General features: G+C 69.5%; 47 protein-coding genes and 2 pseudogenes. 28 read left to right on the top strand and 21 right to left on the bottom strand.

What is annotated here, in order from left to right:
• Positions 1-232 precede the first annotated feature (232 nt).
• The 3 genes from FM051_RS44815 to FM051_RS44805 form a co-directional block, all read right to left on the bottom strand.
• On the bottom strand, positions 233-379 hold the full coding sequence (locus tag FM051_RS44815) for a hypothetical protein (protein ID WP_158853177.1): 147 nt from the start codon (positions 377-379) through the stop codon (positions 233-235).
• 185 nt (positions 380-564) lie between these two features.
• The gene (locus tag FM051_RS44810) at positions 565-1068 is read right to left on the bottom strand and encodes a GNAT family N-acetyltransferase (RefSeq protein ID WP_158853176.1); all 504 of its coding nucleotides are present in this window, start codon (positions 1066-1068) and stop codon (positions 565-567) included.
• A 64-nt stretch (positions 1069-1132) separates the two neighbouring features.
• A complete protein-coding gene (locus FM051_RS44805) occupies positions 1133-1627 on the bottom strand; it encodes an RrF2 family transcriptional regulator (RefSeq protein ID WP_158853175.1) in 495 nt (164 codons plus the stop codon).
• Positions 1628-1708: 81 nt separating this feature from the next.
• Here FM051_RS44805 and FM051_RS44800 point away from each other — a divergent pair, with 81 nt between their 5' ends.
• Complete coding sequence (locus tag FM051_RS44800) at positions 1709-2452, top strand: SDR family oxidoreductase (protein ID WP_158853174.1); 744 nt, start codon at positions 1709-1711, stop codon at positions 2450-2452.
• A gap of 701 nt (positions 2453-3153) precedes the next feature.
• Here the strand turns inward: FM051_RS44800 and FM051_RS44795 are convergent.
• The 3 genes from FM051_RS44795 to FM051_RS44785 form a co-directional block, all read right to left on the bottom strand.
• On the bottom strand, positions 3154-5688 hold the full coding sequence (locus FM051_RS44795) for a tetratricopeptide repeat protein (RefSeq protein ID WP_202919381.1): 2535 nt from the start codon (positions 5686-5688) through the stop codon (positions 3154-3156).
• Between the two features lie 92 nt (positions 5689-5780).
• Positions 5781-6167, bottom strand: a complete 387-nt coding sequence (locus FM051_RS44790) for a hypothetical protein (protein ID WP_158853173.1) — start codon at positions 6165-6167, stop codon at positions 5781-5783.
• A gap of 581 nt (positions 6168-6748) precedes the next feature.
• On the bottom strand, positions 6749-6982 hold the full coding sequence (locus FM051_RS44785; RefSeq protein ID WP_158853172.1) for a hypothetical protein: 234 nt from the start codon (positions 6980-6982) through the stop codon (positions 6749-6751).
• Between the two features lie 117 nt (positions 6983-7099).
• On the opposite strand from FM051_RS44785, the gene FM051_RS44780 reads away from it, so the two are divergent.
• Both FM051_RS44780 and FM051_RS44775 read left to right on the top strand, forming a co-directional pair.
• Positions 7100-7294 (top strand): MerR family transcriptional regulator, encoded by a 195-nt coding sequence (locus FM051_RS44780; protein ID WP_158853171.1) that lies wholly within the window; start codon positions 7100-7102, stop codon positions 7292-7294.
• Between the two features lie 489 nt (positions 7295-7783).
• Positions 7784-8197: a hypothetical protein gene (locus FM051_RS44775; protein WP_158853170.1), complete on the top strand. Its 414-nt coding sequence runs from the start codon at positions 7784-7786 to the stop codon at positions 8195-8197.
• 122 nt (positions 8198-8319) lie between these two features.
• Here FM051_RS44775 and FM051_RS44770 read toward each other — a convergent pair whose 3' ends face one another.
• Positions 8320-9138, bottom strand: a complete 819-nt coding sequence (locus FM051_RS44770; protein ID WP_158853169.1) for a protein phosphatase 2C domain-containing protein — start codon at positions 9136-9138, stop codon at positions 8320-8322.
• Between the two features lies 1 nt (position 9139).
• Positions 9140-9871 carry a sigma-70 family RNA polymerase sigma factor gene (locus FM051_RS44765; RefSeq protein WP_202919380.1) on the bottom strand — a complete coding sequence of 244 codons (732 nt, stop codon included), beginning with the start codon at positions 9869-9871 and terminating at the stop codon, positions 9140-9142.
• A gap of 256 nt (positions 9872-10127) precedes the next feature.
• Between FM051_RS44765 and FM051_RS44760 the strand changes: the two genes are divergently transcribed.
• The 15 genes from FM051_RS44760 to FM051_RS44695 all read left to right on the top strand — a co-directional run bounded on the left by FM051_RS44760 (position 10128) and on the right by FM051_RS44695 (position 22869).
• Positions 10128-10466 carry a hypothetical protein gene (locus FM051_RS44760; protein ID WP_158853167.1) on the top strand — a complete coding sequence of 113 codons (339 nt, stop codon included), beginning with the start codon at positions 10128-10130 and terminating at the stop codon, positions 10464-10466.
• A 13-nt stretch (positions 10467-10479) separates the two neighbouring features.
• Complete coding sequence (locus tag FM051_RS44755; RefSeq protein WP_158853166.1) at positions 10480-10947, top strand: Pycsar system effector family protein; 468 nt, start codon at positions 10480-10482, stop codon at positions 10945-10947.
• Positions 10947-11276, top strand: a complete 330-nt coding sequence (locus FM051_RS44750) for a hypothetical protein (protein ID WP_158853165.1) — start codon at positions 10947-10949, stop codon at positions 11274-11276. The genes FM051_RS44755 and FM051_RS44750 overlap by 1 nt, the downstream gene beginning before the upstream one ends.
• Complete coding sequence (locus FM051_RS44745) at positions 11276-11515, top strand: hypothetical protein (RefSeq protein WP_158853164.1); 240 nt, start codon at positions 11276-11278, stop codon at positions 11513-11515. The genes FM051_RS44750 and FM051_RS44745 overlap by 1 nt, the downstream gene beginning before the upstream one ends.
• Before the next feature lies 1 nt (position 11516).
• Positions 11517-12239, top strand: a complete 723-nt coding sequence (locus tag FM051_RS51080) for a RapZ C-terminal domain-containing protein (protein ID WP_202919379.1) — start codon at positions 11517-11519, stop codon at positions 12237-12239.
• A complete protein-coding gene (locus FM051_RS44735; RefSeq protein WP_158853163.1) occupies positions 12236-12508 on the top strand; it encodes a hypothetical protein in 273 nt (90 codons plus the stop codon). The genes FM051_RS51080 and FM051_RS44735 overlap by 4 nt, the downstream gene beginning before the upstream one ends.
• A complete protein-coding gene (locus FM051_RS44730; protein WP_158853162.1) occupies positions 12505-13710 on the top strand; it encodes a hypothetical protein in 1206 nt (401 codons plus the stop codon). Before FM051_RS44735 ends, FM051_RS44730 begins: the two co-directional genes overlap by 4 nt.
• A complete protein-coding gene (locus FM051_RS44725) occupies positions 13707-15944 on the top strand; it encodes an ATP-binding protein (RefSeq protein ID WP_158853161.1) in 2238 nt (745 codons plus the stop codon). Before FM051_RS44730 ends, FM051_RS44725 begins: the two co-directional genes overlap by 4 nt.
• A gap of 233 nt (positions 15945-16177) precedes the next feature.
• Entirely contained in the window at positions 16178-16348 is a 171-nt protein-coding gene (locus tag FM051_RS51075; RefSeq protein ID WP_202919378.1) for a hypothetical protein, read from the top strand.
• A gap of 103 nt (positions 16349-16451) precedes the next feature.
• On the top strand, positions 16452-17246 hold the full coding sequence (locus tag FM051_RS44720) for a hypothetical protein (RefSeq protein ID WP_158853160.1): 795 nt from the start codon (positions 16452-16454) through the stop codon (positions 17244-17246).
• 51 nt (positions 17247-17297) lie between these two features.
• Positions 17298-18353 (top strand): bifunctional DNA primase/polymerase, encoded by a 1056-nt coding sequence (locus FM051_RS44715; protein WP_158853159.1) that lies wholly within the window; start codon positions 17298-17300, stop codon positions 18351-18353.
• 52 nt (positions 18354-18405) lie between these two features.
• Entirely contained in the window at positions 18406-19290 is an 885-nt protein-coding gene (locus FM051_RS44710) for a DNA cytosine methyltransferase (protein WP_202919377.1), read from the top strand.
• A gap of 40 nt (positions 19291-19330) precedes the next feature.
• Complete coding sequence (locus FM051_RS44705) at positions 19331-21067, top strand: hypothetical protein (RefSeq protein WP_202919376.1); 1737 nt, start codon at positions 19331-19333, stop codon at positions 21065-21067.
• A gap of 207 nt (positions 21068-21274) precedes the next feature.
• Complete coding sequence (locus FM051_RS44700; protein WP_338019532.1) at positions 21275-21502, top strand: helix-turn-helix transcriptional regulator; 228 nt, start codon at positions 21275-21277, stop codon at positions 21500-21502.
• Between the two features lie 266 nt (positions 21503-21768).
• Positions 21769-22869 (top strand): tyrosine-type recombinase/integrase, encoded by a 1101-nt coding sequence (locus FM051_RS44695; RefSeq protein ID WP_338019533.1) that lies wholly within the window; start codon positions 21769-21771, stop codon positions 22867-22869.
• A gap of 220 nt (positions 22870-23089) precedes the next feature.
• Here the strand turns inward: FM051_RS44695 and FM051_RS44690 are convergent, their stop codons facing one another.
• From FM051_RS44690 to FM051_RS44655, 10 genes and pseudogenes are all read right to left on the bottom strand, one after another.
• Entirely contained in the window at positions 23090-25321 is a 2232-nt protein-coding gene (locus tag FM051_RS44690; protein WP_158853157.1) for a S8 family peptidase, read from the bottom strand.
• 20 nt (positions 25322-25341) lie between these two features.
• A complete protein-coding gene (locus tag FM051_RS44685) occupies positions 25342-26265 on the bottom strand; it encodes an AAA family ATPase (protein ID WP_202919375.1) in 924 nt (307 codons plus the stop codon).
• Positions 26266-26866: 601 nt separating this feature from the next.
• Positions 26867-28825 (bottom strand): recombinase family protein, encoded by a 1959-nt coding sequence (locus FM051_RS44680; RefSeq protein ID WP_158853155.1) that lies wholly within the window; start codon positions 28823-28825, stop codon positions 26867-26869.
• On the bottom strand, positions 28822-29016 hold the full coding sequence (locus tag FM051_RS44675; RefSeq protein ID WP_158853154.1) for a hypothetical protein: 195 nt from the start codon (positions 29014-29016) through the stop codon (positions 28822-28824). Before FM051_RS44675 ends, FM051_RS44680 begins: the two co-directional genes overlap by 4 nt.
• 1046 nt (positions 29017-30062) lie before the next feature.
• The gene (locus tag FM051_RS44670; RefSeq protein WP_158853153.1) at positions 30063-31022 is read right to left on the bottom strand and encodes an adenine nucleotide alpha hydrolase family protein; all 960 of its coding nucleotides are present in this window, start codon (positions 31020-31022) and stop codon (positions 30063-30065) included.
• Between the two features lie 14 nt (positions 31023-31036).
• Positions 31037-31351 (bottom strand): hypothetical protein, encoded by a 315-nt coding sequence (locus FM051_RS52610; RefSeq protein WP_238413124.1) that lies wholly within the window; start codon positions 31349-31351, stop codon positions 31037-31039.
• 62 nt (positions 31352-31413) lie between these two features.
• Positions 31414-31773: a hypothetical protein gene (locus FM051_RS52605; RefSeq protein ID WP_238413123.1), complete on the bottom strand. Its 360-nt coding sequence runs from the start codon at positions 31771-31773 to the stop codon at positions 31414-31416.
• A gap of 94 nt (positions 31774-31867) precedes the next feature.
• Positions 31868-32413 (bottom strand): annotated as a pseudogene (locus FM051_RS52600) (DNA cytosine methyltransferase); the annotation flags it as partial.
• Positions 32410-33636: a TRM11 family SAM-dependent methyltransferase gene (locus FM051_RS44660; RefSeq protein WP_202919374.1), complete on the bottom strand. Its 1227-nt coding sequence runs from the start codon at positions 33634-33636 to the stop codon at positions 32410-32412. The gene FM051_RS44660 and the pseudogene FM051_RS52600, both read right to left, overlap by 4 nt.
• Positions 33633-34736 (bottom strand): hypothetical protein, encoded by a 1104-nt coding sequence (locus tag FM051_RS44655; RefSeq protein WP_158853151.1) that lies wholly within the window; start codon positions 34734-34736, stop codon positions 33633-33635. The genes FM051_RS44660 and FM051_RS44655 overlap by 4 nt, the downstream gene beginning before the upstream one ends.
• A 596-nt stretch (positions 34737-35332) precedes the next feature.
• Here FM051_RS44655 and FM051_RS44650 point away from each other — a divergent pair.
• The 9 genes from FM051_RS44650 to FM051_RS44610 all read left to right on the top strand — a co-directional run bounded on the left by FM051_RS44650 (position 35333) and on the right by FM051_RS44610 (position 48546).
• Complete coding sequence (locus tag FM051_RS44650) at positions 35333-36319, top strand: hypothetical protein (RefSeq protein ID WP_238413120.1); 987 nt, start codon at positions 35333-35335, stop codon at positions 36317-36319.
• Between the two features lie 200 nt (positions 36320-36519).
• The gene (locus tag FM051_RS44645) at positions 36520-36837 is read left to right on the top strand and encodes a pilin (protein ID WP_238413119.1); all 318 of its coding nucleotides are present in this window, start codon (positions 36520-36522) and stop codon (positions 36835-36837) included.
• 3 nt (positions 36838-36840) lie between these two features.
• Positions 36841-39177 carry a TrbL/VirB6 family protein gene (locus tag FM051_RS44640; RefSeq protein ID WP_238413118.1) on the top strand — a complete coding sequence of 779 codons (2337 nt, stop codon included), beginning with the start codon at positions 36841-36843 and terminating at the stop codon, positions 39175-39177.
• Positions 39174-40433, top strand: coding sequence for a PrgI family protein (locus FM051_RS44635; protein WP_158853150.1), 1260 nt, complete (start codon positions 39174-39176; stop codon positions 40431-40433). Before FM051_RS44640 ends, FM051_RS44635 begins: the two co-directional genes overlap by 4 nt.
• Complete coding sequence (locus FM051_RS44630; RefSeq protein WP_158853149.1) at positions 40433-42364, top strand: VirB4 family type IV secretion system protein; 1932 nt, start codon at positions 40433-40435, stop codon at positions 42362-42364. Before FM051_RS44635 ends, FM051_RS44630 begins: the two co-directional genes overlap by 1 nt.
• Positions 42365-42528: 164 nt before the next feature.
• Positions 42529-45051, top strand: a complete 2523-nt coding sequence (locus FM051_RS44625) for a DUF8128 domain-containing protein (RefSeq protein ID WP_238413122.1) — start codon at positions 42529-42531, stop codon at positions 45049-45051.
• Between the two features lie 94 nt (positions 45052-45145).
• Entirely contained in the window at positions 45146-46207 is a 1062-nt protein-coding gene (locus FM051_RS44620) for a replication-relaxation family protein (RefSeq protein ID WP_158853147.1), read from the top strand.
• 58 nt (positions 46208-46265) lie between these two features.
• Positions 46266-47195: a C40 family peptidase gene (locus tag FM051_RS44615; protein WP_158853178.1), complete on the top strand. Its 930-nt coding sequence runs from the start codon at positions 46266-46268 to the stop codon at positions 47193-47195.
• Between the two features lie 580 nt (positions 47196-47775).
• Complete coding sequence (locus tag FM051_RS44610; protein WP_158853146.1) at positions 47776-48546, top strand: hypothetical protein; 771 nt, start codon at positions 47776-47778, stop codon at positions 48544-48546.
• Between the two features lie 82 nt (positions 48547-48628).
• Here the strand turns inward: FM051_RS44610 and FM051_RS44605 are convergent, their stop codons facing one another.
• From FM051_RS44605 to FM051_RS44595, 3 genes are all read right to left on the bottom strand, one after another.
• Positions 48629-49048 carry a hypothetical protein gene (locus FM051_RS44605; RefSeq protein ID WP_158853145.1) on the bottom strand — a complete coding sequence of 140 codons (420 nt, stop codon included), beginning with the start codon at positions 49046-49048 and terminating at the stop codon, positions 48629-48631.
• Positions 49049-49138: 90 nt separating this feature from the next.
• A complete protein-coding gene (locus FM051_RS44600; RefSeq protein ID WP_158851201.1) occupies positions 49139-50029 on the bottom strand; it encodes a restriction system modified-DNA reader domain-containing protein in 891 nt (296 codons plus the stop codon).
• A 28-nt stretch (positions 50030-50057) separates the two neighbouring features.
• Positions 50058-51194 carry a hypothetical protein gene (locus FM051_RS44595; protein ID WP_238412898.1) on the bottom strand — a complete coding sequence of 379 codons (1137 nt, stop codon included), beginning with the start codon at positions 51192-51194 and terminating at the stop codon, positions 50058-50060.
• A 428-nt stretch (positions 51195-51622) separates the two neighbouring features.
• On the opposite strand from FM051_RS44595, the pseudogene FM051_RS44590 reads away from it, so the two are divergent.
• Positions 51623-52008 (top strand): annotated as a pseudogene (locus tag FM051_RS44590) (MarR family transcriptional regulator); the annotation flags it as partial.

The raw sequence follows: 52008 nt of genomic DNA, 5'->3' as shown, positions 1-52008 counted from the left end.
CGGAGCGCTTCGCACGCCGTCCCCGTCCACCCGCACTGCCCGACGTGGCCTGGATCAACCAGCCCGCCGAGCAACCCCAACCAGCCCCGTAGACACAACCTGTCTCACTTGACTTGACAACTACCGTTTGGGCGTATCGGGGCGTGCGGATGCTCGCCGTGCGTGCCTCTTACCGGTGTCGAGCAGCGGTCACACGCGGTTCTCCCATGACCAGGCGGCCGGTGTCACGGCGTCAGGGGGTGGACAGTTCGAAGCGCTGCAACGTCACGGCCCCGCCGAGGGACGTGGTCGCGTGGTTGAAGATGCCGAAGCGGTAGCCCATGAAGAACTGCCACTCGTTCTTGAGCGTGAACGCCGTGCCCAGGGACGTGAAGTTCACGCCGTCGGTGCCACAGCACCGGGTTCGTGTACGAGATCGGCCTGGGCGTGCTGGTGGTGGTGGTGGTGGTCGTGGTCGTGGTCGTGGGGTTCACGCTCCCTGTGCAAGTGGTTCCGTTGAGGCGGAACGACGTGGGGCTGGGGTTGCCGGACGTCCAGGTGCCGTTGAACCCGAACTCGACCGCCTCACGGCAACGCGCGCGTCAGCCACACCAGCTCACCGCGGTCGTCCGTCGTGACGTGGTGACGTTCGAACCCGAGCTTCTCCAGCACGCGGAACGACGGCGCGTTCCAGTCGCGCACCGTCGCCCACAGCCGGGACCGCCCGGTCGCGATCGCGGCGTCGAGCACGGCACGAGCCGCCTCGGTCGCATAGCCGAATCCGTGCGCCCGACGCGACAACTCGTACCCGATCTCCGGCTCTTCGACGGTCGCCCGGCCGACGAGCAGCCCGCAGTACCCGATGAAATCGTCCTCGGCGCGGCGACGGATGGTGAGCAGCGCGATCCCCGTCCGCGCCGTCCCCGCCAACTGGGACGTGATGCGCCCCCGAGCGTCCTCGACCGTCGGCAATCCCCCGCCCCGTTCGGCGATGAGTGCGCGGTAGTCCTCGATGTCGGACTCGGCCCACGGGCGCATCGTCAGACGTTCGGTCTCCAGGTGCAGCGACATCGCCTGATACGGAGGCACAGCGCCAGCCTAACGACACCGCTCCGGCGACATTCGCGAACCGAGAGGGCGCCCCGGCAGGCGATCACGACGATCGGCGCGGCGCGGAACCGGTCGACGCCAGCAGCGATCGGGTGCGGGCCGGTGCCGTCGGTGGCAGTGCGGCGAGGATGTCGGCGAGCGAGTCTTCGGCGAGGCTGCGTCGCCACGCGTCGTGCGCGTCGGCCATCTTGGCGGCGAGGATGCAGGTGTCCCGGCAGTCCGTCGCGGGCAGCGCGCCCCGGCCTTTCTGCCGGATCTCCCGGCACTCGTACGGCGGGGAGGCGCCGTCGACCGCCTCGACGACGTGCAGCAGCGTGATCTCCGACGCCGGCCGCGCGAGCCGGAACCCGCCGCGCGGACCGGTCGTGGCGGCGAGCACACCGGCCCTGACCAGGGCCTGCAGCTGCTTGGCGAGGTAGGGCGCGGGCAGGTCGTAGTACTCCGCGAGCTGGGCCGCCGACGCGGTGGCACCGGGCTCGAGTTGCGCCAGCGTCGTCGCGCAGTGCAGGACCCACTCGGTGCTCACAGGCAGCTTCACGACTACCAGTCTATCCAAGATATTGCGGATCTTTTTAGTCCGAGATAGGTTGACGACGACCCTCAGGGAGGAAGGATCATCATGCGGATCGCAGTCGCCGGCGCAACCGGCAACATCGGCACCCTCACCGTCGCCAACCTCGAACGGGACGGGCACGACGTCGTGCGCATCAGCCGTTCACTAGGCGTCGACCTGTCGACCGGGGACGGACTCGACGACGCGCTGGCCGGTGTCGACGCGGTTGTCGACGCGAGCAACGGACCGGCGGTCGACAGGGACGAAACCGTGGCGTACTTCGGTGGCGCCACCCGGAACCTGCTCGCCGCCGAGGAGCGAGCCGGCGTCCGCCACCACGTGCTGCTCTCGATCGTCGGTATCGAGCGTGTCGAGGGCAACGTGCACTACGCGGGCAAGCGCGAGCAGGAACGCCTGGTGGCAGCCGGCCCCGTCCCGTGGACGATCGTTCCGGCCACGCAGTTCCACGACTTCGCCGCGATGGTCGCGGGCTGGACCGAGCAGGACGGTGCATCGACGATCGCGCCACTGCTCGTGCAGCCGATCGCACCGCAGGACGTGGCCGACATCCTCACCGAGATCGCGACCGGCGAGCCGCGGGGCCGCTACGCCCACATCGCCGGCCCGGACACGCAGGACCTGGTCGACATGGCGCGGCGCACCAACGAAGCCCGTGGCCGTTCGGTGCGGCTCGTGCCGACGTGGTCGGGACTGTTCGGCCCGGAGATGGCCGGAAACGTGCTGCTCCCCGACGAAGGAGCCCGCATCGCACCGACCACCTTCGAGGAGTGGCTCGCGAAAGAGGCGTAACGCCGGCAGGTTCAGACCGCTCCCAGTCCACAACGGACCCCCACGTCCCTGCGGACAGCTTGGAGCCCGTCTGAGAGCCCTGTCGGACGACTACCGCGAGTCAGTCCTTCCTTCGCGACTCGTCAAGCCGGATGACAGTCACCCGACCAAGGCTGCTCGTCAAGTGCTCGGAGCACCATGACCAACCCCAGGCCCTACGCAGCCGCGTTCGGACCGGTTGACCAAGTCGAACCGCCGCCCCGGCGCGGACCAGTTCAAGTGGATCGGCAGGGTCACGAGTGGAGACGCCCGGTTCGCCGGAAGCCGAGCGGTCAACCGGGACAAGATCGGCCCCCGACCGGAAGAGCAACCGGTCAGGGGCCGAATTGAGATGAATCAGGATGTGCCCCCGGTGCGACTCGAACGCACACTGGACGGATTTTGAGCGGTCTGCTTTCCGCTGATCACCATGCCGCTGACCTGCAAGTTCAGGGCCGCCACGACTGTCGGCGACGCTCGCTCGGCACGCATTCGGCACAGCGCCCGCAAGCCGCGGCCTACGAGATGTCGGCGTACAGGTCAACGTGCGCAGCTCGATACCAATGACGGTGCACACGGGCGCCGGATGATCCCACCCCCAACCCGTCAAACGAACGTCCTCTTCCGACGAGCAGGCATTGGGCGGTCGCACCATGGCCGATGACCGGATTGAGAGTGGCGGGTCAGTCGTGGCCGCTCCTCATGGTCTCGAGATTCGAGCGGATCGTCCTGGTCACTTGGTGGTCGGGGCCCAGCACCCGCCCGGCATCAGCCAGCGTCGCCTCGAACAACGGGATGGCGCGCTCCAGGTCACCCGCCGACTCGTAGGCGTGGGCCAGGTTGTTGCGTGAGGTCAGCGTGTCGGGGTGGTCGGGGCCCAGCACCCGCTGCCGATCGGCCAGCGTCGCCTCGAACAACGGGACCGCCCGCCCCAGATCACCCACCTCCCAGTAGGCGCCGGCCAGGTTGTTGCGTGAGGTCAGCGTGTCGGGGTGGTCGGGGCCCAGCACCCGCTGCCGATCGGCCAGCGTCGCCTCGTGCAGCGGGATGGCGCGCTCCAGATCACCCGCCACCTGGTAGGCGTGGGCCAGGTTGTTGCGTGAGGTCAGCGTGTCGGGGTGGCCGGGGCCTAGTACCCGCTCGGTATCGGCCAGTGTCGCCTCGTACAGCGGGATCGCCCGCTCCAGATCACCCGCCGACTCGTAGGTGTAGGCCAGGTTGTTGCGTGAGGTCAGCGTGTGCGGGTGGTCGGGGCCCAGCACCCGCTCGGCATCGGTCAGCGCTGCCTCGTACAGCGGGATCGCCCGCTCCAGATCACCCGCCGACTGGTAGGCGCCAGCCAGGTTGCTGCGTGAGGCCAGCGTGTGCGGGTGGCCGGGGCCTAGTACCCGCTCGGCATCGGTCAGCGCTGCCTCGTACAGCGGGATCGCCCGCTCCAGATCACCCGCCGACTGGTAGGCGCCAGCCAGGTTGTTGCGTGAGGCCAGCGTGTGCGGGTGGCCGGGGCCTAGTACCCGTTGCCGATCGGCCAGTGTCGCCTCGTGCAGCGGGATCGCCCGCTCCAGGTCACCCGCCGACTCGTAGGTACTAGCCAGGTTGTTGCGTGAGGTCAGCGTGTCCGGGTGGCCGGGGCCCAGCACCCGCTGCCGATCGGCCAGTGTCGCCTCGTGCAGCGGGATCGCCCGCTCCAGGTCACCCGCCGACTCGTAGGTACTAGCCAGGTTGTTGCGTGAGGTCAGCGTGTCCGGGTGGCCGGGGCCCAGCACCCGCTGCCGATCGGCCAGTGTCGCCTCGAACAGCGGGATCGCCCGCCCCAGATCACCCGCCGACTCGTAGGCGCTGGCCAGGTTGCCGCGTGAGGCCAGTGTGTCCGGGTGGTCGGGGCCGTGGAGGCGCTGGTGGCTGTGGGTGGCGCGGGTGTGCAGTGCGATGGCCGTGGTGGTGTCGCCCTGGCCGTCGAGGTAGACGCCGAGGTCGTCGGCGAGGTGGCAGAGCGGTTCGGTGTCGGTGTCGGGGTGGGTGTGGTCGAGCAGTGCCCGTGCATGGGGCAGCACCGTCTGGTAGGCGGGCCAGTCGGCGGGCAGGCGAGGGTCGGTTCCGGCGAGGGTGGCGGCGAGGGCGGCGGTGGTGGTGTCGCGGGCGTGGGCGATGTCGGTGGGTTGGCGGTGGGGGTCGGTGGGGTCGGGGGTGCGGGTGAGGGCCTGGACCAGGCGGTGCACGCCGACGGTGTCGCCGGTGAGGGTGATCATGCTGTAGGCGGCCAGCCGGCCCAGCGCCTCCGACAGGTCCGGCTCGTCGAACGTGCTCGCGAGCAGGGTGCGGGGGATGGCGTCGGGGGCGTACCAGGCCAGGTGCCGCAGCACCCGCCCTGCCTGTGGTGTGTCGGCGAGGCGGTCGAGGGTGACGTGCCAGACCCGGGCCATGGTCCGTTGGGCGTCGCCGCCCTCCGCGGTCGCGGTGAACATCCGCGCCGGGAACCTCGCCAGCCGGTCCAGGTAGGCGGCCGGGGTGATGCGGGTCTGGGCGAGGTAGGCGCCGGCCTGCTCGACCGCCAGCGGCAGCCACCCCACCTCTTCGCACAGCCGGTCGGCGTCGGTCAGGTCGGCGTCGGGCCGCTCCGTGCGCACGATGCGGCCCAGCAGCTCCACGGCCTGCTCGGCGGGCAGCACGTCCAGCGGGATCGTGGCGACGCCCCGCCAGCCGGTGCCCTGGCGTGAGGTAATCACGATCGTGCCGGTCCGGACACGTTCCAGCAGCCCCGCCGCGTCGGCGGGCGTGGTCAGGTTGTCCAGCACGAGCAGCCACCGGTCATGGGTGGCCAGCCACCGCACGCCCAGGTCGGTGCGCTGCTCCAGCGGTAGATCCGCAACCTCAGGAGCGAGGGTCGTCGCCAGGTCGGCCAGGCCGGTGTCGATCGCGGCCGGGGAGTCCGCGGTGATCCACCAGACCGGTGTGTAGCGGTCGGTGTGCAGGTGGGCGAAGCGGGCGGCCAGGGTGCTCTTGCCGACCCCGCCCAACCCGTGGACCGTCACCACCACCGCACGCCCCGAACCCGCCACCGCCGCGCCCAGACGCGCCAGCTCACCCGACCGCCCCACGAACAGCTCCGAGCCGGCCGGAATCCTGTCCAGCCCCGGCGTCGCGGGGATCGACTCCATGGCGGGCACACCCTGCCCGCCGACCACCAGATCACCCTGCACCACGGTGCTGCCGTGCATGGCGCCGATCGTGGTCCCGCCGGCACCGGTCACGTTCCCAGTGACCGAGGCCGCCGGTGCGGCCGTGGTTGGTGCTGCCGACGCGGCGTGGCCTAAGGCCGCGTCGGCACCGGAGGGTCCGGCGGGCCACCAATCTGACCGATGTGCACCCCGGTCGTCGTCCCGGAACCCGAGCCGCCGGTCACGCCGCCGGTGAGAATCACTCCGCCGCCGGTGGCCGTCTGCGATGCCGGAGGCGGAGCCACCTCCCGGGCAGCGGTGCGGTCACGTCCCTGGCGCGACGCCACCGCCAACGCCACGACCGCCACCACCAGCCCGCCGATGCCGGCGATCCAGCTCAACGCCTCCAGGACCGGCCGCGCCGAATGCGCCTCGTCGGCCAGGAACACCGGCACACCGAACCGCAACACCGCCCACACCACACCACCGCCGACCAGCGCGCCACCGGCCACCCACCACGCGCGACTCCGACCGACCACCACGACAACCCCCTCAACCAAGGGCCGCAGCACCCGCGGACCGACACCCCGATAATCGCACCCCACCCCTCCACCGCTACAGAAACCACGCCCATCCGCAATATCCACTCGCCTACAGCCGCCGGCGTCCATAGCTCAAGGCCATATCGCCCTCGTCCCCGGTTGATCGACGTGCCTTCGAACGGCCCTGACACCGGTCCTTCCTCGCTGCACCCTTGAGTCAGGCCCCACCCGGCGTCTCTCCGACTCGGTGAACGTTCGTGGTTACCGCGTTGTCGCCGCTCAGGGCCTGATTCACCCGACGAATGGCGAGTCCCCGGCAGGATTCGAACCTGCGACACACGGTTTAGGAAACCGCGCTCGCCCGCATGTTCGAAACCGCCTCTGACCTGCGCAGACACGCTGATTCCCAATGTGGACAGGGTCAACTTGGGCAGCCATTGGGCAAATCGCCCCGCGTCCACCGCCCCACCAACACCGTCCCAAGTGGACCCGCGCGCCCCTCTGAGTGCGTCCCCCGGCTAGCGTGGCGGCACATCTTGCCCTGCGGCAAGGGCGCATCGGTGAACCTGGGCAGCTCGCTACTCGCGGGAGATGAACGTTCGCCAGGCCGTCTGTCCCCTGAGCCTGGCGATCGTGTCAAGGACGAGGTCATGACAGCCCTTGCCCGCATCGTTCAGCACCCGGTCCATGAACGCGTTCGCGCCGGTGATGTCGTCGTCGCGTAGGTAGCTCTCGACCTCGTTGACACAGTGCGCGAGGTAGGCCCACATCTGGGACACCTGATCCTCGGTCAGTGTGATCTGAAACCCCACGGAGTCCTCCAGACTGAGGCAAACGATGCATCAGAGTCTAGCGAGTCTTCAGAGTCGTTCAGTGACAAGCGCGTCACCTGGGATGTTTCGAGGCAATTAGTCCGTCAGAGTGACCCCGTGACACCTCGTCCGAAGCTCGTCTCGACCGGCGTCGCGGCTGCCGAACTCGGCATCGACCGCGTGACGCTGGCGCGTTGGTGGCGTGCCGGCGTCGTCGAGCCCGAGTTCGTGACGGCGGGCGGTCACGCCCGCTGGGACATGGAGAAGTTGCGCCAGAGTTTGCGTGAGCGCGCGCGGCGCGAAGAGGACTGACCTGACTTGATGTTGAGGGCCACGGGCAGCGCCCTGCGTCCGCTCCCGCTGGTGTCTCTTCCCCTTGGGCTGGCTCGTTCGTCGCCTCTGCGGGTAACTACTACCTCTTCCCCCTTCTTGGGATCAGAAAACAAACCCGCAAACCCGCAAGAGACGGACGAGGCGAGCTCTGACCTGCACTGATGGGCTGCGGGTTTGGGTGCGGGTTTGGCTGAGGCGGCGGGTTTGAAACCCGCATCCAAACCCGCACACCTCACAGGACGGCCCTACTACCCTCGCGCGGGCTAGTAGGGCCGCATGTCACTCCTCGCGGCCCGACCGACCGCCACCCACACGACTCGCCACCAGCCCCGGCTGACTAATCCGTGTCTCGCCCTGCTGGCACTGCGGAGTTGTGGGGCTTGCCCGCGTAGCCGACCATGGCTGCACGCGTATCGACGTATTGGAGGGACTTAACGCGAAGGAATCTCGCACTTACCGGAGAAGATCATGGAGCACTCAGACCAAGAACTTAGGAATGCGGTAGTTGACGAATTCACATCATGGCTTAACAGGGAGATTGACAGACCCGGATCAGGAACAAAGACTTCGCTCTACTATTTCCTAAAGGCCGACCATGTCGCGGCATTGCTGCTAGGGCGCACTGTCGGGACTCAAAGGGCGGGGTTCGAATTTTCCACAGGCCTGTTCGTGGATCGACCTCAAGATGACTTGAATAGTCCTCTTGTTGTTGATTCAATTCGCAGGCAAGCCATCGAGAGGGTGAAGTCTGCCACGATGGGGGAAATTGTGGGAAATTCAAGCGCGGGTGATCTTCTGCTCAATTACTTTGAGGGTAACGTCTTTCTGCGTATCGACCGCGATGGCATCTGCAAGGCGATCCAGTGGAGCGACATATCCTGATGTCAGTCGCGTATCAAGCGGCGAGGTGGTGAGACAGGTTGCTGCCGGTAGGTGGAACAGCAAACGCTCCACCTTAGCCGCGCAAGACGGCCTCCAGGGTTTCCGCAGATTTGGCGCGTCAACTACGAGTCAAACGTCAAGTAGGCTGCCGTTGCGTCATCACTAGTCTTATACCGTGGCCAACGCTGACCTTCGGGATCGTGCAGTTCGGCATCCCTGACTGCCGTGATGAGACCGCGAGTGCCCGACGTCGCTACGATATCGAGAACACTTTTCCAATCCGCCAAGCCGAACTCGTGCAAGCGGGCGGCCCCATCTGTCATCAGGACGGCTCGGCGGAAATTGCTTAGCGGGATCTCGCCGCTTAGGGCTTCATAGGCGGCTTGAGGGTCTGCTCCTGCAACCCAGTACCCGCCCAAGGTGTTTCGTATCTTTCGTTGAGCCTCGACTAGCCTGCTCACGCCTTGTTCGTGCTCTTTGGTGCCGACTTTGGAGGCTACTGCGACGTCGTGCTGTTCACGGTTTACGCGTGTTACGCGATCATCCGTGTAGACATGCAAGCCATCGGAGCAGTCGAAAACGATTGTAGAGTCAGCGAGAACAAGCCACTCGACATTGTCGCCATTAACCCTTAGTGCGAGCGCCGTGGCCGATGGCGTACCCGGGTTACTGATATCGCATGTTGGCGCGTGGAAAGCCGCTACTGATTCGATGGCAGCCGCAAGCGCAGTTTGCAGGTCCGTCGAACTGTCCGTCATGTGTGCCAGGAGCGAGGTTCCAAGTTTTTCCACGTACCAGGGCACATCGTGAATGCACCCCGTCCCGAGGTCTCCCGGAGCGGTCAGGCCGTCCAACACCACTGCAAGCCTGTTGGTGGCTGCGCCCCAATCTTCGTTTTTCTTGTGAGGATTGCCCGGCTCAGTACAGAGTTCAGCTCGCACGCTATCTGCCATTCTGCTTATAAATGGGGGTCGCAACTTTTGAGGTCCGGATTTTGCGCGTGTCCTCATCGAAGGTGCAGTGAACGATCGCGGAGAACCTCGCGTCTTTGACTTCTCGATAAAGCTCGCTGACATGCCCGTCAAGGAAGTGGACGACGCCCGCCGCTCCCACCGCGTGGATACCGGCAATGTAGAGAAAATTGCCCCGGCCATCCAGGCGAGGCAGCTTGCCGAGGTACGCGTAATCCGACGGAGTCCCCTCGTCCATGGGGGAGCGGTAAACCTTGTTCTCGTTGCGATCCACCAGGAACCAGCCGCGTTCGTCTCGATCGAACGCAATATTCGAGTCGGATTCGAGGACTTGGGCGATCAGTGGTGAAAGACGCGGCCCGCAGATGACAACCAAATCATCTCTATTAAGATTGATCATCCCTGGGGGCTGGATTACTTCGTAATCCGTGTCGAAGTCTAGGCTGCGCGCCATTGCCTGAAAGGCGTCGTACGCTTGAAAATCTTCCTGTGCAACAACCGGGCCTGGGTTTTCTGGCTTTGCTTCGAGCTTTCCGCCCAACGCAACGGTCAATGTTGCGCGAGTACCAAAGAATGCCCGCTCGATCCTCGGTCCAGTTTTCAGAAGCTGTCCGATCCGAGAACGGGTTAGGTTGAGCTGTTCCGCAATCTCGGTCTGCGTCATGTTTCCCTGAAGAAGTTCTTCCAGTGCCTCCTTGCGCACCCTCGACACCTCGGTCACGGCTGCCTGGAGTCGACTGCTCAAGTCCCCAGCGCTCCGCGCTCGTTGCAACGGGTTGCTGATCGCCCGTAGCTCTCTGACTTCGTCCTCCACCTGGTCCTACCTCCTACGCAAGGGGTCTTGCGCCATCTTCGCAAGAGGGGGTTGACGACCGCAACCCACCCTCGCTAGCGTCTGTCCTGTCAACCCCCCCTTGCGGAGATGACGCAAGGGGGTCTCTACGACCGAGGGAGATGCAGTGAGCAGCACTGGGAACTACCCGGACGGCCTGACGACTCAGGTTCTGCGGCTGCTGGACCAGCAGGTGTCGGTGGAGATCGCCGCGTCGGCTGAGCCGTCGTCGGCGTTGCTGGACGGGTCGGCGCGGGAGCGTCGGAACCGCCGCATCCTGGCCCGTGCGTTGAAGGGCATCACGCCGGAATACGGCGTCACGGTCGCCCAGGCGGCGGCCGAGCTGGAGGAGCCGGCGCGGCCGGTGGTCGTGGCGAACGTGCTGCCGACCCCGGTGCACGGCAAGCGCAAACCAAGGGCCGCAAGGCGCGCCGCGCCGCTGGCCGCCGCGCCGCCGCGGTTGTGAAGCAGGTCGCGTGATGAGCGGCGAAGTTGCGGTGCGGGTGGAGTTGGCGCACGCCGATGTGGCGGCGCAGATCGTGCGGGCCGATGCCAAGGCGGGGATGTTGCTGCCGTTGTTCGGTGGTGTCCTGGCCGGTCTGGTCGCGTTGACCACGCGGTCGTTGCCGCTGGTGGCGGAGGTGTTCCTGTGGTTGGCGGCGGCTCCGGCGCTGGTCGCGGTGCTGTTGCTGTTGTCGGTGGTGCGTCCGCGGTTCGGCCGGCGTGACGACTACGGATTTCCGTTCCTGGCCCGGTTCGCCGAGCGTCCGTCGGAGGTACTGGCCGCGTTGGCCGACCAGCCGGGGGAGATGGCGCGGGCGGTGGACGCGGTGCGCCTGGCGGTGCTGGCCCGCACGAAGTACCGGCGGGTGCGGTCGGCGGTGGATGCCCTGGTGGTGTCGCTGCTGCTGGTCGCGGTCGCGTTGACCCTGGCGGCGGTGGCGTGATGGCCAAGACGTTGAAGAGCTTCGACGGGCGCTTGGCCGCTGCCGAGGACCGATTGCGCAAGGTGCGCCGCCGCCTGGCCGCCGTGGACTACGACCTGAACGCCGACGGCTTCGACCAGGAGGCGTACTACCGGGACCTGATCGACGCGGAAACCGAGGTGGCCGCGGTGTTCGCGGAGGCCCGGACCGTGGTTCGAGCCGGAAGTGTGGCCTGGTCTGCGTTGTACGACGCGGAGAAGGTGCACGCGGACTACGCCGACGAGTTGCGCCGGCGGTTGACCCGGCACGAGTCGGTTGCCGCAGGTTCGATGTCGAAGCGGGTGGCGTGATGGCCGACTACCTGACCACCACGACCTTCCCGATGACCGCCGCCGGTTACGCCGAGCGGGACCGGCAGCCGTTGCGGGAGTGGACCGCCGAGGAGCACCGGCGGGAGGCGCGCCGGCAGTTGCTGTGGGCCGCCGGCGGCGACACCGCGAACCGGTTGGCGGCGGCGCAGGTGCACGCCACGTTGGCGGAGTCGCTGGCCGACCACTCCCACCCGCACACGCACGGGCCGGTGCGGTGAGATGGCGCGCCGCTTCCCGTGGGTGTGGGTGGAGTCGGTGCCCTGGGCCACCGGCACGATGCTCACCCGCGGCACGGTGGACGGGTTGCCGCTGCTGACCTGGGGCCACGCCCCGCGGGACCGGCTGGCCACCCGCCGACAGCTGCGGGCACGGGTATCACCCTCGCGCACTGACTTCGTCCGGACCGGCGGCCCAACTCCCGGCCAGGAACGCGCCGCCGGTCCGGTCCACCCCAACACCGCACCCGAGGGTGCGGGTCAGGAGAGCACAAGCATGTCCGACACCGATCCGAACCTCCAACCGACGGCCGCACTCGCCCCCGTACGCATCGTGTCGTTCGGCTACCTGCACGACGCGCCGCCGCAGGCGGACCTGACCGTGGACGTGCGCCGGCTGCTGCGCGACCCCGCCCGAGTGCGGGACGCGGGACTGCTGGACCTGGACGGCCGCGACACCGCCGTGCGCGACGTGGTCCTGAACACCCCCGGCGCGGGCACGCTGCTGGACACCCTGCGTCAGGCCGCCTACGTCGCCGACATCGCGCGCAAGCCCGTCACCATCGCGTTCGGCTGTGCCGGAGGGCGTCACCGCTCCGTCGCCCTGGCCGAAGTCCTGGCCGCTCTGCTGCGTCACGACGGCGTGACGGTCGAACTCGACCACCTGCACGTCCACCTGCCCCGCGTGCTGCGCGACGGCGACGACCACGGGCAGGTGACCCCGTGACCGTCCCCACTCCCTTGCTGCTGCTGGTCGGCGTGCTGGCCCTGGTCGCGGTGGTCGTGCTGTGGAAGCTGCTGCTGACCGCCGGGCTGATCGGCCTTGCGCAGTGGGCCGTGATCACCCAGACCGAGGACTCGACCGCCGTCCTGGTCGCGGTCGGCGTGCCAGCTCTGGTGCTGGCGGTGCTGATCCGCCGCGCCGCAACCCGCACCGGTCACCGCGCCGGACTGCGGTTCCCCCGTTCCGCCCGCCGACTGGAGGTGACCCGATGAGCACGTACGCCGACGACCGCCGCGCCGACAAGGCCGCCGCCGCGGAGCAGCGCCGCGCCGACCAGGCCATGTTGTTCGAACAGCGCCGCGCCGACGCCGCCGCCCGCGCCGAACGGGACCGTGCCGAGCGGGCCACCGCCGCCAGGCTCAAGCAGGAGCGGGCCGACGCCGCCCGCGCCCGCCGTGCCCGCGCCGTCAAGGCCGCCGCCGCGTGGGTGGCTGCGCACACGATCGACCTGTTGTTCGTGCCGGTCATCTTCGTTCCGGCGCTGCTGGCCTGGTCGGCTATCGCCGGGTTCGGCCACGACCTGTACGGCGCACCGGGCTGGACCATGCCGCTGTACTCGGAAGCGGCGATGTGGGCGTTCGCGTTCGCCCTGGCCGCCGCCCGCCGCGCCGGACGCCCCGTGCGCCGACTGCTGATCGGGCTGTGGTTCTCCGCCGCGGTGTCCGCGACCCTGGCGTTCCTGCACGGTCTGACCACCCCGGACGGCAGCGTCGCGGGCGGCATCGTGATGGCGATCGTCGCGGTCGGCGGTGTCGTGGTCCACCAGCTCGTGGACACCGCCGCCACCGCCCCGCCGCGCCGGACCCGTGAGCAGCGCGCCGCTGCCCGGTTGCAGCGCCTGGCCGCCAAGCGCGTGCACGAGGTGCGCCGCGCCGCGCTGCGCCAGGCCGCCGCCGAGCTGGCCGCCGACGGCACCGCCACCCTGGTGCACCGCCCCGGCACGGTCACCCTGCGCCGCCGCTTCGGCCGTGTGCGCCTGGTGCCCACCACCGTGGCCGGGCTGCCGGTCACCACCGACGACGACGGCGGCATCGGTGATGCCCTGGCCGCCGAGATCGGCGAGTACCTGACCGCGCTCCCGGCGCTGCCCGCGCCGCGCGCCGCCGACACCGCCGCGTCCACCCCGACCGACCGGCCCGACACCACCCCGGCCACCGGTGCGCCGTCCGGCGCGCACCGGTCGGGAAATGCGCAAACGCCCGCCGCGCCCGACGCGGCCAAGATCGCGCGCTACATCGGTCGCACCCGCGCCGCCATCGACGGCGGCAGGCTCCCGGAACAGCCCTCGCAGACCGCCGTGCGCAAGTTCCTGCGCTGCCGCTCCGAGGACGCCGCCGCCGTGCACCGCGCCCTGTTCCCCGCCCGCAACGACGGCCCCGACGAGGGCGGCACCCGCCAGGAGGTGACGGCATGACCACGCCCAACCACGAGCGCGACGACGAGGACCGGGAGCGGACCAACGTGGTGCACCTGCCCGTGCGCCACGCCGACGCCGCACCGGACACGGACGGACTAGAGCCGGACGCCGCCATCGCGGGGCAGTTGCTCACGCCGGAGGAGTCCGCGGAGCTGGATCGCCGCATGGCGGCGCAGAAGGCCCGCGCGGCTGCCGGGGCGATGGTGGCCGTGGTGCGCGGCGGGGTCACCCACGACCGCACCCGCCGCGCGGTGCGCGCGGTGGCGCGTAACGCGTTCTACGTCCCTGCCGGGGGCGCGGTGGTGGCGCGGCAGGTGTGGGAGGCCCACACCACCGCCCGCCACCAGCGGATGATGCGCGCCGCGGAGGCCGCCGGGGATTTCGCGGCGGTGGCGGAGTGGGAGGAGCGGCAGGCGCGGTTCGTCGCCGAGCGGCACCGCCGGATCATGGCGTGGCTGGCCGCGCCGGTACAGGTGGTCAAGGCCGTGCTGGTGGTGCTGGTCGCGCTGGTGGGGCTGCTGGTGGTGGCCGGTGTGGTGCTGGCGGTCACCCGTGCCGAGTTGGGCGCGTTCCTGGCGCCGTTCCTGACCGCGTTCGCGGTGCTGTCGGGCGTGGTGTCGGTGATCGACGCGGTGTGGGGTGCGGTGTCCGTGCTCGCGCCGTTCGCCGCGCTGGGTTACCTGTGGCACGTCGGCCGCACCCGCACCACCCCGCCGGCGTGGGTGGCCGCCGGTCGCCCCGAGGACCGCCAGGACGTGCCGATCACCCCGTCGGTCCTGGTCACCGCGCTGCGCGACCTCGGGGTGCGGGAGCTGACCAAGGCCATCAAGAACATGGGCGACGCCGGCGCGGGCATGCTCGGGCTGATCCGCATCGCCGGGTGCGGGGTCGAGGTCGACGTCACCCTGCCCTCGGGTGTGTCCACCAAGGACATCACCGGCAAGCGGCAACGCCTGGCGGAGAACCTCTACCGCCACGAGCACGAGCTGTTCATCACCATCCCGCCGGCGGCGCGCACGGTTCGGCTGTGGATCGCCGACCCCGGCGCGCTGGACGAGCCGATCGGGCCGTCGCCGCTGGTGCTGGACGAGACGCTGACCGCCGACCTGTACACAGGGCGCGCCCCGTGGGGGCAGGACCTGCGCGGGGAGGCGGTGGCACTGCCGTTGCTGCAGCGGCACCTGCTGATCACCGGTCTGTCCAACCAGGGCAAGACCGCCGCGTTGCGGGCGCTGGCGCTGTGGCTGGCGCTGGACCCGACGGTGGAGTTCCGCATCGCCGACCTGAAGGGCATCGGTGACTGGCACATGTTCCACGGCCTGGCCGCCGAGCTGATCGAAGGACCGACCGACGAGCACGCCTGCGCGGCCACGCACATGCTGGAGGAGGGAGTGGCGGAGATGGAACGCCGCCTGGCCGCCGTCGACCCCGAGACCCACAAGAACGGCGTCACCCGCGACCTGGCGCGCGCCGGCAGCGGGTTCCACCCGCTGGTCCTGGTCGTGGACGAGGCACAGCAGGCGTTCATGAACGTCGCCGTTGGGCAGGACAAGCGGCCCTACGGCGGGCAGAAGAACACCAGCCGCTACTTCATGGCCGCCCGCAAGCTCCACAACCAGGGCCGCGCGGTCAACGTGATCCTCTGGCAGGGCACCCAGAACCCCACCGATCAGAACCTGCCCAAGCTCGTCCGCGAGGGCGCGCACATCCGGGCCTCCCTCGTGCTGGGCACCGAGACCGAAGCCCGCATGGCGTTGGGGGACAAGGCCGTCAACGGCGGCGCGGCCCCGCACGAGCTGCGCCAGGGCCTGGACAAGGGAACCCTGGTCGTCGCGGGTGACGGCGTGCCGCTGCCCCCGCAACAGGCCAGCATCACCGTGCGGACCCACTTCATCGACGGCGACGACGCCACTGCCGTGGCCGACCGCGCCAAGGCGCTGCGCTCCCGCCGCGCCACCCGCACCACCACGACCGACACCCCGGCCCGTGACCTGCTCGCCGACCTGGTGCGGGTCATGGGCGAGGACACCAAGACCCGCAACGAGATCCTGCGCTCCCGCCTGGCCGAACTGGACCCCGGCAGCTACGAGGGCATGTCCGCGGCCGACTTCGCCGAACGACTGGCCGATCTGGGTGTCGCGTCCTACAAGGCGCACGGCGGTGTCATGACCACCCGCCGCTCCGAGATCGACCGCGCGATCGCGGAGCGTGACGAAACCGGCGGGGAGTAGCCGGGGAGCGAGGCGGGGAGGCACGCCCGGCGCGGGGAGTCCTCCCCACCCGCCTCCCCGCCCTCACTCCTCGCATTGACCAGCGTCAACGCCTGAACGGGGAGGCGGGGAGTCCCGCGCCCCGCACCTGCGGAAACCCCGAAAACACACCCCCGGACACGGGTGGCTTCGCCTCCCCGTGCCAGTCCCGCACACCCACACGCAGTCACACACAGTCACCTGGAGGGCTTGTCATGGCCACCGATCGCTTTGTCCACATGGGCACGAAGAGCTGGTGGAACGGCATCACCAAGACCTTGTGCGGCCTCCGCTACCAGGGCGGTGACCGCGTCCTGTTCCCCCGTCTGGGCGGCTACACCATCTGCCCCGCCTGCAAGACCGTCCAGCAGGCCGACAAGCGCTGACCAGCGTCCCCACCAGGGTCGGCCGCGCCGGGGACGTGACCAGCCACCGTCCCCGGCGCGACCCACCACCCACACCCGTCACCGTCCACACGGGAGCCACGCCATGCCCACCGCACCCCCGACCGTCCCCATCGGGTGGGACACCGTCACCCTCACCGTCCACAACCGACCCCTGACCCTGCCCGCCGAACCCGTCGCGCCCGGCCTGGCCCTGGTGCCGTCCGTGACCGGCACCGGCTGGTCCGGCGGGTACGCCGTGGTGCACACCGCCAGCGGCAAACACATCGGCCCCTACAGCCTGCCCTTGGCCTACGCCCGCGAACTGGCCCACCTGCTCGGGACCGGCGGGGACTGGACCCGACCGGCCGACCAGGTCCGCGCGGACGCCACGCTGCGCCGCCACGCCGTGGAAACCCTGTGCGACCTCGGGGAAGCACGCGACTTCGGACTGCCCCTGTGGTGGGCGCGGCCGAGCTGGCGACGCGTCCCGCCGCCCTGGCTGATCAGCAACCCGACCACCGGGATCCCCGAGCACGACGACAACAGCACGTGGGTCGCCGACGCCTGGGCCGATGTCGTCGCCCTGGCCGACCGCGCCATCCGCGACCGGTGGAGCCCGATCGCCGACGACGCGACCGTGCGTCGCGCCGACTGGCCGGAGTGGGAACTGGTGTGCGCCGCACCCGGCTGCGGACAGGGCCGGCCCGGCGGGGCACCGGCGGTGCTGTCGGACTGGGCCGACGAGATCGGCGACGACCGGCCCCTGCGCTCCACCAAACGCGCCCACCTGATCGCGCACGCCCGCGCCGAGCAGTGGCGCGAACACACCAACCCCCACCAAGGCCGGCACTGGCTGTGCCCGCCGTGCGCCGACGACCACCCCCGCGACCACAACTGACGGCACCACACAGCCGTCGCTTCGGCCCATTCACCGGAAGGAACCTCCGTCATGACCACAACCCGGCCCACCGCCGCCGATGTCGCGCTGTGGGTGGCCCAGCGGCACGGCTGGCACGTGCTGCCCCTGCACCCCGGCACGAAACGCCCGCTGGCCGGCTGCCCGGACTGCCGTGGCGGCGGTGGTCACGCCGCCGCACAGTGCCCGTGTCTGGCCCGCCGTGACGGCGCGCTGTGCCACGGCGTGTGGGCCGCCACCGCCGACACGCGCGTGATCGGCCGGTGGGCGGGGCGGTGGCGCACGACCGTGTGGGCGGTGCACCTCGGGGCGTCCGGGCTGCTGGCGGTCGATCTCGACACCCACGGCGGCACCCCGCCCGCCCAGCCGCTGCACGGCGTGCCCTGGCCGGCGGGCAACCCGCTGCCCGCCGACGGGATCGACACCTACGCCACGCTGGCCGGTCTGCGCGGGCAGGCGTTCGACCTGGACACCCTGGCCACGCAGACCCCGTCCGGTGGGCTGCACCTGCTCTACACCGCCGAGGCGGGCCGGTGGAAGTCCAGCAGCGGCCGTGTCCGCGACGGCGAAAGCGTTGTGAGCAGCGGACTGGGCTGGCAGGTCGACATCAAGGCCTACGGCGGCTACGTCGTGCTGCCCGGCTCCACCACCCCGGCCGGGACCTACCACCGCGCCTCGAACGCCCTGGCCCCGGCCGCGCTGCCCGGCTGGCTCACCGCCGAACTCGTGCGCACCGGCCACGACCGCCACGCCGGCCCCACACCGATCCACCCCGCGGCGCGACCGGCGCCGGTCACGGTCACCGCCCGCGGCGACGACCGTCACGCCCGCTACGCCGCCGCCGCGCTCCGGTCGGCGTGCGCCGAGCTGGCCGGCATGGAGCCGGACTCCGGACGCAACCGCAAGCTGTTCCGCTCCACCACCAGGCTTGCCGGGATGGTCGCGGCCGGATGGATCGACCGCCACCAGGTCGAAACCGCGCTCGCCGACGCCGCCCACACCGCCGGCCTGCCCGCCGGGGAGATCCGCTACGCGCTCGCATCCGGGTTCGCCCGACCCCGCACCCCGACCGAACACCCCGCCGCATGACCACCACCATCGGACGCGCTCGCCGGGTGCCCGACGCCACCAGGGGGACCGCGTGAACCGCCCGCGTCTGCTGGACCTGTTCTGCCGCGCCGGGGGCGCATCCGCCGGCTACCACGCCGCCGGGTTCGACGTGACCGGCGTCGACATCGACCCACAGCCGCACTACCCGTTCCCGTTCGTCCAGGCCGATGCCCTCACCGTCGACCTGACCGGATACGACGTGGTTGCCGCGTCCCCGCCGTGCCAGCGCTACTCCACCGCCACCCCGACCAGCCGACGCCACGACCACCCCGACCTGCTCGACCCCGTCCGGCAACGCCTGCAAGAGGCCGTCGCCCGCGGCCACATCTGGGGCTACGTCATCGAGAACGTCCCCGGCGCACCCATGCACAACCCCGTCACCGTCTGCGGCGACACGCTGCGGCTCGGGGTGCGCCGCCACCGCCTGTTCGAGTCCAACCTCACCCTCTACGGCACCCCGTGCCACCACGACCGCGCCACGCCCGCTGTACCCGTCTACGGCTCCTACGGCCAACGCGGGAGACGAAACCCCGACGTCGGGGAACCGTCACGAAACCCCGTCGACGGGGAACCGTCACCCGCCACCGCCACCGAGGCCGCCCGCGCCGCCATGGGCATCGACTGGATGCCCTGGCCCGACCTCACCCAGGCCATCCCGCCCGCCTACACGTTCTGGCTCGGAACCCAGCTCATGGGCCACGCCCGCCACCACGCCAAGCCCGTGACGCAAGCGCCCAGGACTCAAACGTCACCCCACCCGAGACCGCCGCTGACGGATGCCACCGGTGGAAAACGTCACTGCCGATGCGGCAGGCAACTGCACCGCCCCGCCACCGGCCGGTGGCCCCGCCACTGCTCCCACGCCTGCCGACAAGCCGCCTACCGCGCACGCACCACGAAACCCGGCGCGGCATGACCACCACCACCACCACCACCACCGAAGGGAGGCCCGTCGCATGACCACTACCGCCGAACCCGCCATCACCGACGCCGTCACCGCCGTCACCGCCGACACGGACACCACCGACACGGAGGCCACCGCCGACGGGGCCGCTCCCGTCGACCGGCCGCCCATCCGCATCGGCGGGGAAGCCGAGACCATCCGCACCCTCACCGCCGCCGTGGCCGGTGGCGCGCTCCCGGACGTGTTCGTCTCCGGCGGGCAGCTCGTGCACCTGTCCCGCGTGTCCGGCCCCGCCCTCACCGCCGACCAGGCCGCCGGGCAGTCCGCGGCGCTGCCCGTGCAGGCCGACCCGCTCACCGCCTCCGCCCTGGCGTTCCTGCTCGCCCACCACACCTACGTCCACCGGCTCAAGAAGAACAAGGACACCGACAAGTGGGAGAAAGTGGAGGCCAGCCCGACCAAAACCGCGCTGTCCGCCGTGCTGTCCTCCCGCTACTGGCCCGACGTACGGCCCCTGACCGGCATCGTCGGATCGCCCGTGCTGCGCCCGGACGGAACGCTGATCCAGACCACCGGCTACGACCCCGCCACCGGCCTCTACTACGCCCCCACCGCACCCATGCCGGCCGTCCCCACCCACCCCACCGCCGCGCAGGTAGCCGACGCCAAACACTTCCTGCTCGCCCGGCTGTTGTGCGATTTCCCGTTCGTCGCGCCTGCCGACCGCGCGAACCACCTGGCCCTGCTCCTAGCCCCGATCCTGCGCCCCTACCTCGGGTGCCTGACTCCCTTCGGTCTGATCTCCGCCACCACCCAGTCCAGCGGTAAAACCCTGCTCGCCGAGATCCCCGGCTATATCTACGGCTGCAAGAACCTCGTGTGGCGCAAAGGCGACGACAGCGAATTGGAGAAATCGATCACCAGCGCCCTGCACAGCGCTTCACCGATCATGCTGTGGGACAACATCGCCGAAGGCACCGTCATCTCCTCCGCCGTGCTCGCCCAACTGCTCACCGGCCCGCAATGGTCCGCCCGGATGCTCGGTTCCTCCGGCGCGGGATTCACCGCCACCAACAACCGGCTGTGGCTGGCCACCGGCAACAACATCCGATTGGGCGGGGACATGGCCACCCGCACCATCCTGGTCCGTCTCGACCCCGACGACCCGCACCCCGACCAGCGCGACCAGACCGCGTTCGGCATCCCCCACCTGGACGACTGGCTCAAGAACCCCGCCAACCGCGTCACCGTGCTGCGGCACCTGCTGATCCTGGTCATGGACTGGATCAACGCCGGAGCGCCCCGTTCCGGGCACACCATGCGCCAGTTCACCGCCTGGGCGCAGGCATCCGGCGGACTGCTCGCCCACCACGGCATCGACGGCTTTCTCGACAACCTCGCCGACATGCGTGAAGCCGACGACGAGGACGCCGAATGGGTCGCGTTCCTCGCCCGCTGGCACGAACTCAACCACGACCGCCCGATGACCAGCCGACAGCTACGCCAACAAGCCGAAATCGACATCGTCAACAGCCAGCCCGTGGACCGGTGGGAAGGAACGTTCCTCACCGACGAACAAGGCCGCACCCCCTCCGCCAAATCCATCGGCCGCCACCTCACCGGCCACATCGGACGCTGGCACGGCGACTACGTCATCCGCTCCGCCGTGGACAGCCACAAAAACGCCCGCGTCTTCTGGGTCGAAACCCGCACCGACGACGACCACCAGGCCGACCGCCAGGCCGACGACGACCAGATCCCGGCCGGCCAAGCCGACCTCTGGCAGTAGCAGGACAGCCCCCAGACCGGCCCCACAGACCCGCTTGCGGGTTTGACGAGGCCGCCCGCGGCTTTGGTGCGGGTTTGGGCGACACCCAAACCCGCACCGCATCACCGCAGGTCACGACCCTGTCGGGGGTTGGTTGGCGGGTTTGCGGGTTTGACACCCCGACCCCACACCCGCACAGCACAGCACAGCACAGCAGCGACCCGGCAGATGCCGGTCCCAATCGCCAGTGATGAAGAGGGGATCATCATGAGTGCCCGTCGGGAAAAACTGACCGTGGCCGAGTTCTGCAAGGAAATGAACATCTCGCGCTCCACTTTCTACGAGTGGCGCATGAAGGGGCGTGCGCCCCGCTGTCGGAAGCTGCCCAACGGAGAGATCCGGATCAACCGAACTGACATCGATGCGTGGTATGACGCGCTGGGAGAGGTTGCCTAATGTCGTCCTCCTACGACGTGCGTTTCCAGAAGACCTACGTCTACCGGGGGGCGCGCAAGACCACCTATTGGATTCGGTGGACCGTTGCGGGACGGCCCTTCAAAGAAGCGTTCGCGAACGATGCCCTGGCCGACAGCTTCCGATCGGAACTCAAGCGCGCCGCCAGCAGAGGAGAAGCGTTCGACACGACCACCGGCCGGCCCGTGTCCATGAAGCGAGCAAAGGAAACGGTCGGGTGGTATACGTTTGCGTGCAGCTACGTGGACATGAAGTGGCCCGCCGCCGCCGCCACTTCGCGCCGAGGCATCGCGGAGGCGCTGACCACCGCCACCACGGCCCTGCTGTCCGGCCGGAAAGGCAAGCCCGACGACAAGGCCATCCGGTCGGCGTTGTTCAACTGGGCTTTCAACATGTCCCGTCGCGGATCTGCGCCACAGGAGGTGGTCAAGGTCTTGAGCTGGATCGAACGGAACACGCGTGATGTGGCCGAACTCGAAGATGCGGAGGTGCTTCGCGCGACGTTGAACACGGTGGCCAGCAAGCTCGACGGCACTCCGGCGGCGGCCACTGTGGTCAACCGCAAACGAGCGGTCTTGTTCAACGCCCTGGACTACGCCGTGGAGAAGCGTCTGTTGGAGGCCAATCCCATTCCGCTCCTGAAGTGGAGTCCACCGAAAGCCGAACGGGAGATTGACCCACGTGTGGTGGCGAACCCCGTCCAGGCCCGAACGCTGCTGACGGAGGTCCGGAACGTCCGGCGTGCCGGGCCGCACTTGGCAGCGTGCTATGCGCTGACCTACCACGCGGGCCTGCGTCCCGAGGAAGCCGTGAACCTGCGGCGGCGCAACCTCACGTTGCCCGCCACGGGCGAACCGGACGACACCTGGGGGGAGCTGCACCTCGAACGGGCCGCGCCGCACGCGGGCAGTCGGTGGACCGACTCCGGGGCCATCCGGGACGAACGCGCACTCAAGCACCGGCCGGACCGCGCGGTGCGTCCGGTCCCGGTGCCGCCTGAGCTGGTGGCGATCCTGCGGGCGCACCTGGAGGAGTTCGGCACCGACGACGACGGCCGGTTGTTCCGCGGTGAGCGGGGCAGCCCGGTCCCGGTGCGTCTGTACGGGTTGGTGTGGCGGACAGCCCGAGAGCGGGTGTTCACCACCGAGGTAGCCGCGGGGCCGCTGGCCCGACGGCCCTACGACCTGCGGCACGCCTGTGTCTCGACCTGGCTGAACGCAGGGGTGGAGCCCACACGGGTAGCCGAGTGGGCCGGCCACTCCGTGGAGGTGCTGTACCGGGTGTACGCGAAGTGCCTGCACGGGGGAGACGAGGCCGCCAAGCGCAAGATCATGGAAGCTATGAGGTAGTCCAAGCACAGGCAATGTAGGCAGCTATTGGAAGAAACACCACCGGACTACATGGACCGACTTCGCATACGACCGTTGAGCGGAATGGATCTGAACTCGGCGTGCCTGGTGCGGAAGTCGGTGCCAAATGTGCCTCTAGGTTGACTGCGCGCTGCCCCGGCGACGCGCAGTCAACCTGGAAACCCCAACTCGGCGGCTAGCTACCCTGGTTAGCCACGGTCTAGGTCCGAATCGGAATTTCGACCCGAGGTTGTAGGGTTTCTAGCCTGCCAGCGTAGCTGCGCACCACCTGGTCGTAGATGTCCGGTGTTCTGTCAGAGCGGACAGTGATAACCAGTGCATAGCGGATACGGTCAGCACTAGTGGCCACGCCACCGCCGGTGCGCGCGTTGTGATGAATATCGAATACTGGGTTCAGCAGCGAAGACCCTAGAAAACGTCTGCTTCTACTCAAGACGGTCTCCCATTTATGGGCATCGTTTCGCAGTGTGCGTTCATTGTCGTATTCGCTACGCTGAAAAAAAGATTTACTTTCGGGTTCCGTGGCTGCACCTCGGAATTTTTTCGCATGTGGTCGGAACACAATATCGAGGCCGCTGCGAGTATAACTTCCAGGGTCCTGGGGGTCGGTCGCTGTCGCATAGCAGAACGTGACGTCAAGTTTAACGTAGCCGCCGAGCTGTTCCTCGGGAAGCGGAATCAGTGCGCGAAGATACTGACTCGGGTTGATCTCACCTTGATAAACCACTCTTACTGTTCCATCGGTGCAGACAACGAGGTCGTCAATTTCTTGCGGCAGCCTTCCCCAGCCAACTTCGGAGCGTGGCATGTCAGCGTCGTTTGCGCCGTGAATTAGCAGAGCTTTCAGCGCAAGAGGGCTAATCCTTTCACCGAAATGGGCTCGAACGCCAAGTGCCATACGCAATGCCGCTGGAGAAGCGAAAGAAGTGCCACAGGCTGTGGCAAGATACGGCATGTTCGAGGTGTCATAAACGAGAAACGGCTCTCGTGGTTCGCCGCCAAACTGGAGCACATCCGGCTTGATCCGTCCAGGACTTCGGCCGGGGCCAAATGCGCTATAAGGTGCCCTCTTCCAGCCAGTCCGCTGACTGTCGGCTGCGCCAACGGCCATCGCATTAACTGTGTCTGACGGTACCTGAATGCGAGCTTCGGCGAGGTTCTGATGCTGACCGTTATTACCTACGGCGATTGTTGCCAGGGCATGACCGTCAGACAGATGTTCATCAAGGATTGCAGTCCATGGATGTACTTCATCATCTTCCACCGAGAGGGCTGGGCCAAAACTGATGTTGAAGAACTCGTAGTTACGATCTTTTATTGCGGTCTGAACCCGGCGAAGTGCTTCATACAACTCGTAAGGATCGCCGTTCGCTTCCTCGTCGATTACACGGAAGTGGTCGACCGTTGCGTAAGGTCGAGGTGCTGGCTTACCAGGATCCAAGCTGCCGAATAGAAGGGCAGAGGTGACATTCTGACCATGCTCAACAGCGTCAGGGTTTGGGGTTGATTTTCCGTGCGGCTCAATCGGGTTAACCCATCGTCCTAAAGCTGTATCGACTGGCACTCCGCCATCAAAAACTGCTACTCGAAGATCCTCGTCTACTGCATTCTCGGCGGGAAGCGGGCACGGGGAAAGGTTGGGGGAAGAAGCTGCACGTTCAATAGGCGGGAGCTCACGCATTCGAGGCATAGGTCGTGCTACTCGCAGGAAGGCAAACTTCGCCAGCTCTACCAACTCCGCATCGCCGCCCTCCACTGGAACGAAGCAGAGGCCCCCTGCATGGAGACGACGTTCGAAGTGAGGACGGGCTCCTAGCGCAAGAGCGTACTGCTCGAAGGCGGAAAGAATGTAGTTGGAAGAGGCGCTTTCGCTAGCGTGCAGCACGACTTCGAGAAGCTGTCCTTCGCCTCCTGGCGTGAACTCGTTTACCCGAAGTCTTTCAGTGGCTACTGGTGCGCGAACTACTTCAAGCCTTCGAAGTTGCTCCCGAGCAGCCTGACCCAAATCAAGAGCGCTCTCCGTAAGAGACTCGGCCCAAGCGTCGAAGGAGCTTCGTTTGCCCGCCACAAATATGTCGGTAGTAGGGGAAATTTCTGGTTCGCCTTGTCGTGACCACTTTTCCGGCTGGATTTCAACCGGACGGCTACCCACTTGCCTAAGATTGAATTCCATGAGTAATTGTTGAGGGTGGTAGGATTTGGCAATCCACTGAGGGTGAAGTGTGATTACGCCCACAGCCTCGTCGTCAGGGCAAGCGGAATCAGGCAACGAGGTTAGTTCCTGTGACGTGGTGGAGACCATTGGCGTCAGACGCGCAATAGCTTCTTCGGTCGTATAAGCAGGTTCGTTTCCCCCGCCTCCAGGTTGCGGAATTATGCGTTCAGTCAGCCTTTCGCCGTAGCCGAGGAGAAACTTTCTTTCATCTGGCATTTTTCCCCTTAGGTAACGTTCTAACTCTGGTGCTTGCGAAGAGTGTCTCGGCTGACTCCGGTCAGTTCACTCGCTCGACGCTGCGAAATTTTTAGGCTTCGCATCAGGTGTAGCGCTGTTTCGATTCGCTTGCTTGTCGGTAGCGCAAAGATTCCATCTTTAATGCGCTCCACGAGTGCATTCTCTAGCGGAATCTGATTGATCGCAGAACTTCTGCGTGCTTGCATTACCTCTCGTTCGATCCGGCTAAAAGACATACCTTTGCAGAGTTGTGTCAAAAGTTCGATCAGGTCGGTTTTAATCGGTGTGCCGTCAAGAAATTGCACTAGCGCTCTATTTATTTCCTCATCTTCCGGCAGTGGGAAGGTGATAGTCATTTCGAAGCGACGCCAAATGGCTGGATCGAGAAGCTCTTCATGGTTTGATGCGGCGAGAAGTAGCGATCCTTCGGGCCAGTTGTCGATCTCCTGTAGTAGTACAGTTACTAGCCGCTTCAGTTCGCCCAGTTCTGTTGCATCGTCACGGCGTTTCGCTACTGCATCCAGTTCGTCGATTAGAAGAACGCTGGGGGTGTTCTTCGCGTAGTCCAGGACTCGGCGAACGTTTACTCCGGTACGTCCTAGAAAGCTGCTCATAACTGAAGACAGGTCGAGCGTCAGAAGTGGTAGATTCAACTTGTAGGCAAGCCACTGTGCGGATAGCGTTTTACCTACTCCTGGCGGGCCGATAAATAGTGCCGTCCTTGTTGGGGCTAGCCCGGCTTTATAAAGTAGTTGCGAATTGCTGTATTCCTCAAGTATTTGACGAATTGACCTCCATGTTGAGTTACCCAAAATTGGGTCGACAGGCTGTAGTTTGAAATCGCTATGCCTAACAAGTGGAAGTCGAGACTCTTGGTCGATTGGCTGCGCTTCTACTGCTGCACGTCCTGCGGTGCTTCGCATCGGACTTTCTCGAAGCATGTCGACTAGCGCTGTCGAGATGTGAGGGCGCGAGTCCCTGTACCGACGGGCGAGCTTTCGCAGTGTCGTGGGCACCTCGTCTGTCTTACCTGCGAGGGCCAGGCGGGCCAAGTGGACTAGGTCGGCGTCAACCATCGCCGAGTAGTCCGTAGCTGAGGAGACGGGCTGTGCCTGCACAGCGGGATGTTAACAGTGAGGGTGGACTAGATGTGCATGATCAACATAAAAGTTGTCCACTGTCGGGTGGTCTGCGATCGCAAGGTGAGCCGCGTAGCCAAACCTGAGCTCAGTGCTACTGATGGGCAGGTGCACAACGAGCGTGGTTGAAGCGCCAACCGGCTGCGCGGCGCGGTGGGCCAGTCGCCCGTGTCGCCCGAGCTGGTGGCGGCCCTGCGGGCGCGCCCGGAGGAGCTCGGCACCGACGACAGTCGGCTGTTCCGCTGGGAACGGCGCGGCCGGTCCTGGTGCGCCTGTACGGAACGGTGTGGTGAACCCGCCCGAGAGCGGGCGAACTTGGGCAGCTATTGGGCAGAAACGCCCGCAATCGGCCGGACAGAGCCGGACACAGCCGGACGGAACAAGATCAGGCCCCGGCCGCGTTTCCGCTGGCCAGGGCCTGATTCACCCGGCGAAAGGTGAGTGCCCCCGGCAGGACACGCAAAACATGGGCAACATCATCACCTGAAGTCGTGGTGGTCTGCGTCCGGGTCGGTGGCTTGCTGTTTGGGCTGGTCATGGCGATGGCGGTGGCTGCTTGTTCGATGGCGGGGAGGGTGTCGGCGCGTAGGGTGGCGTGGATGGTGACGTGGCGGGTGTTGTGGTCGTAGTAGATCTTGATGCCGCAGGCTTCGTAGAGGGCGCGCTGGAGCGGGTCGGGGGCGTCGGGCAGGACGAGGGCCACCGCGGGGAGCAGGTCGAGCAGTTCGGGGTGTTGGGGTTGTTCGCGTTCGGCGGTGGTGCGGAGTTCGTCGAGTTCGGCCTGCTTGGCTCGGCGTTGGTTCTCCAGGTCGGCGAAGCGGGCGCGTAGGCGTTCGGCCCAGGCGCGGCCGATCTCGTCGCCGTCGTCGAGGGTGCGGGTCTCGCGTTCGTCCATGAGGTTGTCCTGGCGTCGGGCCAGGTCGGCGATGGTCTTCTCGATGGCGGCGATGCGCTGTTGGTGGTCGTCGCGCCGGCTGGTGCCTTGTTTGGCGAGTTGGTGTCGAAGGTGCACGGTGCGGTCGGGGCCGAGGACTCGTTGGGTGAAGAAGGTCTGGACGGCGTCGAGTAGGCGGTCTTCTCGTACGTAGACGGAGCGGGGGTGGTCGGCGTAGTCCTGCGGGTTGCCGACGCGGTCGAGTTGGGGTTGGCAGGTGTAGTAGGCGTTGTCGCGGCGGGTCTTGCCGAACATGCGCTTGTCGCACTGGGTGTGGTGGACGTAGTGGCGCAGCACGTAGGTGCGGCGTGTGGCGGGGTGGGGGTTGGGCCCGGCCATGCGGGAGCCCTGCCGGGCCTTGGCGATCTCCTGGACTGCCTTCCACTGGTCCAGGGTGACCAGCGGTTCGTGTGTGGGCTCCGGCGACCAGATCCACTTGTCGGGGGTGTTGACTTTGCCGCCCTTCTTGGTGGCGCGGCGGTTCCAGACCATGTAGCCGGTGTACTTGGGGTTGCACAGGATCTCTCGGACCGCGGAGACGGTCCAGTGGTTGCGTGCCCGCTCGCGTCGGTTGGGTTGGGGCGGCGGGTAGCGGTCCAGGTCGAGGTTGAGCCGTTCGGCGATGACCTTGTAGGCGAGTTTCTTGTCGTGTCGCCAGTTGTAGATCCGGGTGACGGTGGGTCCGCGTTCGGGGTCGACGATGAGGCGGGACTTGGTTTTGCCTTCTTCGCGTTTGGCGGCGACGGGGTGGGGCAGGCGCTCGGCGAGGTAGCCGTAGCAGGGCTTGCCGATGTTCCAGCCTTGGCGGGTGTGTTCGCGGAAGCCGTCCCAGGACTGTTCCAGGGTGTGGCGCAGGAACCATTCGCCGACGCCCTGCTTCATCCGGCGCACCAGGATCTGGGTGGCGCGCTTCTCGGTGATGGAGATCGGGCCTTCGTCGGCGGCGAACAGCGGCACCCCGGCGCGTTCGAGGGTGTGTTCCAGTTGCGTGGATTGGTAGGTCCAGCGGGCGGCGCGTTCGATCTCCTCGACTACGACGGCCTCGAAGCGGCGGCCGGGGTGCTGGGCCTCGGCGAGCAGGTCGGCCAGGCCGCCGTCGCGGGGGATGGGGATGTTGAACGCCTCGTGGGCGCTGCCCAGGCCGCGCTGGTCGAGGTCTTTGCGGGAGGACTCGACGTCGTAGAAGAACGCGACGATGGTGAAGCCGGGCGGCAGCACCTTGCGGCAGTTCTCCAGCTGTCGGGGCAGCGACAGGGTGGGGTCCTGGAGGTCGCGGGTGGAGGTGCGCAGGAAGACCGCGACCGGCACCTCGGTGCCGCCGCCGAGGCTGGCGAGCGCCGCCATGTCGCCGTCGGCGTCGGCGCGTCGGCGCAGGGCCGGCGGGGCTGAGTCGGAGTGCCGGGTCGTCATGCTGCTCGCTCCTGGCTCGTGTGGTCGGCCGCGTTCGGTTCCGGGGCGGCGGCGGTGTCCTCGCGGTGGGCGAGCCAGTTCAGCAACGCCGCGATGGCGTCGACCTGGGCGGCTGCAACCCGGTCGCCTTCCGCGCCGTCCACGTAGCGGATGTCGAAGGAGACCGTCAGGCCGTCGCAGACCGCGTCCACACCGGCGGGGACGGTGGGTCGCCGTCGTGCCTGCCGTTGGCGTCCGGCAGGACGTGCTGTCGCTGGGGAGTTGTCGTCGGAGTCGACGCGGCGTCGGGTAGGCGGTCGCCGTGCGGGGCGATGTTCGGGAAGCCCCGGTGGCCGGCTTGAGTCCCTGGTTCGTCGGGAATGGGCGTCCTTCCGTGGGGTGGGCTGATCGCCGATGGTGTCGAGACGCTCGTGCCGGCCGTGGTTGTCGGGACTGGTCATCGCCGGTGGCCTTTCCCGTTCCGGTGGCGGTATGTGTGGCCGGCTCCGCCGGGACGTCGATGCGAGGCAGGGATGGTGTCGCTGTCGAGTCCCCACCCGCCCACCCCACGTCGCCACCGCGCTCGCGTTTCGGCGTTGTGCGGGTACGCGGTCGCGGGTGGCGGCGTGATTGTGTGGATCGGGACGCTTTGCTTGGCCGGCGCGGCCCAGACCGCGCGCGGTTGTCGTTCGATCGAGCGGGGCGCGTTGTCCGCTGCCGCGCTTGTGCGATAGGACGCCACGCGGACTGGGGTGATGTGCGCCGCAGCGGGCCCTCGGCAGGCAGAGTGTGCCGCCATCATCGACCTCTTTCTCTTACTGGGCTTGGGATTGCATGCCGTTCGGCTGATCGGCACAGGTGTATCCACGCTCCGTAGACCCGAGACGGTCAAGCGCGGTGGCGGGCGGACTCGTGCTGCCCCGCCACCGCGCCGACCGCCGTGTGCGGGTGTTTCCCCGTTCCCGGCAGGTTCCGGCGCAGCACCGCCCGCTGGGGCGTGCCAACGGCCGCGCACCCGGGGTGTCGACCGTGGGCCCGGTCAGGCCGCACGCCACGCCGGACTCTGGTTCGGACGGCTGCCGTACGGGTTCGGTGACAAGTCGGAGGTGTCCGCGCGAGCGAGCAGCGCTCGACACGTCCGGCACCGGGGACGCTGGAGGTGCGTAGGCAGCCGGTGGTGCCGGGCGTGACCGCCGACTGCGGGGTCAGTGAGGCGAGCGGTCGGGTGTGCCACCCAGAGCGAAGCGCAGGGCGGCGCTCATGCCGCACGCTCCCGGTGGCCGCTGTCCGTGGCCGTGGCCGTGACCGGCTCACCGGAGCGGCACGACCAAGGCGAGCAGCCGTCCGGGTCGCCGTCCTCGTCGACGTTCGGGCCGCTCGCCGCTTCAGCCGTGATCAGCCGCAGATGCCGTCTGCCCTTCGCGGGCGCGTCGAGGTCAACCTGGTCCAGCGGGATGCAGGAGCGGTGCAGGAAGTACTGCCCGCGCAACTCCTGGCCCTGCGTGGTGGCGTGCGGGTAGCCGTGGCGGATGGCCCGGTCGAACTCGACCGCCTCCGCCCAGCCCGCCGGGTCGTGGTCCCGGACCCAGCGCCAGCCCGAGTTGCCGTGAAAGGGACATCCGACGCAGGCCGATCTCACCGTCTCCCCGAAGCCCCGCTCGGCAAGGAACTCCATACACCTGGCGCGGTCGAAGCCGAGGTCGAGGAGCGGGAAGACGTTGCGCAGGAACCGCAGCCCGGAGTCCTTGGCGCGGCCGATCTCGTCTACGCTGATGCCGATGGACTGCTCGGCGAACACCCCGCGCGGCACCCGACGCGGATGCGGATAGCCCAACAGTTCGCGCGTCGCTTTCTTCAGTGGAATGATCTTGTACTCGCTTGTGCACTGGCGCCGTGCGAGCCCTCGCGAGCCGTCCGGGTTGAGGGTGTGCAGGGGCATCGAGACGAAGCGGTGCTTGGGGTCGAGGGCGTCGGTGCGGATGTTCCCGGCCGAGACCCGGCGCACCGGGATGCCCTTCTTCTCGGCGTGCGCGGCGAGCCGTTCGAGGTTGGCGTAGACGGCGCGGGGTTCCCAGCCGGTGTCCGCGAACAGGGCCACGTCGAAGCGCGGGATCTCCCCTTCGCACGCCAGGAGCAGCACCGTCGTGCTCTGCACCCCGGCGCCCAGGGACAGCAGTCGCAACGCCGGCCCCTGATCAGGCGCCGCTGTGTTTCTCACTGCGTTTCTCACGGTCATGCCGCAGCCACCTCCTGCCCGGTCTCGGACCGGTGGTCGGTGTTGAGGAGTTCGGCGAGGTCGTCCAGCAGCAGCGAGACCGCGTGGGCGGCCTGCTGGGGAACCACGCCGTTGCCCAGCGCCCGCAGCTGCGCGGTGCGGGGCAGGGAGAGGTCGGTGACCCAGCCGCTCGGCAGGCCCATGAGGTGCTCGACGAAGGCGGGCGCGAGCACCGGGCGGCCGTGGTTGCCGGGCTGGGTCGGGTGCGGCGTCGGGCGGCCGAGCACCGTCTCCCAGCGGCGGATCGCCGCCTCGTAGACACCCCAGTTCACCGACGCCGACGGCGATCCGGTGCCGGATGCCGGGCTCGGCTCGGAGTCGAGGTCGGGAACCGCTACGAGATGCCTTCGGCCCCGGTGTCGTCGCCCTGGTTCCGCACCTGCGGGGTGAGCAGCCGGATGACCGCCGAGGGCAGCATCAGGTCGCCCTTGGACCCGCGCTGTGCCGGGCAGCCCTTCGTCCCGTCCGTGGCGCGTGGCGTCGGCAGCAGCGCCTGCGGGTCCGCCAGCGGGAGCACCTGCTGCGACAGCGGCGGCCGGAACCCCGTCCCGGCTTTGCGGCCCGCCGTGCCGGTGTCCGAGGCCCGTGGGGTCGGCAACAACCGGAGCCGGGCCGGCAGTGACGGGCCGCCCTGCCCGCTGGTGGCGCTGACGCCATTCGACGAGCCGTCGTGCGCGGTCGGCGTCGGCGGCATCCCCGCCTCGCCGACCGTCTCGGGGCACGCGCAGCCAGGCGAGCAGGAACACCCTCTCCCTGCGGTGGGCGGCTCCGACGTCGGCGGCGCGGACGCTACGCCATGCCGCGTCATACCCCGCTTCGGCCAGGTCGCCGAGTACACGGTGGAGTCCGCCGTTGCGCCAGCGAAGCGCGGCGACGTTCTCCACCACGACGAGCGCGGGTCGTAGTACGCGAAGACCCGCCACGATGTCGGCCCACAGCCCACTGCGGACTCCCTTCTCGATGCCCGCGCGCTTGCCCGCGGCGGAGATGTCCTGGCAGGGAAACCCCGCGACGAGCACGTCGATCGGTTCCACGCGGGTCCAGTCGATGGCGCGCAGGTCGCCGAGGTTCGGTGTGCCCGGCATCCGGGCGTCGAGGATCCGGCGGATGTGCGGGTCGGGGTCGGCGGCCCAGGCGATCCGACCGCCGCCGAGGGCGGCCAGCACCCCGAGGTCGAGACCGCCGTAGCCGGTGCACAGCGACCCGACGACAGGACCGGAGTCGGCGACCAGCCGGGGACCTCGCCCCTGCCCCGGCGTCACCGCCGGGACAGGGGCGAAGGCGAGCGGACGTGCCGCTCGTGTGCGTGACGAGCGGTGGGCGCGGCCGGTCATGCCGCCCGCCTCCGCTCAGCCGAGCCGCCGCTCGGGTTCGCCGTGGACGGCGACCGGCGGGTGTCCGCGGCGCGGACCTGCCGGAGGTCGGTCACGCTCGTCGAGGACGAACCGAAAGCCTCACCGGCGGCGGTCCGGTGCAGGGCGGTGCGGAAGACGAGGACGTCTTCGTGGGCGATCAGGTGCAGCGGCAGACCCTGCTCACGCTGCTTGCGGATGAAGTCGCGCTGGAAGAAGCTGCCGCGCGCCACCAGGTCGGTCTCGGCCGCGCGGGCGAGCAGCGCGACGTTGCGCTCGACCGGGATCAGCCCGGCCGCGCGACCGCAGGCCAGGATCTGCGAGGGCAGGTCGATCAACTCGGCGTGTTCGCGCCACGGGCGGATGGTGATGGCGATGTGGCCGCCCGGCTTCAGGAAGGTGCGCAACGCGGCGAGGATGCGGGTGAACCCGGCCAGCAGGCGGTGGTGGCCGATGTTGGCGAGGTTGCCGCGGTCGAGGGTGTTGCCGTAGAGGTGGTGGTACTTCTGCACCCCGACGCCCGGCACCGCCGACACCTGGCCGTGAGTCGAGGGACCGTAGGGCGGGGAGGTCACCACCAGCGCCGCCTGCCCGACGTATTCGGGCGGCAGCAGGGTGACGAGTTGGCGGGCGTCGCCGTGGAAGACCCGCGCGTCGTGGTCGATGCCCTGCTCTCGCGCGAGGTCGAGATTGGCTTGCGCGACCTCGACCCAGTGGGGTTCGTACTCGACGCCGGCGGCGCGGCGTCCGAGGCGGACGGCTTCGACGAGAGTCGTGCCGATCCCGCACATCGGGTCGAGCACCAGCTCGCCGGGACGGGTGTAGTGGGTGACGGCGTGGCGGACGACCTCGGGCAGCATCTTGGCCGGGTGCGCGGTCGAGTCGGCGGTGTAGGTGTTCTTGCGCTGGGCGGCCGGCGACGACTGCGCGGTGGTCCACACCGACACCGCGGGCGGCTCCGAACGGTCGTCGCGCGACCCGCTCTCCGACGGCTTGTCCACAGGGTTGTCCACAGCGGTGGGCGGGGTGTCGAGGGCGGTGATGAGGGCGCGCGGGATGCGCTCGGTCGGCTCGTCGAGGGACCCGCCGACGGTGTCGGTGGAGGGGTCGGCCGTGGGCGGGGTGGTGGCGTCGTGCGTCACGGGCGTGCCTTCCTTGCGGTGTGGTCCGGGGTGGGTGAGGTCGGAGTTCGGCGCGTCGTTCATCGGAGGTCTCCGCCCCGCTCGGCCGTGTCCGTGGGTAGCGGGGGCGGCGGTTGGTGGTCGTGTGGCTGGGCGAAGACGAGGACGTCGGAGTGGATGCGCCGATGCGGGGCGGGCAGTCCACGCACCAGCGCCCGGTGCCGTGCGAGGGCCTCGTCGCCGTCGTCCGGGTCGGGGGCGGCGTCGTCTGCGGGGTGGTCGTCGGCGAGGTGGAACCGGCCGTCGCGGACGGGGGCGTGCAGGGCGACGATGTGCTGGAGGTAGAGCAGGTCGGCGTTCTGCCCGGCGGTCACCACCGCGCCCGTCGGGTCCGTCAGCTCACCCGTCGTCCAGTCACAGTGGGTGAGCACGGCGAGGATGCCGCCGATCCGCAGCAGGCGGGCGGCGAAGAGCGCGACGAGGTCCGTTCCGTGGTCGCCGGAGTGCTCGGGCGGCAGGCTGGTGACGATCAGGTCCGCACCGTCGAAGGTCCCCGTCGCCGCGTCCGGCGCGGGCACGTCGACGGCGTCCGCCGGTGTCGTCGGGACGGTCGCGGGAACCGGCCCGGAGCCGCCGACGAGGTCGGCCCAGAAGGGTCGGGAGGCCGGGCCGGACGCGGTCGGATCGACGGGCACGCGTTCGACGCGGGCGGCGCGGTCGAGGCGTTCGACGGCGGCCACGGCGTCGGCCAACTCGGGGTCCGACTCGGTTCCGGGCGCGTGGTCGATGACGCCCTTAATGGCGCTGTCGCCCCTCACCGGAGCGAGCCTCGGACGGTCGCGGTTCGGGGTCGGCCAGGCCAGGAGCACGACCCGTGCGGCGGGCTCGCTGAAGGCGGTGACGATCCGCTCCACGAGCGCCACGGGCCAGGTGGCGTCGAGGTCGATCGGGGCGGGACCGGCGGTCCAGACGGTCGCCGGAGTGGGCGTCGAGGCCGAGCCGCGCGACCGCGAACGGCTACTGCCGGTGGTGGGCTTGCCGGGGCTGACGCGGGTGATGGTCGGGGCCGTCGGCCAGGGTCGGCGCTCCACCTCCCGGCGCCCGCCGGGCCGGGCCGGCGTGGGGTGAGTGGAGTCGCCGCGCCGGCGGGGCGAGCGGCGGCCGGAGTGGTCGGGTTGGGTCACGGGTGTCCCTTCGCAGGTCGGGTGCGCCCGTCGATGCGAGGCGCTGATGACACCCCTGAACTCCGAAATACAGGCCCTTTGGGGACACGCGGTCGCCGACTTTTTTCGACGGCTTTCACGGCCGTTCGAACAGCGGTGGAGGCTCGCGTGCGCGTCCGCGCGTAAGCGGAGAACCCGGCCGCCGATGGAGGACCGGCTCGATTTCTTCCGCTTCGACTCGGCTGCCGCTCCGGCGGGCCGGCCACAAGCCGTGACAGCCCGATTACAGCTATGACCAAACTGGTACCGAACTAGTACCGCAACCACATAACAGCAGCTAAACGGCTATTACCAACCTCTCGTTTCCGATCTTGCCCGTAGGCCGCAAGTGATCCACAAGGGCACCCGCTGTCGATCTTGAGGTGGCCTCCGAGAGGGCCTGAAGATCACCGGTACCTCGCCGGTACCTCTGCGGTACTAGTCCGGTACCAGTTTGGTCAGCGGTTGGTACTACCCGCCGTGGCGTCCTGGGCGAGTCGTTGTTTCCGACTCGCTTCGGGAGTCATTTCATGTGTTCGCATGACGCCATTCCGCGCTCTGGTTTCGAGCGCGATTGCATGCCGTTGGACGCCGCCCGGTCGGCGTTCGAGTGGCTGGTCGCCGGGCCGCATCCGGTGTCGGTCGACGGCCGGTTGTTCCCCGGTCTGCCGGCGCGGCGGGTACCGCTGAACGAGGTGCGAGACAGGTTGCTGCGCCGCCGCTGCCCGCAGACGCTGAGGGACGCGGTGTGGGCGCACCTGGTCCTGCTCGCCCGTACCGAGGGCGGCGCCTGGACCGTCGGCTGTGTGGGGGTCGCGCTGCCCGCGCTGACCTCCATCGCCGCCACCTTGTCGGCACGCTTCGCCGGTGACCCGAGCGACATCCACGCCGCCGTGCTCGCCGGGTTCGTCGCCGAACTCGGCGAGATCGACCTGCGCCGCCCGCGCATCATGCTGCGGCTGCGGTGGGCCGCCTACCGCTCCGGCCACACCGCCGTGCGCGAGGCGCTCGACGCGCCGGTGCCCTCGGGTCACGGGTTCCGCTCGACACTGCCGCCGCCTCCGTGGGGACACCCCGACTTCGTCCTCGCGCGCGCCGTCGCCGAGGGTGCGATCACGTCGACCGAGGCCGAACTCATCGGTTCGACGCGGCTGGAAGGTGTGCCGCTGGCCGACGCCGCGGCCGAGCGGGACCTGTCCTACCAAGCGGCGAAGAAGGCGCGCCAGCGCGCCGAGCACCGCCTCGTCGCCTACCTGCTCGACGACGCACCCGACGCCACGCACGCCGGGCCACGCGAACGCGATCTGGCGACCCAGGTGGCCGACACGGTGATCATCACCGACGCCGCCGACCACGCGACCGCGACCGTCGAACCGTCACGCCCAGTTACTGACTTGTCGACGCACGCGGCGAAGAAAGTCGGAGATCGCGTGTCCCCGCAGGGCCGATTTTCCGGAGTTCAGGGGTGCGGGAGGAAACCAGCCACCCCCGCGCACACCACCTCTTCGCCCGAGCCGCCGCAGCGGCTGTCGGGCTCGACTCCGGGAGTGTCGCGATGCGCCTGACCCGAACCCCAGTCCGTCCTCGCACCGACCGTCGGCCCGCCGGCCGCCGGCGTGACCGCGGGGCTGTCCTCGGCCGCCGCGAGGCGGCCCCGCGAGTCCACCTGTCCACCTGCTCCGACCCGCGCCGGCGGTCGACTGACAGCAGCACACCTCCGACCTCTGACGCCATCATCGGTCGTGGCCGGAACACCCGCCGTCGCGTGCTGTTGGTCGCCGAGCTGGTCGTGCTGGCCCTGTTGACCTCCGGCGCGACCGCGCACGCGGACACCGTGGTGCTCGCGCAGGTGGCCAGTGTCGACGCGTTGCTGACCAACATCCGCAACTGGCTGATGGGCATCCTCGCCGGGCTGGCGACGGTGTTCCTCACCATCGGGGGCGTCCGCCGCGTGTTCGGCGGCGGCGACCCCGGCGAGCAGGAGAAGGCCAAGGAGGCGTTCAAGGCCGCCGGGATCGGCTACGGCCTGGCCGCGCTCGCCCCGCTGGTCGTCACCGTGCTCAAGGGCATCGTGGGGGCCTGACCGATGCGCCCGTCGATCAGGTCCACCACACGCCGCACATCGGTCGGCGCAGGCGTCGACTCGCCGCGCATCGCGGCGCGGGACACGCGGGGCGGGTCGGCGTCGGCGGACCGCCGGGAGATGCTCGCGCCTCCGGCCGCGAGCCCCCGGCGGGCCCGCCGGGCGGTGCGACTTTCCCGCATGACGCGCGGCCGGGCGCTGCCGGCACTGGCGGTGAGCCTGGTCGTCCTGCTCGGCGGCACCCTCGCCGCCGCGGCCCTCGGCCCGGACTCGGGCTCGCCGGTCGCACCGGCCGCCGCCGCGCAACCGCTGCCCATCCCGACCGTCGACCCGGACCCGTGCGCGGGCCCGGCGGCACCGCCGATCTGCACCCTGCCCACGCCGACCACCACACCGCCACCCCCGACCGGGCTGCCGCTGCCCATGCCCACCGGGCCGCCCACCTCGGTCACCTGTTTCCCCGGCTCGCTGCAGTACGAGTGCCTCAACCAGTCCACGACGCCGACGACGCCGCCGTGCACCGGAGTGGGCTGCATCCCGCAACCCGGTGCCACCACGACGCCGCCGACCAACCCCGGCACCGGGCAGCCCGGACAGGGCGAGGAACCGGAGCGCGAGTGCGGCATCAGCGACATCGGGGCCTGCATCACCGAGGCCATCAACGCCTTCTTCCGGGGCATCGTCACCGAGGCGCTCAACCCGCTGCTGGACCTGTTGTCCAAGACGTTGTTGACCACGCCGATGCCGGACTCGCTGCCAGGGGTGGGCGAGCTGTGGGACAACTCCTGGCAGATCCTGCTCGTCTCCTACGGCCTGCTCGTCCTCATCGCCGGGGTCATCGCGATGGGCTACCAGACCGTCCAGACCCGCCACTCCATCAAGGAACTCGCGCCGCGCCTGGTGGTCGGGTTCCTCGCCGGAGCGCTGTCGCTGTGGGTGGCGACCAAGGGCATCCAGATCGCCAACGCGGGCGTCGAGGCCATCATGGGCGGCGGCGTCGACGCCCACACCGCCGGCCAGACGCTGCGTGACCTCGTCCTCAACAGCCTCACCGGCGGCATCTGGATCCACTTCATCGGCATCTTCCTCGCCGGGATGCTCGTCGCGCTGCTCGTCACCTACGTGGTGCGGGTCGCGCTGACGATCATCCTGATCGCCGGGGCGCCGCTGGCGTTGATGTTCCACGCCCTGCCGCAGACCGAGGGCATCGCCTACTGGTGGTGGAAAGCCTACGGCGGCTGCCTCGCGATCCAGCTCGGTCAGTCGCTGACGTTGATCACCGCGATGAAGGTGTTCCTCGCCCCGGGCGGGTTCACCCTCTTCGGCCCGACCGCGTCCGGGTTGGTCAACCTGCTGGTCGCGCTCGCGCTGATGTACATCCTGTTCAAGATCCCGTTCTGGGTGCTGTCCTCGGTCCGGGGTGGAGGCGGTGGACGGGGTCTGATCGGGTCGCTGGTGCGCGCCTTCGTCGCCTACAGGCTCTTCGGTTTCTTCCGCGGCGGTGGCGGCGGCAAGGGCCCCACGCCCCGCCCGTCCGGCGGCGGCCGAGGCGGCAACGGCGGCGGAAGCAACAACGGCGGTAGCGGCTCGTCCGACCCGTACTCCACCCCGCGCACCACCTCCGGCGGCCAGTACGTGCTGCCGCTGCCCGGCGTACGCCGCACCCGCCCGACGGGCAAGCCCACACCGAAGCCGACCCCGGGACCGAAGCCCAAGCCGTCGACCGCGCAGGGACGCCAACTGGCCCTGCCACTCGGAGACGACTGGCCGGAGAACAAGCCGGTCCTGGGTCGCGATGGGCAGTACCGGCTGCCGTTGGACGTCCAGCGCACCACCCCGCCCCCGGTCTCGCCCGGCGACACCGGTACCGGCGGCCGGCCTCCGAACCGCAAGGGCGGCGGCCGGCAGCTCGAGTTGCCGTTCGACCCGTACCGGGGCAACCGCCCCACGCGGTCCGGGCAGTACCCGCTGCCGCTGGACGGGGTGCGCCGGGTACCGCGCCCGGCGAGTCCGCCACCGCCTGCGGCCCCACGACCCACCGGGCGCCGGGCGGTGCAGCCGGAGCTTCCCTTCGACCCCTACAAGGGCAACCGGCCGACCCGAAGCGGCCAGTACCCGCTGCCGTTCGACGGAGTCCGCCGCGTTCCCGCGCCCAAGTCCGCACCCACGCCGCCACCAGCGGCACCTCCTCGACCCGCGCCGCGCACGGGGCAGCAGTTGCGGCTGCCGCTGGACCTGCCCAAGCCCGCCAAGCCGCCGGCGATGCCGCAGTTCAGCTCACCACCGTCACCGCCGCCGGCGGCGCGGCCGAGTCCCAAGCCAGGAGGTAAGACCTCATGACCGCTCCTGTCCGTATCCCGGCCGACGTCGACATGCACGACCGCGTGCTCGGGCCGCTGACCGCACGCCAACTGGCCATCCTCGCCGCCGCCGGGGCGGTGCTCTACCTGATCTGGGCAGCCACCCGCACGCTCGTGCCCATCCCGGTGTTCGCGGCGTTCGCCGTCCCGGTCGGCGCGGCCTCGGCGATGCTCGCGCTGGGCAAGCGCGACGGCGTGCCGATGGACAAGCTGCTCCTCGCCGCGATCCGGCAACGGGTCGCTCCCCGGCACCGGGTGGCAGCACCCGAGGGCGTGCGCCCGGCACCTGCCTGGCTCACCCCGGACGCCGACCGGACCACGGGTCAGACTGCGGGTCGCCGCAAGGGCGGCAAGGGCCGGACCGGGCAGCCCGAGCAGGTTTCGCCCTCGGCGTTGCGGCTGCCGGCCGAGGCCGTCACCGAGACCGGTGTGGTCGATCTGGGTGCCGACGGGTTGGCGGTGGTCGCGGTCGCCTCGACGGTGAACTTCGCGCTGCGGACCCCGAACGAGCAGGAAGCGTTGGTCGCCTCGTTCGGCCGCTACCTGCACTCGCTGACCGCGCCGGTGCAGGTGCTCGTGCGCACCGAACGGCTCGACCTGTCCGCCCAGATCGCGGAGCTGCGCGAGCGCGCGGGTGGACTGCCGCACCCCGCGTTGGAAGCCGCCGCGGTCGAGCACGCCGACTACCTGGTCCAGCTCGGCCGGCAGTCGGACCTGCTGCGCCGCCAGGTGCTGCTCGTGCTGCGCGAGCCGCTCGGTGTCGCCGCCCCGACCGACGGGTTGGGCGGGCCCGGCCCGTTGGCGGTGCTCGGGTCGATGGCGGGCAAGCGCCGCAAGCAGGCGGGCGGACAGGTCGACGCCGGGGCGCGGCGGGCGGCGGAGTCGCGGTTGGTGCGCCGTCTCGGCGAGGCGATCGAGCTGCTGTCGCCTGCCGGGATCGTGGTCACCCCGCTCGACGCCGGGCAGGCGACGGCGGTGTTGGCCTCGGCGTGCAACCCCGACAGCCTGCTGCCGCCCTCGGCGGGGTTGGCCGGCGCGGACGAGGTCATCACCACCTCCGGCGCGGACCTTGCCGAGGACGACGTCGACGACGGCTCCTACTTCGCGCACACCACTACGGCGCCCAGCCGCGCGCCGTCGGGGCAGTCGGCGGACAGCGACGAGTACGGCGACGACTGGGACTACGAGGACGACGACTACCCGGACGACTACAACGACGAGAGGGGGCGGTCCTGATGGCCTCCCGCACACGCAAGACCCGTGGCAACCACCGCCCGGCAGCTCCGGCGACAGCCTCGTCGGCAGCCGCCGCGTTCACCCCCGATGCCCTGTCGGTGGCCGCGCGGCACCTGGAAGTCGGCGGCGAATGGGTCTCCAGCTTCGCCGTGGTCGGCTTCCCGCGTGAGGTGCACCCCGGCTGGCTCGCGCCGCTGCTGACCTACCCCGGCCGCCTGGACGTCTCGGTGCACATCGAGCCGATCGACCCCGCCACCGCCGCCTCGCGGTTGAAGAAGCAGCTCGCGAAGCTGGAGGCCGGGCGGCGGCACACCGCCGAGCACGGCCGCCTGTTCGACCCACAGGTCGAGGCCGCCACCGAAGACGCCTACGACCTCAGCTCGAGGGTGGCCCGCGGTGAGGGAAAGCTGTTCCGGGTCGGGCTCTACCTGACGATCCACGCCGCCACTGAGAAGGCCCTGACGGACGAGGTGGCCGCGCTGCGATCGCTGTGTGCCTCGCTGCTGTTGGACGCGAAGCACACCACCTACCGGTCTCTGCAGGGCTGGGTGTCCACGCTGCCGATGGGCCTGGACCTCATCGGGATGCGCCGCACGTTCGACACCTCGGCGTTGGCGGCGGCGTTCCCGTTCACCAGCCCCGACCTCCCCGCCCCGGACCCGACCAGCGTGGCCGCGCCGTCGGGTGTGCTCTACGGCTACAACGTCGGCTCCCAAGGCTTGGTGCACTGGGACCGGTTCGGCGACGGGATGCACAACCACAACTCCGTGATCCTCGGCCGCTCCGGCGCGGGCAAGTCCTACTTGGTGAAGCTGGAGCTGCTGCGCAGCCTGTACCGGGGCATCGAGATCGCCGTCGTCGACCCCGAGGACGAGTACGCCCGTCTGGCGGCCGCGGTGGGCGGCACCTACGTGCACCTCGGCGCGCGAGGCGTCCGCCTCAACCCGTTCGATCTGCCGATCCATACCCGCGCCGACGGCCGCCGCACCGCCCCGAAGGACGCACTCGTGCGCCGGTCGCTGTTCCTGCACACCGTCATCGCCGTCCTCGTCGGTGGTGAGCTGGAGGCGGCGGAGCGGGCGGCGTTGGACCGGGCGATCGCCGCGACGTACCAGAGCGTGGGGATCACCGCCGATGCCCGGACCTGGACCCGGCCGTCACCGACGCTGCGGGTCCTGCGGGACCAGCTCGCGGGCGCCGAGCAGGCCGGCGACCGGGCCGCGGGTGAGCTCGCGGCGAGGCTGCACCCGTTCGTCGAGGGCGCGTTCAAGCAGCTGTTCGACGGCCCCAGCAGCGTCAACCCCGAAGGTCACCTGGTGGTGTTCAGCCTGCGCGACCTGCCCGACGAGCTGAAGGGCATCGGCACCCTGCTCACCCTGGACGCGGTGTGGCGGCGGGTGTCCAACCCTGCCATCCGCCGCCCGCGGTTGGTCGTGGTGGACGAGGCGTGGCTGCTGATGAAGGAGAAGTCCGGCGCCGAGTTCCTGTTCCGCATGGCCAAGGCGTCCCGCAAGCACTGGGCCGGGTTGACCGTCGCGACCCAGGACACCGCCGACGTGCTCGGCAGCGATCTGGGCAAGGCGGTCGTGGCGAACGCGGCGACCCAGATTCTGCTGCGGCAGGCGTCGCAGGCGATCGACGAGATCAGCCAGACCTTCGACCTGTCCGCCGGGGAGCGCGCGTTCCTGCTGTCGGCCGACCGTGGCCAGGGCTTGCTGTCGGCCGGAACGCAGCGGGTGGCGTTTCAGAGCATCGCCTCGCCCACCGAGCACTACCTGGTGACCAGCAACCCGGCCGAACTCGCCGCCTACGCCAACACCGCCGAACCCGTAGATGAGGCCGAGGCCGCGTTCGTCGATCTGGGATTCGACGGGGACGAGTTCGGCTCCGACTCCGGAGACGACGACCAGGTCCACCTCGACGCCGCCTGACCCGCGCGCGCACCAACACCTCGTACGCACATCTCCCGTGAAGGGACTTGTTCATGCTGCCCGCAACACTGACCTGGGTATCGCCTGCCCTCGACCAGCCACCGGAGACACCCCTCCTCACCATCGCGCCCACGCACTCGACGGCCCCTGTCGCCACCGGGTGGATGGAGGACTACCTACGCGATCCCGGCGGCGCACTACTCGCGCTGCTGGCCCGGCTGCGAGACCTCGCGCTGGACTGGGGCCCGATCGCGGCCCCCGTCCTCGCGGTCCTCATCGCCGGGATCGTGCTCGGCCGGCGGTGGTGGACGCGGCGCTGCCACGAGCTGCTGCTCGCCGACGCCCGTCAGGTCACCGTCCTCGCCCCGCCCACCGTCGATCCCGCGGGCGGACCGGCGCTGTGGTCCAACCTCGTCGGGCTGCTGCGCCCTGGGTGGCGGCGAGCGTTCACCGGCCAGCCGCACGTGGCGTGCGAGTACGTGTTCTCCGAGGCCGGGGTCGCCATCCGACTGTGGGTGCCCGGCGTCATCCCGCCCGGCCTGGTCGAACGCGCGGTCGAGGCCGCCTGGCCCGGCGCGCACACCCGCGTCGGCCCCGCCGAGCCGCCGCTGCCCGCACCCTCGGAGGGCCGGCGGCGGTTGGTGGTCGGCGGCGAGTTGCGATTGGCGCGTCCCGAGGCGCTGCCCATCCGGTCGGCGTTCGACGCCGACCCGATCCGGGCGTTGATCGGGGCGCCGGTCGGGCTCGCCCGCGACGAGTACGCCTGCGTACAGGTGCTGGCCCGCCCGGTCACCGGCCGCCGCGTCCAACGAGCCCGCCGCGCCGCCCGCCGGGTCCACACCGGCAGTTCGGCGCGGCTGGTCGGTCGTCTGCTGGACGCGGTCACCCCCGGCGCGACCCGAGCGCGGCGCCCGGCTGCGGCGCGGACGACGACCGGGGCGTTGCACAGCGACCCGCAGACCTCGCTGGAGTACGCGGCGCAGAACCGCGCCATCGTCGGCAAGCAGCGCGGCAGCCAGTTCGAGACCGTCGTGCGCTACGCCGTGGCGACCCTGCTGCCCGCCGACGCGGGCGAGGGCGAGGTCCGCACGGCCCGGGACGTGGCCCGCGGCCGGGCCCACGCGCTGGCCGCGTCGTTCGCCTCCTACACCGAGCACAACCACTACACCCGCCACCGCCTGCGCCATCCCGGCCGCGTGGTCGACTCCCGGCGGCTCGGGCGCGGCGACCTGCTGTCGGTGCCCGAGCTGGCCGCGATCGCCCACCTGCCCACCGACGAGGCCATCCCCGGCATCCAACGCGCCGGAGCCCGCGCCATCGCCCCACCGCCCGGCATCGCCACACCGGGACCGGAGGCCAAGCCGATCGGCGTCACCGACACCGGTCACGAGCGCCCCGTCGCGCTGCGGGTGCCCGACGCCCGGCACCACCTGCACGTCATCGGCGCCACCGGCTCCGGCAAGTCGACCCTGCTCGGGAACATGATCCTCGCCGATGCCGAGGCGGGCCGCGGGATCGTGCTGATCGACCCGAAGGGCGACCTCGTCACCGATGTCCTCTCGCGGTTGCCCCGCTCGGCCGCGGACCGGGTGGTGATCTTCGACGCGGACAGCAAGTCCCGGCCACCGTGTCTGAACCCGCTCGACGGCGGGGAGACCGACCTGACCGTGGACAACCTGGTCAGCGTGTTCCGGCGGGTGTACTCGGCGTTCTGGGGACCGCGCACCGACGACGTGATGCGTGCCGCCTGCCTGACCCTGCGCACCCAGGAGGGCGTCGCCACCCTCGCGGATCTCCCGAAGCTGCTCGCGGACGAGGCGTTCCGCAGCCGCGTCACCGCCGGGATCACCGACCCCGTCCTGCGCGGGTTCTGGTCCTGGTACGAGGAACTCACCGACTCCAGCCGCAGCCAGGTCATCAGTCCGCTGATGAACAAACTCCGCGCCTTCCTGCTGCGCCCCTTTGTCCGGGACGCCATCGCGGGCGGGCACTCCACCGTCGACATGAGCCAGGTTCTCGACGGCGGCATCTGCCTGGTGCGCATCCCCAAAGGCTCGCTCGGCGAGGAAACCACCCGGCTGATCGGGTCGCTGGTGGTCGCCCGCGCCTGGCAGGCCACCACCGGCCGTGCCCGCACGCCGCAGCGCCGGCGTCGCGACGCGAGCCTGGTGATCGACGAGTGTCACAACTTCCTCAACATGCCCTACCCCATCGAGGACATGCTCGCCGAGGCCCGCGGGTTCCGCGTCGCGATGACGCTGGCTCACCAGCACCTCGGCCAGCTTCCGCGCGAGTTGCGGGAGGGCATGTCCACCAACGCCCGCAGCAAGATTTTCTTCAACGCCTCGCCGGAGGACTCGCGCGAGTTGTCCCGGCACACCGCGCCGCGGCTGTCCGACCACGACCTCGCGCACCTCGGCGTCTACCACGCCGCCGTCCGGCTCGTAGTGAACGGCGAGGAAGCGCAGCCGTTCACCCTGCGCACCCAACCCCTCCCGCCCGCCGTCCCCGGCCGAGCCCGGGAGATCCGCGCCGTGGCACGCCGCGCCGCGCGGACACGCGCCACCGAGGCCGCCCAAGAGGTCGGCGCCCGACCGTCGCGGGGGCCGTCGGACCGGTCCGGTCCCACGAGCCGGATCGAGCCCGTGGCGCGCCCACGCAGCGCCGACCCGCGCCGCAACGCCTGACCCGCCCGCTCACCACCTCGTCGCCTCTCACCCGCCCGTCTCGCCCCCGGCACCCGCCGGGACGACTTCGCCGTGCCCGTCCGGAGGTCTCAGCATGATCAGCAACCCCACCCGCCAGCGCGCGCTGCGCGGCCACAAGCCCACCCGCCCCCACCCGCGCGCTGCCAACACCGCCGAGCACCAGGCCGTTCTGGCGTGGCGGCTGACCCCGCGCGACAAGTGGATCGCCCGGATGCTCTGGGAGCACCGGGTCCTCACCGCCCACCAGATCACCGCCCTGGCGTTCCCCAGCTTCCGGTCCGGGCGGATGCGGCTTCGCGAGCTCTACACGTGGGGCGTCGTCGACCGGTTCCAGCCGTTCGTCACCGTCGGCACCGCGCCCATGCACTACGTCCTGGCGCCCGCCGGCGCGGCCGTGCTCGCCGCCGAGGACGGCGTGGACGTCAAGGAGATGGGCTACCGGCACGACCGGGTCTTCGGCGTCGCGCACAGCCTGCGGCTGGCGCACACCGTCGGCGTCAACGAGTGGTTCACCGCCCTGGTGGACCGCGCCCGCCACCCCGCACCCGGCGAGCAGACGGCGTTGGCGGCGTGGTGGTCGGAGACCCGCTGCGCCAAGCATTTCGGCGACCTGGTCAAGCCCGACGGCTACGGCCGCTGGCGCTCCGGCGACCGGCAGGTCGAGTGGTTCCTGGAGTACGACTTCGGCACCGAGGTCCTGGCCAAGCTTGCCGGGAAACTGGCCGGCTACGCCGCGCTCGCGCAGGCCACGGGTATCACGACGCCGCTGCTGGTGTGGCTGCCGACCTCGCGGCGCGAGGCCACCGCGCGCCGGCTGCTGGCACGGGCCTGGCGCGAGCTGGACGACCCTCGCTCGGTCCCGGTCGCCACCGCCGCCGCCGAACTGCTCAACCCCGACGCCGCCCACCCCAGTCCGGCCGACGAGGTCTGGCTGCCGTTGGACACGACTGCCGGAGGTGCCCGTCGCCGGGCTCTCGTGGAGTTGCCGCACGCCTGGCCGCACGTCCCGCCGCCGGTGGCCACCAGCGGCGAGGCCGCGCTCGGACCGGACTCGCCGCACCCGCTGTCCCCACCGCCCTCCCCGATGCCGCCGGCCACGGCGCCGCGCGGGTCGGGCCAACCGGGAAGGTGGTGAGCCCGTGCTCGCCAAGATCGCCATCGGTGCCGCCGCGGTGCTGCTGTTCATCCCCGTGATGATCGGTCAGAGCGTGAGTGCGGTGGTGGACGCGCTGTTCGGCAGCTCGTCGAACACCACCGTCGACTGCACCAAGCCGATCGCGGACATCCCGCCCGAGTACTGCCTGCTCTACGTCACCGCCGCCCCGGACTGCCCCGGCCTGGACTGGACCGTGCTCGCCGCGATCGGCAAGATCGAGACCGACCACGGCCGCTCCCGGCTGCCCGGTGTCCACGAGGGCGAGAACTCCGCCGGGGCCGGCGGGCCCATGCAGTTCCTCGCCCCGACCTTCGACGGCGTCACCGCCCAACACAAGCTCCCGCCGGGCGGCGCCTCACCGCCCTCCCGGTACAACCCGCACGACGCCATCCACGCCGCCGCCTTCCTCCTGTGCGACAACGGAGTACGGCGCGGCGACCTGCGGGCGGCGATCTTCGCCTACAACCACGCCGACTGGTACGTCGACGACGTCCTCGAACAAGCCGCGAAGTACGCCGAAGCCGCCGCGACCAGCGTGGGCAACGGCGACTGCAACGCCATCCAGGCCCCCAACGCCATCACCTTCGCGGCGATCAACTACGCCTGCGGGCAACGAGGACTGCCCTACGTGTGGGGCGGCAATGGGCCCGACGGCGGCCACGCGGGCTTCGACTGCTCCGGGCTGACCAAGGCGGCCTACGCCGCCGCCGGAGTGAACCTTCCGCGCACCGCCCAGACCCAGTTCGACGCGGGCCCGAAAGTTCCGGCCGGGCAGCCGCTGCTACCGGGCGACCTCGTCTTCTACGGCACACCCGGCAACATCCACCACGTCGGCCTCTACATCGGCGGCGGGCTCATGATCAACGCGCCGACGTTCGGCCAACCGGTACAGATCGACAACTACCGGTACAACGGCGACGACTACGCTGGGGCGACCCGCCCAGCGAATCGGGATTTATTGCATTAAGTGCAACACTGCGCACGGTCGACGACTGACCGATCTTCCCATGTCGAAGCCGTTTGGCGATTCTGCCCGTCGAGTGTCGGCGTGTCGTTGACCTGTGGCTGCGCTACGGCGGTCATCAACTCCGGCTCCCGCCCGCCGTCGCCACACTCGTGCTCGTCCAACGCGACCAGGCACACACTGCCTCGGCGATCGGCCGCGGCCATCCTGGTGACGTCGCGTTGCTGTTTCCCGGCGGCTTTCCCGGCCGTCCGGCTCGTGACGGCCTCTACCGGGGTCTCCGCGACCCCTTGCAGGTCCACTTGCGCCGCGCCCGCAGCGCCGCCCTCGCCGCCTGGCTGCCGACCTGCCTGCTGCGGTGCTCGCCCATCTGCTCGACATCAACATCAACACCGGCATCACCTGGGCCACCTACGCCCAGACCGACTGGAGCACTTACCTTGCCTTTCGTACGCTTGTCCAGTCTCACCGTTGAGGGACGGTTCAATACGGTTGCCGCTTGTCGAACCGCCGAAGCAGAATCAGCGCACCCCAGTTGACGACCGGCCAGGGCCGCGACTGTTGTCGGGAACGGAGCCCGTCCATGCCGGATGTTCAGCAGCATCGCCAGCGCCAGTATGCGATCCACACCGTCGCGCTTGGCGACGGTGCGGTACCCGGTGCCGCGTCTCTCTTCGACACTGCTCTGACGAACGGGCTGTTGGCGATAGTTGCTTCGGACTGGCCAGGCGAGGAGCTATGGACCAATCAGCAGACGAAGCCAGCCTCGAAGCTGATCCAGCTCGTGAAGTCGAAGATCGACAGCGATCAGTGGCTCATCGCGGTCTTAGAGCCTCTCCCGTTTCCGCCCGATGAACCTGCTATCCGAGTGGAGGTCGATCTCACCGCTCTCTGCCGTGCGGTCGATGACACGCAACCGATCCGCCACGGCCGCGACGGGGGAACCGAGGCGCTGTTGGAAGAAGCTGTCAAAGCCCTGCGGGGTCTCGACATGCATCCCGCACTTGGCGTCCTTTCTGACGCTCATGCCAGCGAATCCGAGATCGCCGCCGCCACGGCGGCGGCTGCCGAGTACGACCGCGTTGCCACATACATCGAACTCGTCGGCGAAGACGAGATCGCCAAGCGTGCAGCACGCTCCGAAGACGCGCTTCCCAGTGATCCAAAGGAACGGTACGACAGCCTGGGCCTAGGCTGGTGCGACATGTGTGGACACAACTCACTGGTGATCTCGCAGGTACTCCGATACGGCTCCGAGATCGGCACGTGCTTCGCCTGCTCTTACGTAGTCACCGAGGAGATGGTGGACGACAGCGAGTTCTACGCCATGCTCAGGTCGCACGACCACGAGTAGCCCAAACGAGACGCTTGCAGGCATCGAAGGCCGGTATGAGGAATACGGAAGCGTTCGAATAACGTCACTTCACCAGTTGTCTCTATCGCGGCATGAACGGCTTGAGCTTGCCCATGCCCGCGCCGACCTTGGCGGCGAAAGGGTGCCCGTGGTGGTCGACCAGCATGATCCGCTGGGTGAACAGCGGTGGTGAGGCGGCGTCGAGGGTGATGATGTTGTGGTCGCTGGCCAGTTCGAAGAGGGTGTTCATCACCTCGCGGCTGGTGGTGCGGTCCGGGTCGGTCTCGACCGACAGGCCCTCGACCAGGATCTCCAGGATGCGCTGCCGGGGTAGGACGGTGATGCGGGTGCGGACGTGGTGGGGAAGGCCGCCGTTCTCGCGCAGGGAGACGATGTCGTCGGACAGCTGCACGGCGATGGCCTCCAGTCGGTAGCCGCGTTCGCTGTCGACCCGCGCGCCCCACACGACCAGGAGATCCACCGGGAATTCGGGTTCGGGCATGGCGAGTCTCCCTTGGCTGGTGCCGTCGGGGTGTGCCCCGCGGGACAACCCGACGGCGGTGGGCGAGGTCCCCCGGACGGTGGTGGCGGGTTACCGCTCGTGCGGGGCGCGCAGTTCGGCTCGCAGGTCGTCCAGGGCGCGGCCGTCGGCGGTCCGCCGCCACGCGCTCCAGCCGTGGTGGTGTTTGCCGCCGAGTGCGGTCGCGGCGGCCGAGGGGGTGGCGAAGACCCGTTCGTCGGCGAGCAGGAAGGTGCCGTCCATGCGGATGCGGGCGGTGTGGCGGACTTGGCCGGCACGGCGGTCCCACACCAGCTCGTCGCCGACCTCCAGGAGTTTGGCGGTGAGCAGGTCGCTCACGACGGTGCCCGCCCACCGAAACGGCGAGGAGCCCGGCCGTTCGGAGTTCAGCACCATGTCGCGGCTGAGGGTCTCGGCGGCGTCGACGTACAGGCTCATCACGGCGGCGGCGGTGGGAGCGAGGGTCCACGGCCAGCGCTCGTCCATCCCCGACCAGCGGCCGACGGGCAACCACCGGCCTCGATAGGCCAGCAGCATCTCCACGTCGACGGCGTGCTCGTCGCCCTCCGGCAGGTCGGGGTCCTGGTCGGGAGGGGTCAGTCGGATGACGAGGTCGCCGTCGTGCAGGTCGGCCGGTGGCCGACCACGCAGCCACGTTGCGGTGAACAGGGCGACCTGTCCGGCGGTGTCGGGGTCGACGTCGCCGAGGATGTCCACGGCGAGTACGAGCATCGCCCAGGCGTCGTGCGGGGTGCGCATCGGTGTGGGGCCGAGGGACGGCACGAGCACCGTCGCGTCGACGGGCAGTCCTTCCCAGCGCAGCAACGCCGTCTCTTCGTCGGGCTGTGGCGTCGCGGTGGACACGCCGGGGTCATCGGTGCGCTGGTCGGTGTTCGGCGCGGCAGCGGCCGACTGGTGGGGCGGGACAGGGTTGGATCCGGTGGTCACGGTGGTGCCCTTCAAGGTCGGATGGTCGTGCAGCGGTTGGGTTTCATCGGCGCAGGACGTTCACGCGCTCGCCGCCGAGCAACGGCTTGTCCTCGGGACCGGCGAAGTGCGGGTCGATCCAGATGGGGCGGTGGTCGCCTCGGCTGGGGTAGTACTGGTTGCGCCAGTGACCGCGCACGATCCACCGGTGCCGGTACTCCCGCGTGCCCTTCCCGAAGTCGTCGTCGGGGCGGTCGGGGGGCTCGGTGCGGGCGCGCCGCAGGTCGATGTAGCGCACGGTGGGGTCCAGAACCGGGTCGAGGCGTTCGATCCGGCGGCGGGCGGCGCGAGGCGCGGTCATCGACTCCGAGCGCACGAGGGTCTGTCCCATCAGCAGCCATGTGGCGAGAATGGTGCGCTGCAAGGCGACCGTGGCGTCGGTGTCGACAGTGGACTCGCCTCCGGACACCCCGCCCGGCCAGCCTTGCATCTCGGTGAACTCCATCGGTGTGAGCGCGCACCACTCGTAGCCGTGCGGCGGGGCGAACGACGGCGGCACCGGGGCGCGCTCCAGGTTCGGCAGGAACGTGGCGAGGATGTGGTCGGCCGCCTGGTCGGCGACCTCCGCGTCGGCGGAGGGTTTGTTCTCCGGTGACGGTTCGGGAAGATCGCGCGTGGCGGCTGTTCTGGCTCGTGCCAGCACCTCGTCGTGGGGTGCCTGTGCGAGCGTGCGGCCGATCCGCACGATGCCGCGCTGCGATGGGGATGTGGTTGCCCAGGTGTGCGCCCACAAGCCTCCGCGTCCCGGTCCCCACGAGACGACCGAGACGTCGTCGTGGCGCGCGCCGGCGGTTCCCTCTACCGGTGGGTGCTCGTAGACCATCAGGCCGACCTGGGCGGGCAGGTCCTCGGGGTGCAGGCGGTAGTCGGTCAGCGTGTCGGCGGCGTGGCGGGCGAGGTCGGTCATGTCGGCGGATACGTAGAACAATTCAGCCGCCGGGAACTGGACCGCGAGCGTGCCCGCGATCGTGGCTCCTACGTCGTCGATACGGTCGAACACACGGGACTCGGTGGCTCCGTCGGGGCTGGGACCGAGGAAGAAGCGGAACCAGTTCCCCGCCCCGTCGAGTCCGGGATCTCGCGCCCAGTCGGTCATCCGCGCCCGGATCTCGGGCACGTCCCGCGCTGTCACGGCGGTCATGACGATTTCCCCTGCGGCGCGGCGTGGTTAGTGAACGCGAGGCGCCGTTCCGTGCTGTGTGCACCGCGGGCCCGGCACCGCCGGCCGCCCCACGGCGAGAGCGCGGGAAAGTCGCGCATTCGTCAACCCCCTTTGTTCCCAATGGTTTGTCGGTCGGGCTGACGTGTATGGACGCTTCGTGCGGACCGGGATGTCAATGCCGGTGCGTGATGCGCGAACGAAGTGGACCTGTTTGTACCAACGACACAGGCGGATCGGTGTCCGTCCACACGAGACAAGTGTTTTTTTGATGTACCGCTTGACTTCATGCGCCGAAGGAAGCGTCCATAGTCGTGCGGCCCGACAACCACCGGATGCGCACCGGGGGCCGCACCCGCTCCGGCCGGGGCATGACCACCCACCCGACACGTCACCACTGCGAGGTAGTCATGTCCACCACCACGACCCGCACCCTGCGCTCCGTCCCCGACCCGGCGAAGCCGCGCACGGACACCGAGGAGAAGCTGTGGCAGGCACTGCGGGACAACCCCGGCAGCACCGCCGCCGCCCTGTCCACCGCCGCCGGAATCGGCAAATCGACCGCTCCCAAGCTCCTCACCCGCTGGGAGAAGGACGGCCTCGTCACTCGCACCACCGGAATCGCCGACGGGGGTTCGCGCCCCGCCGACCGCTGGTCCATCACCACGGACGACCAACCCACGGACGACCAGCCGACCGACGACCAGCCCACGGACGACCAGCCGACCGACGACCAGCCCACGGACGACCAGCCCACGGACGACCAGCCGACCGACGACCAGCCCACGGACGACCA

This window comes from Saccharothrix deserti, assembly GCF_009769385.1.
Lineage (GTDB): Bacteria > Actinomycetota > Actinomycetes > Mycobacteriales > Pseudonocardiaceae > Actinosynnema > Actinosynnema deserti.
The sequence above is the reverse complement of the archived record's forward strand: the minus strand, read 5'-3'. Positions and strand labels throughout refer to the sequence as shown.

Excerpts from the sequence above, each read along its gene's own strand:
- FM051_RS44800 (WP_158853174.1), top strand. The coding sequence starts at position 1,709 with ATGCGGATCGCAGTCGCCGGCGCAACCGGCAACATCGGCACCCTCACC.
- FM051_RS44795 (WP_202919381.1), bottom strand. The coding sequence starts at position 5,688 with ATGCACGGCAGCACCGTGGTGCAGGGTGATCTGGTGGTCGGCGGGCAG.
- FM051_RS44775 (WP_158853170.1), top strand. The coding sequence starts at position 7,784 with ATGGAGCACTCAGACCAAGAACTTAGGAATGCGGTAGTTGACGAATTC.
- FM051_RS44755 (WP_158853166.1), top strand. The coding sequence starts at position 10,480 with ATGAGCGGCGAAGTTGCGGTGCGGGTGGAGTTGGCGCACGCCGATGTG.
- FM051_RS44750 (WP_158853165.1), top strand. The coding sequence starts at position 10,947 with ATGGCCAAGACGTTGAAGAGCTTCGACGGGCGCTTGGCCGCTGCCGAG.
- FM051_RS44745 (WP_158853164.1), top strand. The coding sequence starts at position 11,276 with ATGGCCGACTACCTGACCACCACGACCTTCCCGATGACCGCCGCCGGT.
- FM051_RS51080 (WP_202919379.1), top strand. The coding sequence starts at position 11,517 with ATGGCGCGCCGCTTCCCGTGGGTGTGGGTGGAGTCGGTGCCCTGGGCC.
- FM051_RS44730 (WP_158853162.1), top strand. The coding sequence starts at position 12,505 with ATGAGCACGTACGCCGACGACCGCCGCGCCGACAAGGCCGCCGCCGCG.
- FM051_RS44725 (WP_158853161.1), top strand. The coding sequence starts at position 13,707 with ATGACCACGCCCAACCACGAGCGCGACGACGAGGACCGGGAGCGGACC.
- FM051_RS51075 (WP_202919378.1), top strand. The coding sequence starts at position 16,178 with ATGGCCACCGATCGCTTTGTCCACATGGGCACGAAGAGCTGGTGGAAC.
- FM051_RS44720 (WP_158853160.1), top strand. The coding sequence starts at position 16,452 with ATGCCCACCGCACCCCCGACCGTCCCCATCGGGTGGGACACCGTCACC.
- FM051_RS44715 (WP_158853159.1), top strand. The coding sequence starts at position 17,298 with ATGACCACAACCCGGCCCACCGCCGCCGATGTCGCGCTGTGGGTGGCC.
- FM051_RS44705 (WP_202919376.1), top strand. The coding sequence starts at position 19,331 with ATGACCACTACCGCCGAACCCGCCATCACCGACGCCGTCACCGCCGTC.
- FM051_RS44700 (WP_338019532.1), top strand. The coding sequence starts at position 21,275 with ATGCCGGTCCCAATCGCCAGTGATGAAGAGGGGATCATCATGAGTGCC.
- FM051_RS44695 (WP_338019533.1), top strand. The coding sequence starts at position 21,769 with ATGAAGTGGCCCGCCGCCGCCGCCACTTCGCGCCGAGGCATCGCGGAG.
- FM051_RS44690 (WP_158853157.1), bottom strand. The coding sequence starts at position 25,321 with ATGCCAGATGAAAGAAAGTTTCTCCTCGGCTACGGCGAAAGGCTGACT.
- FM051_RS44685 (WP_202919375.1), bottom strand. The coding sequence starts at position 26,265 with ATGCGAAGCACCGCAGGACGTGCAGCAGTAGAAGCGCAGCCAATCGAC.
- FM051_RS44680 (WP_158853155.1), bottom strand. The coding sequence starts at position 28,825 with ATGACGACCCGGCACTCCGACTCAGCCCCGCCGGCCCTGCGCCGACGC.
- FM051_RS52605 (WP_238413123.1), bottom strand. The coding sequence starts at position 31,773 with ATGCCGCCGACGCCGACCGCGCACGACGGCTCGTCGAATGGCGTCAGC.
- FM051_RS44660 (WP_202919374.1), bottom strand. The coding sequence starts at position 33,636 with ATGAACGACGCGCCGAACTCCGACCTCACCCACCCCGGACCACACCGC.
- FM051_RS44650 (WP_238413120.1), top strand. The coding sequence starts at position 35,333 with ATGCCGTTGGACGCCGCCCGGTCGGCGTTCGAGTGGCTGGTCGCCGGG.
- FM051_RS44640 (WP_238413118.1), top strand. The coding sequence starts at position 36,841 with ATGCGCCCGTCGATCAGGTCCACCACACGCCGCACATCGGTCGGCGCA.
- FM051_RS44635 (WP_158853150.1), top strand. The coding sequence starts at position 39,174 with ATGACCGCTCCTGTCCGTATCCCGGCCGACGTCGACATGCACGACCGC.
- FM051_RS44630 (WP_158853149.1), top strand. The coding sequence starts at position 40,433 with ATGGCCTCCCGCACACGCAAGACCCGTGGCAACCACCGCCCGGCAGCT.
- FM051_RS44625 (WP_238413122.1), top strand. The coding sequence starts at position 42,529 with ATGGAGGACTACCTACGCGATCCCGGCGGCGCACTACTCGCGCTGCTG.
- FM051_RS44620 (WP_158853147.1), top strand. The coding sequence starts at position 45,146 with ATGATCAGCAACCCCACCCGCCAGCGCGCGCTGCGCGGCCACAAGCCC.
- FM051_RS44615 (WP_158853178.1), top strand. The coding sequence starts at position 46,266 with ATGATCGGTCAGAGCGTGAGTGCGGTGGTGGACGCGCTGTTCGGCAGC.
- FM051_RS44610 (WP_158853146.1), top strand. The coding sequence starts at position 47,776 with ATGCCGGATGTTCAGCAGCATCGCCAGCGCCAGTATGCGATCCACACC.
- FM051_RS44605 (WP_158853145.1), bottom strand. The coding sequence starts at position 49,048 with ATGCCCGAACCCGAATTCCCGGTGGATCTCCTGGTCGTGTGGGGCGCG.
- FM051_RS44595 (WP_238412898.1), bottom strand. The coding sequence starts at position 51,194 with ATGACCGCCGTGACAGCGCGGGACGTGCCCGAGATCCGGGCGCGGATG.